Origin of the sequence: Sinomonas sp. ASV322 (assembly GCF_030908245.1) — a bacterium.
In the GTDB taxonomy this organism is placed as follows: Bacteria; Actinomycetota; Actinomycetes; order Actinomycetales; family Micrococcaceae; genus Sinomonas.
In genome coordinates, this window is the sequence record NZ_JAVFJJ010000022.1 from 1 (window position 1) to 53,035 (window position 53,035).

General features: G+C 69.6%; 46 protein-coding genes. 39 read left to right on the forward strand and 7 right to left on the reverse strand.

What is annotated here, in order from left to right; all coding sequences use genetic code 11:
- Window positions 1–25 precede the first annotated feature (25 nt).
- Together RBS12_RS18770 and RBS12_RS18775 are read left to right on the forward strand one after the other, a co-directional pair.
- Window positions 26–1,273: a PTS transporter subunit EIIC gene (locus RBS12_RS18770; RefSeq protein WP_307967529.1), complete on the forward strand. Its 1,248-nt coding sequence runs from the start codon at window positions 26–28 to the stop codon at window positions 1,271–1,273.
- Between the two features lie 94 nt (window positions 1,274–1,367).
- Window positions 1,368–2,129: a copper homeostasis protein CutC gene (locus tag RBS12_RS18775; protein ID WP_307967683.1), complete on the forward strand. Its 762-nt coding sequence runs from the start codon at window positions 1,368–1,370 to the stop codon at window positions 2,127–2,129.
- 47 nt (window positions 2,130–2,176) lie between these two features.
- Here RBS12_RS18775 and RBS12_RS18780 read toward each other — a convergent pair whose 3' ends face one another.
- Both RBS12_RS18780 and RBS12_RS18785 read right to left on the reverse strand, forming a co-directional pair.
- A complete protein-coding gene (locus RBS12_RS18780) occupies window positions 2,177–2,899 on the reverse strand; it encodes an alpha/beta fold hydrolase (RefSeq protein WP_307967684.1) in 723 nt (240 codons plus the stop codon).
- Between the two features lie 112 nt (window positions 2,900–3,011).
- On the reverse strand, window positions 3,012–4,070 hold the full coding sequence (locus RBS12_RS18785) for an AraC family transcriptional regulator (protein ID WP_307967685.1): 1,059 nt from the start codon (window positions 4,068–4,070) through the stop codon (window positions 3,012–3,014).
- Window positions 4,071–4,217: 147 nt separating this feature from the next.
- Here RBS12_RS18785 and RBS12_RS18790 point away from each other — a divergent pair, with 147 nt between their 5' ends.
- From RBS12_RS18790 to RBS12_RS18900, 23 genes are all read left to right on the forward strand, one after another.
- Window positions 4,218–5,576: an MFS transporter gene (locus RBS12_RS18790; RefSeq protein WP_307967686.1), complete on the forward strand. Its 1,359-nt coding sequence runs from the start codon at window positions 4,218–4,220 to the stop codon at window positions 5,574–5,576.
- A 73-nt stretch (window positions 5,577–5,649) separates the two neighbouring features.
- Window positions 5,650–6,324, forward strand: a complete 675-nt coding sequence (locus RBS12_RS18795; RefSeq protein WP_307967687.1) for a GntR family transcriptional regulator — start codon at window positions 5,650–5,652, stop codon at window positions 6,322–6,324.
- Between the two features lie 34 nt (window positions 6,325–6,358).
- Window positions 6,359–7,156, forward strand: a complete 798-nt coding sequence (locus RBS12_RS18800) for a carbon-nitrogen family hydrolase (protein ID WP_307967688.1) — start codon at window positions 6,359–6,361, stop codon at window positions 7,154–7,156.
- A gap of 41 nt (window positions 7,157–7,197) precedes the next feature.
- Window positions 7,198–7,881, forward strand: a complete 684-nt coding sequence (locus RBS12_RS18805; protein ID WP_307967689.1) for a DUF2848 family protein — start codon at window positions 7,198–7,200, stop codon at window positions 7,879–7,881.
- Window positions 7,878–9,383 (forward strand): 4-hydroxyphenylacetate 3-hydroxylase N-terminal domain-containing protein, encoded by a 1,506-nt coding sequence (locus RBS12_RS18810; RefSeq protein ID WP_307967690.1) that lies wholly within the window; start codon window positions 7,878–7,880, stop codon window positions 9,381–9,383. Before RBS12_RS18805 ends, RBS12_RS18810 begins: the two co-directional genes overlap by 4 nt.
- Window position 9,384: 1 nt before the next feature.
- Window positions 9,385–9,741, forward strand: a complete 357-nt coding sequence (locus RBS12_RS18815; RefSeq protein ID WP_307967691.1) for a cupin domain-containing protein — start codon at window positions 9,385–9,387, stop codon at window positions 9,739–9,741.
- Between the two features lies 1 nt (window position 9,742).
- The gene (locus RBS12_RS18820; RefSeq protein WP_307967692.1) at window positions 9,743–10,267 is read left to right on the forward strand and encodes a flavin reductase family protein; all 525 of its coding nucleotides are present in this window, start codon (window positions 9,743–9,745) and stop codon (window positions 10,265–10,267) included.
- Window positions 10,268–10,497: 230 nt separating this feature from the next.
- Window positions 10,498–11,571 (forward strand): biotin synthase BioB, encoded by a 1,074-nt coding sequence (bioB, locus tag RBS12_RS18825; RefSeq protein WP_307967693.1) that lies wholly within the window; start codon window positions 10,498–10,500, stop codon window positions 11,569–11,571.
- Window positions 11,572–11,587: 16 nt separating this feature from the next.
- Window positions 11,588–11,806: a hypothetical protein gene (locus tag RBS12_RS18830; RefSeq protein ID WP_307967694.1), complete on the forward strand. Its 219-nt coding sequence runs from the start codon at window positions 11,588–11,590 to the stop codon at window positions 11,804–11,806.
- Window positions 11,803–13,125 carry an adenosylmethionine--8-amino-7-oxononanoate transaminase gene (locus RBS12_RS18835; RefSeq protein ID WP_307967695.1) on the forward strand — a complete coding sequence of 441 codons (1,323 nt, stop codon included), beginning with the start codon at window positions 11,803–11,805 and terminating at the stop codon, window positions 13,123–13,125. The genes RBS12_RS18830 and RBS12_RS18835 overlap by 4 nt, the downstream gene beginning before the upstream one ends.
- Window positions 13,126–13,133: 8 nt before the next feature.
- Window positions 13,134–14,279: an 8-amino-7-oxononanoate synthase gene (locus RBS12_RS18840; protein WP_373886560.1), complete on the forward strand. Its 1,146-nt coding sequence runs from the start codon at window positions 13,134–13,136 to the stop codon at window positions 14,277–14,279.
- Complete coding sequence (bioD, locus tag RBS12_RS18845) at window positions 14,276–14,983, forward strand: dethiobiotin synthase (RefSeq protein WP_307967697.1); 708 nt, start codon at window positions 14,276–14,278, stop codon at window positions 14,981–14,983. Before RBS12_RS18840 ends, bioD begins: the two co-directional genes overlap by 4 nt.
- Window positions 14,980–16,155 (forward strand): cytochrome P450, encoded by a 1,176-nt coding sequence (locus RBS12_RS18850; RefSeq protein WP_307967698.1) that lies wholly within the window; start codon window positions 14,980–14,982, stop codon window positions 16,153–16,155. The genes bioD and RBS12_RS18850 overlap by 4 nt, the downstream gene beginning before the upstream one ends.
- A gap of 111 nt (window positions 16,156–16,266) precedes the next feature.
- A complete protein-coding gene (locus tag RBS12_RS18855; protein WP_307967727.1) occupies window positions 16,267–17,454 on the forward strand; it encodes a CE1758 family FMN-dependent luciferase-like monooxygenase in 1,188 nt (395 codons plus the stop codon).
- A complete protein-coding gene (locus RBS12_RS18860) occupies window positions 17,454–17,933 on the forward strand; it encodes a MarR family winged helix-turn-helix transcriptional regulator (protein WP_307967699.1) in 480 nt (159 codons plus the stop codon). The genes RBS12_RS18855 and RBS12_RS18860 overlap by 1 nt, the downstream gene beginning before the upstream one ends.
- Window positions 17,930–18,697 (forward strand): CE1759 family FMN reductase, encoded by a 768-nt coding sequence (locus RBS12_RS18865; protein WP_307967701.1) that lies wholly within the window; start codon window positions 17,930–17,932, stop codon window positions 18,695–18,697. The genes RBS12_RS18860 and RBS12_RS18865 overlap by 4 nt, the downstream gene beginning before the upstream one ends.
- Window positions 18,698–18,729: 32 nt before the next feature.
- Window positions 18,730–20,256, forward strand: coding sequence for an APC family permease (locus RBS12_RS18870; RefSeq protein WP_307967702.1), 1,527 nt, complete (start codon window positions 18,730–18,732; stop codon window positions 20,254–20,256).
- Window positions 20,253–20,936, forward strand: a complete 684-nt coding sequence (locus tag RBS12_RS18875; RefSeq protein WP_307967703.1) for a hypothetical protein — start codon at window positions 20,253–20,255, stop codon at window positions 20,934–20,936. The genes RBS12_RS18870 and RBS12_RS18875 overlap by 4 nt, the downstream gene beginning before the upstream one ends.
- Complete coding sequence (locus RBS12_RS18880) at window positions 20,929–22,569, forward strand: amidohydrolase (RefSeq protein ID WP_307967704.1); 1,641 nt, start codon at window positions 20,929–20,931, stop codon at window positions 22,567–22,569. The genes RBS12_RS18875 and RBS12_RS18880 overlap by 8 nt, the downstream gene beginning before the upstream one ends.
- Before the next feature lie 152 nt (window positions 22,570–22,721).
- Entirely contained in the window at window positions 22,722–23,594 is an 873-nt protein-coding gene (locus tag RBS12_RS18885) for a MurR/RpiR family transcriptional regulator (RefSeq protein WP_307967705.1), read from the forward strand.
- A gap of 83 nt (window positions 23,595–23,677) precedes the next feature.
- Window positions 23,678–24,889 carry an amidohydrolase gene (locus RBS12_RS18890; protein ID WP_373886557.1) on the forward strand — a complete coding sequence of 404 codons (1,212 nt, stop codon included), beginning with the start codon at window positions 23,678–23,680 and terminating at the stop codon, window positions 24,887–24,889.
- Window positions 24,890–25,031: 142 nt separating this feature from the next.
- A complete protein-coding gene (locus tag RBS12_RS18895; protein ID WP_307967706.1) occupies window positions 25,032–26,384 on the forward strand; it encodes a DUF3100 domain-containing protein in 1,353 nt (450 codons plus the stop codon).
- Between the two features lie 172 nt (window positions 26,385–26,556).
- The gene (locus tag RBS12_RS18900) at window positions 26,557–27,414 is read left to right on the forward strand and encodes a ribokinase (RefSeq protein ID WP_307967707.1); all 858 of its coding nucleotides are present in this window, start codon (window positions 26,557–26,559) and stop codon (window positions 27,412–27,414) included.
- A 1-nt stretch (window position 27,415) separates the two neighbouring features.
- Here the strand turns inward: RBS12_RS18900 and RBS12_RS18905 are convergent, their stop codons facing one another.
- The 4 genes from RBS12_RS18905 to RBS12_RS18920 all read right to left on the reverse strand — a co-directional run bounded on the left by RBS12_RS18905 (window position 27,416) and on the right by RBS12_RS18920 (window position 34,988).
- On the reverse strand, window positions 27,416–27,751 hold the full coding sequence (locus tag RBS12_RS18905) for an STAS domain-containing protein (RefSeq protein WP_373886559.1): 336 nt from the start codon (window positions 27,749–27,751) through the stop codon (window positions 27,416–27,418).
- Between the two features lie 196 nt (window positions 27,752–27,947).
- On the reverse strand, window positions 27,948–32,348 hold the full coding sequence (locus tag RBS12_RS18910) for an IPT/TIG domain-containing protein (protein ID WP_307967708.1): 4,401 nt from the start codon (window positions 32,346–32,348) through the stop codon (window positions 27,948–27,950).
- A 254-nt stretch (window positions 32,349–32,602) separates the two neighbouring features.
- Window positions 32,603–34,327, reverse strand: a complete 1,725-nt coding sequence (locus RBS12_RS18915; RefSeq protein ID WP_307967709.1) for a LamG-like jellyroll fold domain-containing protein — start codon at window positions 34,325–34,327, stop codon at window positions 32,603–32,605.
- Window positions 34,328–34,373: 46 nt separating this feature from the next.
- Complete coding sequence (locus RBS12_RS18920; RefSeq protein WP_307967710.1) at window positions 34,374–34,988, reverse strand: hypothetical protein; 615 nt, start codon at window positions 34,986–34,988, stop codon at window positions 34,374–34,376.
- Between the two features lie 289 nt (window positions 34,989–35,277).
- On the opposite strand from RBS12_RS18920, the gene RBS12_RS18925 reads away from it, so the two are divergent.
- Window positions 35,278–36,678 carry an NAD-dependent succinate-semialdehyde dehydrogenase gene (locus RBS12_RS18925; protein WP_307967711.1) on the forward strand — a complete coding sequence of 467 codons (1,401 nt, stop codon included), beginning with the start codon at window positions 35,278–35,280 and terminating at the stop codon, window positions 36,676–36,678.
- Between the two features lie 94 nt (window positions 36,679–36,772).
- Here the strand turns inward: RBS12_RS18925 and RBS12_RS18930 are convergent, their stop codons facing one another.
- Window positions 36,773–37,774, reverse strand: coding sequence for a LacI family DNA-binding transcriptional regulator (locus RBS12_RS18930; protein ID WP_307967712.1), 1,002 nt, complete (start codon window positions 37,772–37,774; stop codon window positions 36,773–36,775).
- Between the two features lie 153 nt (window positions 37,775–37,927).
- Here RBS12_RS18930 and RBS12_RS18935 point away from each other — a divergent pair, with 153 nt between their 5' ends.
- The 13 genes from RBS12_RS18935 to RBS12_RS18995 form a co-directional block, all read left to right on the forward strand.
- A complete protein-coding gene (locus tag RBS12_RS18935) occupies window positions 37,928–38,854 on the forward strand; it encodes a ribokinase (RefSeq protein WP_307967713.1) in 927 nt (308 codons plus the stop codon).
- 76 nt (window positions 38,855–38,930) lie between these two features.
- Window positions 38,931–39,974: a BMP family ABC transporter substrate-binding protein gene (locus tag RBS12_RS18940; protein ID WP_307967714.1), complete on the forward strand. Its 1,044-nt coding sequence runs from the start codon at window positions 38,931–38,933 to the stop codon at window positions 39,972–39,974.
- Window positions 39,975–40,119: 145 nt separating this feature from the next.
- Window positions 40,120–42,990 carry an ATP-binding cassette domain-containing protein gene (locus RBS12_RS18945; RefSeq protein WP_307967715.1) on the forward strand — a complete coding sequence of 957 codons (2,871 nt, stop codon included), beginning with the start codon at window positions 40,120–40,122 and terminating at the stop codon, window positions 42,988–42,990.
- A 1-nt stretch (window position 42,991) separates the two neighbouring features.
- Window positions 42,992–43,948: an ABC transporter permease gene (locus RBS12_RS18950; protein ID WP_307967717.1), complete on the forward strand. Its 957-nt coding sequence runs from the start codon at window positions 42,992–42,994 to the stop codon at window positions 43,946–43,948.
- Window positions 43,945–44,928, forward strand: coding sequence for a nucleoside hydrolase (locus RBS12_RS18955; RefSeq protein WP_307967718.1), 984 nt, complete (start codon window positions 43,945–43,947; stop codon window positions 44,926–44,928). The genes RBS12_RS18950 and RBS12_RS18955 overlap by 4 nt, the downstream gene beginning before the upstream one ends.
- Window positions 44,925–45,914: a nucleoside hydrolase gene (locus RBS12_RS18960; protein ID WP_307967719.1), complete on the forward strand. Its 990-nt coding sequence runs from the start codon at window positions 44,925–44,927 to the stop codon at window positions 45,912–45,914. Before RBS12_RS18955 ends, RBS12_RS18960 begins: the two co-directional genes overlap by 4 nt.
- 51 nt (window positions 45,915–45,965) lie before the next feature.
- Entirely contained in the window at window positions 45,966–46,940 is a 975-nt protein-coding gene (locus tag RBS12_RS18965; RefSeq protein ID WP_307967720.1) for a nucleoside hydrolase, read from the forward strand.
- Window positions 46,940–48,151, forward strand: a complete 1,212-nt coding sequence (locus RBS12_RS18970; RefSeq protein WP_307967721.1) for an amidohydrolase family protein — start codon at window positions 46,940–46,942, stop codon at window positions 48,149–48,151. The genes RBS12_RS18965 and RBS12_RS18970 overlap by 1 nt, the downstream gene beginning before the upstream one ends.
- 731 nt (window positions 48,152–48,882) lie before the next feature.
- Window positions 48,883–49,266: an Imm1 family immunity protein gene (locus tag RBS12_RS18975; protein WP_307967722.1), complete on the forward strand. Its 384-nt coding sequence runs from the start codon at window positions 48,883–48,885 to the stop codon at window positions 49,264–49,266.
- Window positions 49,267–50,474: 1,208 nt separating this feature from the next.
- Window positions 50,475–51,668: an HNH endonuclease gene (locus RBS12_RS18980; RefSeq protein ID WP_307967723.1), complete on the forward strand. Its 1,194-nt coding sequence runs from the start codon at window positions 50,475–50,477 to the stop codon at window positions 51,666–51,668.
- Complete coding sequence (locus tag RBS12_RS18985) at window positions 51,656–51,958, forward strand: hypothetical protein (protein WP_307967724.1); 303 nt, start codon at window positions 51,656–51,658, stop codon at window positions 51,956–51,958. Before RBS12_RS18980 ends, RBS12_RS18985 begins: the two co-directional genes overlap by 13 nt.
- A 24-nt stretch (window positions 51,959–51,982) precedes the next feature.
- Entirely contained in the window at window positions 51,983–52,267 is a 285-nt protein-coding gene (locus RBS12_RS18990) for a hypothetical protein (RefSeq protein ID WP_307967725.1), read from the forward strand.
- 556 nt (window positions 52,268–52,823) lie between these two features.
- Window positions 52,824–53,035 (forward strand): hypothetical protein (locus tag RBS12_RS18995; protein ID WP_307967726.1); only part of this gene is annotated, 212 nt, incomplete at its 3' end.

Genomic DNA, 53,035 nt, shown 5'->3' on the forward strand with positions numbered 1-53,035 from the left:
TTCGACTCACGCAAAGGTGCCTGCGATGTCTACCTCCGAAGCGGCCGTGGTGGCCGAGAAGAAGCCGAACGCGGTCTTCGCCACGCTCCAGCGGCTGGGCCGCACCCTGATGCTGCCGATCGCGGTGCTGCCCGCGGCCGGGATCCTGCTCCGGCTCGGGCAGGCGGACCTGCTCGGGGCGATCCCGGGGTTCTCGGCCGGGGCCGCGGTGATCTCCGCCGCCGGCAGCGCGGTCTTCTCCTGGCTGCCGCTGATCTTCGCCGTGGGCATCGCGATCGGCTGGGCGAAGAAGGCCGACGGCTCCACCGCCCTGGCCGCCGTGGTCGGCTACATGGTCATCGACGGGGTCTTCAAGGCCATGTCCCCCGTGGTCCTGGCCGGCCAGGTCGACCCGGCCGGCAAGCCCGCCGCGATCAACTACGGGGTCCTGGCCGGGATCATCGTGGGCCTGCTCTCGGCCGGGCTGTGGCAGCGGTTCTACCGCACCAAGCTCCCGGACTTCCTCGGCTTCTTCTCCGGCCGCCGCCTCGTGCCCATCCTGACCTCCGTCACCTCCCTCGTGGTCGGGGTCGTCCTGTCCTTCCTGTACCCGCTGTTCAACGCCGCCCTGTCCTGGGTCGGGACCGCCGTGGCGTCCAACACCGTCGTCGGCGGCGGGGTCTACGGCTTCGCCAACCGCATGCTCATCCCCGCGGGCCTGCACCACATCCTGAACTCCATGGTCTGGTTCCTCGTCGGGGACTACACCAACGCCGCCGGCACCCTCGTGCGCGGGGACCTGAACCGCTTCTTCGCCGGCGACCCGACCGCGGGGACCTTCATGACCGGCTTCTTCCCCATCATGATGTTCGGCCTGCCCGCCGCGGCCCTGGCCATCTGGCGCCACGCCAAGCCCTCCCAGCGCAAGATCGTCGGCGGCATCATGCTCTCCACCGCCCTGACCGCGTTCCTGACCGGCATCACCGAGCCGATCGAGTACTCCTTCATGTTCGTCGCGTTCCCCCTCTACATCATCCACGCCGCCCTCACCGGGACCTCCCTGGCCCTGGTGAACCTCCTGGGCATCCACGACGGCTTCACCTTCTCCGCCGGCCTGATCGACTTCATCCTGAACTTCGGCAAGGCCCACAACGCCTGGCTCCTGATCCCCATCGGCCTCGCCTACGCCGCCATCTACTACTTCCTCTTCTCCTTCGTCATCAAACGCTGGAACCTGCGCACCCCCGGCCGCGAAGACGACGAAGTCACCATCGAAACCCAAGCAGCCAAATAACCCCAACCCACCACAGAGACCACACCCACAGCGCAACCCCCCGGCGGGCCCCGACGGGCCCGCCGCCCGCCCGCACAGGAAGCCGCCACACCCCATGACGATCGATCTCGAACTCGCCGTCCAAGACCTCGACGGCGTCCTGACGGCGCGCGCCGTCGGCGCAACGCGGGTGGAGCTGTGCGCCGCGCTCGGCGCGACCGGCGGCATCACGCCGAGCCTCGGCACGATCCGTGTGGCGGTCGAGACCGGGCTCCCGGTCCACGTCCTCGTCCGTCCGCGCCCCGGATCCTTCGTCTACACGGAGGATGAGGCCGCCGTGGCCGAGGCCGACATCGAGGCGGCCCTGCGCGCGGGCGCGGCCGGCGTCGTCGTCGGGGCGCTGACCCCACACGGAACGATCGACGCGCGGGCGCTTGCGCGGTTCGTTGCCGCGGCCCGCGACGCAGCCCCGCACGCCGAGGTGACGTTCCACCGCGCGATTGATACCGCGATCGCGGGCGGCAACGATCCCGAGGGGCTGCTCGAGACACTGGGCCATGCAGGTGTCGACCGGATCCTCACGAGCGGCGGCGCGACGGACTGGCGTCATGGGCTGCCGGTCCTCCGCCGGCTGGTAGCCGCGGCGCATAGCCACGTTGACCGGGTCGAGGTCATGGCCGGCGGAGGCGTGCGCCTCGGCGACCTGCCGACGCTCCTTGACGCAGGCGTCGACGCAGTCCACGTTTCGGCCAAGCAGTCGGTCAACCCCAGCGGAGTGCGAGCGGCACCGGGCCAGGGCCTGCCCGACTACGAGTCGACTGACCGCGTCCTCGCGGGAAGGATCGCCGCCGCGCTCCCGCTCCGAACGCGCGCGTAGCCTCGCGTGCCGAGTGCCCTCGACGGGGCTCGTGCGCGACGAGCGGTTCAGTCGCGTCCGGCTTCGATGAGCTTCTCCGCAGTGTATGCGGGCCTCGTGAGCAGCACTTCGTGGCTGCCCTCCATGCCGACTAGCCGGAAGACGCCGAGCCGATTCGACAGCCGCGGGTGACGGCCCCATTCGCCTTGGGTGATGTCGTTGTCGTCGTACGGGTTCAGGTAGGTGAATGCCTGTGGAACATTCTCCCAGCCGGTCATGTCAGCCGGGTCGGTAAATGCTCCATACGGCTGAGGACGCAGAACGCGGTGGACGTCGCGGGCATGCTCCGCGCTGCCGTCGTTGAAGAAGCCGTCGCGCCAGACAGGGAAGGGAAGCACGACAGATCCGTCGCCCCGCTCGTCCGCACTGGCCTGGAGCGCAGCGCGCAGATGCGGAGGCACTTCGTCGACAAGCGCCTTGCCATGTTCGGGGACGAACGCCGCGAAATAGACGAGTCGACGGATACGATGGGGCAGTTCGATCGCCACACGGGAAATCAGGTAGCCGCCCCAACTGTGCCCGACCAGGACGATGTCATCGAGGTCGTGCGCCCGGATGTACTCGATGATGGGATTCGCCGCGCCGCGAAGGTCAACGTGCTTGTCATCGTCGGGGCCGAGGCCACCTGCCGTCGGCGTATGAACCTCGTGGCCGGCAGCCTCCAGATGAGCCCGTACGGGGTCCCAGAGCTCGCCGTAGTGCCACGCACCGTGCACAAGAACAAATTTCATGGGGTGCTCCCTCTATCTCAGACCACTTGGTCCAGACAGCGTGCCCCGGCGCATGACCTGTCAGCTATCGGAGAAGCGCACCGTCGATATCGGATTCGCGAACAAGGCCGCGCTAGCGCTTTCCCGCGAGCACCGCGGACGGCGCGACGCCGAAACGCGATTTGAACGCCGCCGAGAACTCCCCCAGATGAAAGAACCCGTACCGTAGCGCGACCTCGGTCACGGTGGTGTCCGGTTGAGCCGCCGACAGCAGATCGCCATAGGCACGCTCAAGACGCTGGACTCGAAGCCACGTACCGGGCGTCGCATCGAGTTCGCGGCGAAAGGCCATCTGAAGCGCACGCAGGCTCACACCGCAATGCCTCGCCACCGAGGCGAGACTGATCGGCTCGCCGAGATGCGCGAGCATATAACCTTGCGCGCTTCGGACATGGCGAGACGGGCACGACCGCGCGCGACCGCCGTCGTCCGATGCGATGCGAGCCGAATGCGGCAGCAGGAGGGTCTCGATAATCAGCTCTTCGAGGCGAGTCCCGAGCCGCGAATCACCCACTGACCCAACGAGCTGAGGCACGTTCGTTGCAGTCTCCAGAAGCCCCACGAGAAATGCGGTGGGCTCGCCAAGGGAGAGCGGAAGGTCAACGCGGACGGACGAGCCGGTTCCCCAGAGGTCGCGGGCAACCTCCTCGACCCTCTGGCGCCCGAGCCGGAGCACGAGCTGATCGAAGTCGCTGTCGATCTCAAAGCGGAACCGTTCGTAGGGCCCTACCACCACGCCCTGTCCCGGCCGGGCCTCTGCCGCAAGCGCTCCGTACGCAAAAATCGCGCGACCTGCGAGCGGGAGCGAGATGAGAAACGTGTCCTCTTCGGGTGCGGCCGGCTCAACCGCGACCTCCGCACCGTAGCGCAGCCGGTTGAGGGACATCGGACCTGCCTCGAGGTGCGCAAGACGCGTGGCAAGCCGCGCCCCGCGATCCCGGATGCGCAGGGCATGCGGCCTCAGGGTTCGAGTGCACGCTTCGACAACCTCATCGAGATCGCTGCACGAGGCGAGGATCTGCCGATCCGAGCCGTCGAGGCAATCGGCTATGCGTGTCAGGGTCATTCGCACCTCCCCATCACACCAACTGCGGCCACCTGTTTCCACCGCGAAAATTCTCCCCACGATCATAGACAATCTGTATACAGCTCGTCTACAGTGTGAATGCAGTCGCGATCCGCCCTCACGGGACCGCCAGCACAGGGATCGCCACCGCCGTCGATCACTGCCCTTCCTTCCTTTCCTTCCCCCAGCCTTCCGTCCGAGTCGGAGGAACCCATGACCAACCTGACCCAAGAGCACGTCGGCACCCGAAAGCACACGAGCATGCCCGCGGTCGCGGCGTCCAGCCTCGCCGGCACCGCCGTCGAGTGGTACGACTTCTTCCTCTACGGCACCGCCGCAGCGCTCGTCTTCAACAAGCTCTACTTCCCCGTCTCCGACTCGTTCGTGAGCACGATGCTTGCCCTCGGCACGTTCGCGGCCGGCTTCCTCGTCCGCCCGCTGGGCGCGCTCGTGCTGGGCCACTTCGGGGATCGGCGCGGCCGCAAGTCGACGCTCGTCGCAAGCCTCCTCCTCATGGGCATCGCGACCGCGCTCATCGCCGTCATCCCGCCCTACGCGGCGATCGGCATGGCGGCGCCGCTCATCCTCCTGTTCCTCCGCCTCGTCCAGGGCTTCGCCCTCGGCGGCGAATGGGGCGGGGCCGTCCTGCTCGTGTCCGAATACAGCGACACGAGCACGAAGCGGGCATTCTGGGCCTCGTGGCCCAACGTCGGGCCGCCACTCGGCAACCTCCTGGCCGCCGGCGTCCTTGCAGTGCTCTCCGCGACGATGCCGCAGGCCGCGTTCCTCGGGTGGGGATGGAGGATCGCCTTCGGCCTCTCCGCCGTCCTCGTCATCATCGGGCTCGTGCTGCGGCTCTACGTCCAGGAGACGCCGCTCTTCGCGGCGTCACAGGCAAAAGCACACAGCCAGCGGGCCCAGCATGCGCAGCAGGGCAAACTCCCGCTCGCCATCCTCTTCCGACGGAATTGGCGGGAAATCCTCATCGCGGCAGGCTGCCGAATGGGCGAGAACGCGGGTTTCTACATTTATTCGCTGTTCATCATCACCTACCTCGGCGAGGCCCTGAAGGTCGACAAGCAGCTGGGGCTCAACGCCGTCATGATCGGCCAAGGCGTGGCCGTCGTCGCAATCCCCGCGCTCGCGGTCCTCGCCGACAGGATCGGCCGGAAGCCGATCTATCTCGGCGCCTCGATCGCAACCGTCGTCTGGGCCTTCGCCTTCTTTGCGCTCCTCGACACGCGCCAGCCGGGCCTCATCGTGCTCGCGGCCGTCGGCGGGCTCCTCATCTTCGCCGCGTACAGCTCGGTGATCGGCGCCTTCTTCTCGGAGCTGTTCCCGACCGATGTCCGCTACAGCGGGACGTCGGTGGCCTACAACCTCGCCTCGCTCGTGGCCGGCTCGTTCGCCCCGCTCATCGCCCTTGCGCTCTATCACGCGTTCGGCACCGGAATGGCCATCGGCGTCTACCTCGCCGCCATGGGCGCCATCTCGATCGTCTCCGTGCTCTTCGCGAAGGAGACACGGGACGTGAAGCTGAGCGACCTCGACACGGCTCGCGTACCGTCGTGAGCCACAGGGTGCCCCGCCGCGGCGAGGCTGCGCCGGGCACCGCCAAGACCATCCAGGAGAACCGAGGACAACGATGAGCATCTTCCAGAAGCCCGCCCAGACGGCGCCGGAGACCGCCTACCTCTGGCTGAGGCAGGAGATCTCATCCCTTCCGTGGGATCAAGAGGCGTTCCTGAGCGAGAACTCGATCGCCGAAGCATCGGGCATCTCGCGCACCCCGGTCCGCGAGGCGCTCCTCCGCCTCGAGGCCGCGGGCCTCGTCCGCCGGGTTCCGCACAAGGGGGCCTTCGTTCCCGCGCTCACGGGCCAGGACATCGACGCCATGATGGAGGTCCGCCGCGTCATCGAGGACTGGGCGGCGCGCAAGGTCACCGCCGCAGGGCTGCCGGGACCGGAGCTTGAGGAGTTCCTCGAGCAGCAGGCCGCGGCGCTCGGCGATCCGGTCGCGTTCATCGAGCGCGACATCCGCTTCCACCAGTGCATCGTCGCGGCGGCGGGCAACCCGGTCTTCGAAGAGGTCTACGAGTCCCAGCGGTTCAAGCAGCTCCGTATGGGCGTGAAGGCCATCCTCGACAGCGACGGCCGGAGCGATCACGTGGTCGCAGAGCATCGCGCGATCGTCGAGGCGATCCGCAGCGGCGACCCCGAGCGCGCCTCGGCCGCGATCCGTGGCCACCTCGACACCACTCTCACGGTGCTCAAGGCCCCGCGCACCCCCAGTCCGACCCCACCGATCGCGGCGCCCTGACGGGCCGCGGAGACCAATCACCAAGGAGCAACGCATGGACATCTCCCTCGTCCAGCTGTCCAGCCCGGACAGCGAGACGCAGGCGGAGCGCATCGACCGCGCCGAAGCCATCCTGCGCGCCCAGGCCGGGGCGGACCTCATGGTCCTCCCCGAGTTGTGGAGCGCGGGCTACTTCCACTTCGACCAATACCCCGACCTCTCGGAGACCCTCGAGGGAGGCGCCACGGTGGCGATGTGCGCCGCCGTCGCCCGTGATCTTCGGGCCCACGTCCACGTGGGAAGCATCGTCGAGCGCGCGGCGCACGGCGCCCTCCGCAACACGTCCGTGCTCCTCGGTCCGGACGGCAGCGTTGTCCACGAGTACTCGAAGATCCACGTCTTCGGCTACCAGTCCCTCGAGGCCGGGCTCCTCACGCCCGGCGCGTCGCTCCCGGTCGCGGCTGCGCCGTTCGGCCGCGTTGCGGGAATCACGTGCTACGACCTCCGGTTCCCCGGGCTGTGGTCTGAGCTGAGCGTGCGCGGCGCAGAGATCGTCATCGTCCCCGCGGCGTGGCCGGCCGCGCGCCGCGAACACTGGCGGCTCCTGACGTCAGCTCGCGCCGTCGAACATCAGGTCTTTGTGCTCGCGTGCAATGCCGCGGGAGTCCAGGAGGGCGTTGAGCTTGGCGGCGCGAGCCGCGTCGTCGATCCCACCGGCCGCGTCCTCGCCGAAGCGGGCGACGGCGACGAGGTGCTCCGCGCGTCCATCGACCCGAGCCTTGTCCAGACCACGCGAGACGAGTTCCCGGTCATCGCGGACCGGCTCCCCGACTACGCGAGCCTCTCGCACTGATTCTCCTCACGACCACTTCAATGACGAACGGAGCCGCACGAGTGCAGACCGACATCCAGACCCTCGCGTTCACGATCGCGGGAACGGGCGAGACCATCGTTCTCGACGACTTCACCGCGATCGTCGCCGGGTACACAGGCAGGGACGCGGCCGCCGTCCAGCACCATATCGACGAACTCGCCGCGATCGGCGTCGCGCCGCCGCCCGAGGTCCCCATGTTCTACCCGGTCGAAAGCTCCTCGGTGAGCACGGCGCCGTCGTTCGCCGTTGCCGGAGCGGAGACCTCGGGCGAGATCGAGCCTCTCTACATCCGCCATGGCGGCCGTTACTACCTCGGCATCGCCTCGGACCATACGGATCGCCGGCTCGAGACCGTCGACATCGGCGACTCGAAGCGGGCCTGCCCCAAGCCGGCCTCGCGCGCCGTCGTCCCCGTGCCCGATCTCGACGCGCTCTCGCTCGACGGCGCGCGGGCACGCTCGTGGGTCGACGGGCGCCTCTACCAGGACGGCACGCTCGACGGCCTGCGGACGCCGGCCGACGTCGTCGAACGCTTCCTCGCGCGCACCGGCCTCGGTGACCGCGACTTCGTGTGCCTCGGCGGGACGCTCCCGCTCATCGGGGGCGAGTTCGCCTACGGGGCCGAATGGCGCCTCGAGCTCGCCCTCGCCGACGGCACGACCCTCGACCACACGTACACCATCACGAAGGGAAACCAGCCATGAGGACTGGCGATCAATACATCAAGACCCTCAACGACGGGCGCACCGTCCTGATCGACGGCGAGGCCGTTGAGAACGTCGCCGAGCACCCGGCCTTCCGCAACGTCGCGAACACCGTCGCCGAGCTCTTCGACATCGCTGCTGATCCCGCGAACGGAATGCAGTACGACAGCGAGGAGATCGGCGCGCCTGCCAACCTCGTCTTCAGCATCCCGCGCACCCCGGAGGAGCTGCGCCGGCGCCGCGCCGCCGTCGAGCGCTGGGCCAAGCACACGCACGGCTGGGTGGGGCGCAGCCCCGACCACGTCGGCACATTCTTCGCCGCGTTCGCCGCGCACCCGGAGGTGTTTGCGAACCCGAATGACCCCGAGGGCCTGACGCGTGATTTCGCGGGCAACCTCCGGCGCTACTACGAGCGCATCCTCCGCGAGGACCTCTACGTCTCCTATGCGATCATCCCGCCGCAGTATTCGCGGGCGACGACGGCGTCCGGCTGGGAGGGCGACTTCATCCAGGTCGGCGTCGTGGGCGAGACCGAGGAGGGCCTCATCGTGCGCGGCTCGCAGATGCTCGCTACGGGCGCGGCGATCGCCGACGAAGTCTTCGTGACGTGCATCAAGCCCCTCGGCCCGGACGACGTGGACTTCGCGATCAGCTTCGCGCTGCCGGCGGCGACGAAGGGCCTCAAGTTCCTGTGCCGCCGCCCGTACGGCCCCGAGACGTCGAGCGAGTTCGACTACCCGCTCACCACGCGCTACGACGAGCCGGACGCGCTCGTGATCTTCGACGACGTCCTCGTCCCGTGGGACCGCGTCTTCATCGACCGCGACACCGATGCGCTGCGCCGCCAGTTCTTCGACACGGGCGCGCACGCGCTCGGCAACTGGCAGGCCCAGACCCGCTTCACCGTGAAGCTCCAGTTCATCGCCGCCGTCGCCCGCAAGGTCACGCAGGTCAACGGCACGGACCGAATCCCCGGCGTGCAGGAGAAGCTCGGCGAGCTCGCGGCGATCGTCTCCTCCGTCGAGTCCGCGCTGCTCGCGGCCGAATACACCGCCGTCCCCGACTCGTCAGGGATGCTCGTGCCGGGCAAGCGTTCGCTCTACGGCGCGATGGGCCTCCAGTCCGAGACCTACCCGCGCGTCATCAATATCCTGCGCGACCTCGTGGGCGGCGGGGTGCTCCAGCTCCCCTCGGGTGTTGCGGACATGAAGAGCCCGACGACGGCGCCCGACGTCGAGCGCTACATCGCCTCGCCGGGCGTCCCGAGCGAGGAGCGCATCAAGCTCTTCCGGCTCGCGTGGGACATCATCGGCTCGGAATTCGCGGGCCGGCACCAGCAGTACGAGCTCTTCTACGCGGGCGCCCCGTTCGTGGTGAAGGGGGTCTACACGTACCGCCACTACGGCTACGAGGCCCAGGTCGCGGAGCTCGATGAATGGCTCGCAGGCTATTCGATCGACGGCCGCGCGTCGTCGTCCGACCGAGTCGGAGAGGCGAACTGACATGGCGAAGCCGGAATTCGAGTTCGGCCCGTCGACGGCGGTCGAGTTCACGCCGTGCAACCCGCCCATCGAGGGGCTTTCCGAGGCGATCCTCGCTCGGGACGATTCGAGCGATGCCGTGACGCGCATCCTCAGGTTCGAGCCCGGCACGGACACGTCCCCGAATGGGGCCTTACGCCACGACTTCTGGGAAGAGGTGTTCATCTTCGAAGGCTCGTTCGTGGACCTGCGGCTGAACAAGACGTTCCGTGCCGGGGACTGGGCCACGCGCCCGCCTGGCATGGAGCACGGCCCGTGGGTCTCCCGCGAGGGGGCCAAGATGTTCGAGGTCCGCTATTACCAGAACGGAGGCGAGTGAGGTGGCCGTCCCAGCGGTCTTCGTCGAGCCGGACGGAGCGGCGATGCGCCGTACGATGGGGCGCTTCCTCACGGGAGTCGCCGTCGTGACGGCCGAGCATGAGGGCGAGCAGGTGGGGATGACGATCAACTCCCTCACGTCGATCAGCCTCGAGCCGCCGATCCTCATGATCTCCCTGAACTTCGCCACGCGTACCGGGGATGCCGTCCTCGGAAGCGGGAAGTTCGCGATCTCGATTCTCGGGGTCAAGCAGGAGGCTGTCGCTCGGCAGTTCGCCGTGCGCGGCGGCGCGCGCTTCGAGGCCGGCGACTTCGACACCACCGACGGCGGGCTGCCCGTCATTGCGGGCGCGCTCTCCCAGGCGGAGTGCAAGGTCGTCAACCACTACACGATCGGCGACCACGAGGTCGTGTTCGGCCAGGTAGTCGCGAGCCGCTTTCGCGACGGGGATCCGCTCGCCTTCTACTCTGGGAAGTTCGGGGCCTTCCGCGACTTCAACCACGACGCCGTACCCTGGATGTTCTAGAACCGAGTGCCGCGTGCCCCCCAAATTGGCCCCGGGGCCCCCCCCCCAGGGGGGGGCACGCCGCACCGGTGGGGGAAGCGGCACCATTGCGAGTCGCGAGTCATCACACTTCCTCCGCGACCCTTTGTCGGACCTCCACAAAATAGGCCCCGCCCAGCGCGGATACCGTCAGGCATGACCCCCGGGCCAGCACGGCTGGCCTCCGGAGCGACAGACCTGGAGGTACCGAGATGACCACTGCTTCCGACGCTATCCTCAGCACGACGGCGGCAACGCAGGCAGCGCCGACTGCCGCCGCCGCATCCACCGGCCACGCCATTCTGGACACTGCCCGCGAACAGGTGCTGCGCCGCGGCAAAGGGCTGAGCGAGGCCCAGATCCTCGAGGTTCTTCGCCTCCCGGACGAGGCGATTTCCGCCGCGCTCCAGCTCGCGCACGAGGTCCGGATCGAGCACTGCGGCGAGGACGTCGAGGTCGAGGGCATCGTCTCGATCAAGACCGGCGGTTGCCCCGAGGACTGCCACTTCTGCAGCCAGTCCGGCCTGTTTGATTCGCCCGTGCGCGGCGTATGGCTCGACATCCCGGAGCTCGTGAAGGCCGCGAAGGAAACGGCTGCGACGGGCGCGACCGAGTTCTGCATCGTCGCCGCCGTCCGCGGACCGGACGTGAAGCTCATGAACCAGATCAAGTTCGCGATCGATCGCATCAACGCCGAGGTCGAGATCAACATCGCGTGTTCGCTCGGCATGCTCACGCAGCGGCAGGTCGACCAGCTCACGGAATGGGGCGTCCATCGCTACAACCACAACCTCGAGACCGCTCGCAGCTACTTCCCCGAGGTCGTCACGACGCACACGTACGAGGAGCGCCTCGATACGTGCGCCATGGTCAAAGAAGCGGGCATGGAGCTGTGCTGCGGTGCGCTCATCGGTATGGGCGAGAGCGTTGAGCAGCGCGCCGAGCTCGCCGCCCAGCTCGCGGCGCTCGAGCCGGATGAGGTCCCGCTCAACTTCCTCAACCCGCGCCCGGGAACCCCGCTCGAGAACCAGCCGATCATGGACGGCAAGGACGCCCTGCGCGCCATCGCGGCGTTCCGGCTCGCGATGCCCCGCACCGTGCTCCGCTACGCGGGCGGCCGCGAGCTGACGCTCGGCGATCTCGGCACTCGGGACGGGCTGCTCGGCGGGATCAACGCCGTGATCGTGGGCAACTACCTCACGACGCTCGGCCGGCCCGCGACCGCAGACCTCAACCTCCTTGTGGAGCTCAACATGCCCATCAGGGAACTCCAGAAGACCCTGTGATGTTGAGGTCACTCTGATGAACGCATTCTTCTGCGCCCACTGCGGCCAGCCCGCCGCGCACGAGCCCGCCCAAGCGGGCGGAAGCACGCCGTGGTCCGTTCACGCGCGCTGTGGGGAGCGCCTCGCGATGGAGCCGCCGCGCTACTGCGCCGAGTGCGGGCGCCGCATGAAGGTGCAGGTGACGCCGCTGGGCTGGAGCGCCGAATGCTCGCGGCACGGGAGCCTGACGCCATGAATCTGATCAACCGGGACCGCGCGTCCCTGTGGCACCCGTACGCGCCAGCCTCGCCGACGCTTCCGCTGTGGGAGGTCGAGGAGGCGAGCGGCGTGACGCTCCGCCTCAAGGACGACGACGGCGCGCGCCACGAGGTGGTCGACGCGATGTCCTCCTGGTGGTCGGCGATCCATGGCTACCGCCACCCCACGCTCGACGACGCCGCCCGGCGCCAGCTCTCCCGATTCAGCCACGTCATGTTCGGCGGGCTCACCCACGAGCCCGCGGTGGAGCTCGCCGAGCGCCTCCTTGCGATGGCCCCGGCGGATCCGTCGCACGCGCCGCTCGGCCGGGTCTTCCTGGCCGACTCCGGCTCGGTGTCTGTCGAGGTCGCGCTCAAGCTCGCCGTGCAGTACCAGTCGGCCGTCGGCAGACCGCGGCGACAGCGGATCCTGAGTATCCGGGGCGGCTACCACGGCGACACGACCGGCGCGATGTCCGTGTGCGACCCCTTGGACGGCATGCACGCGACGTTCGCCGGCCTGCTCTCGCACAACGTGTTCGCCCCGCGTCCGCCCGGCGCGGCCACCGCCACCCCGGAGGGCATCGGCGCGTGGCGCGATGCGGTCGACGGGCTCGCCCGGATCCACTCGGACGAGCTCGCGGCGATCATCGTAGAGCCCGTGCTGCAGGGCGCGGGCGGCATGTTCGTCTACCCGTCGGAGTGCGTCAGGGCCCTGCGGGAGATCGCGGACCGCCACGGGCTCCTGCTGATCCTCGACGAGATCGCGACAGGCTTCGGCCGCACGGGCGAGCTGTTCGCGGCGAACCACGCCGGGATCGTTCCGGACATCCTGTGCGTCGGCAAGGCCCTCACGGGCGGGTACCTCACGCTCGCCGCCATGCTGTGCAACGACGAGATCGCGCGCACTGTCTCCGCGGGCGGGGCCGGTGCGCTCCTGCACGGCCCGACCTTCATGGCCAACCCCCTCGCGTGCGCCATCGCTAACGCGAGCCTCGGGCTCATCGGTGACGGCGGGTGGCGGCACGACGTGCGGCGCATCGGTGCGGGGCTCGCAAACGGCCTCGCACGCGCCGCGGCGTACGACGGCGTGGCGGACGTGCGCACGATCGGTGCCGTCGGCGTCGTCGAACTTGAGCGCGCCGTCGACGTGCCCGCGCTCACGCGCGCCGCCATCCGCCGGGGCGTCTGGATCCGGCCGTTCCGCAACCTCGTCTACACAATGCCGCCGTACATCTGCACGGATGCGGACGTCGCGACGATCGCTGAAGGAATGCTCGGGGCCATTGCCGAAATGCACGCCGAGGTGCGCGCATGAGCCGCTCGATGACCCGCTGGCTCGAGCAGCAGGCGAGCGTCAGGGTACGCCGCGGACTGGTCCGCCGGCCGGTCGCGCGGAGGGCTGGGGAGCCGGGGATCGACCTCGCGAGCAATGACTACCTCGGCCTCGCGCGCGACCCGCGCCTCGCGGTGGCCGCCGCCGAGGCCGCGTGGGAGTGGGGAACCGGCGCCACCGCATCCCGCCTCGTGGCCGGGACCACGGAGCTCCACCTCGCACTCGAGGCCGAGCTCGCTTCCTTCGTCGGCATGAAGGCGGGCCTCGTGTTCTCCTCGGGCTACCTCGCCAACGTCGGCGTGATCACGGCGCTCGGCGGGCCCGGCACGCTCATCGTCGCGGACGACCAGTGCCACGCCTCGATCGTGGACGGCTGCCGCCTGAGCCGGTCCCGCGTCGAGACCTTCGTGCACCACGATATTGACGACGCCGCGCGCCTCCTCGCGGGGCGCAGCGAACCCCGGGCGATCATCGCCGTCGAGTCCATCTACAGCGTGGGCGGGGACGCGGCGCCTTTGGCAAGCCTGCTGGACCTCGCCGAGGAGCACGACGCCGTGCTGCTCGTCGACGAGGCGCACGGCCTCGGCGTCGCGGGCGTAGACGAGTTTGAGGGCCGCGGGGCAGTTGCCGGAACCGCGCTCGCGGGGAACCCGCACGTCGTCGTCACCGCGACGCTGTCCAAGGCACTCGGCAGCCAGGGCGGGGCGGTCCTCGGTTCGGCCGCCCTGCGTGAGCACCTCGTCAACCGCTCGCGCGGGTTCATCTTCGACACCGCGCTCGCCCCGACGTCCGCGGCCGCTGCTCTTGCGGCCCTCGGCATCGTGCGGGAGGAGCCGTGGCGGGCCGCACGCGTGCGCGCGAACGCCGCGGCCCTCCTCGCCGGCCTCGGGGCGGGGGCGGGAGCTGAGCCATCCGCCGCGGGCGCCGTGCAGTCCATCGCGATGCCCTCCGCGGACGCCGCCGTGGCCGCGGCCCGCGCTGCGGCACATGACGGGGTGAGGGTGGGCTGCTTCCGACCTCCTTCGGTCCCCGACGGCATCTCCCGGCTGCGGCTCACCGCCCACGCCGGCCTCGCGCCGTCGGACATCGGCCGCGCCATCGCCGTTCTGCGTGGCGTCCTCGAGGAGGCATCGTGAAACTGCCCGGAATCGTTGTGGTCACCGGGACGGACACCGGCGTCGGGAAGACCGTGACGACGGCGGCGCTCGCCGCGGCGCTGCGGCGGCGCGGCAGGACCGTCGCCGTGTACAAGCCCGTGCAGACCGGGAGCGTCCACGGCGATTCCGACATCTCCGAGGTCCGCCGACTGGCAGGCGCCGTGACGGCCGCCGCGGGGGCCGTGTTCAGCGAGCCGCTCGCGCCCCGCCCCGCCGCGGAGTTCGACGGCGCTGCCCTGCCGCACCTTTCCGAGCATGTGCGCCGGATTCGCGAACTCGCCGACGCGCACAATCACGTCGTGGTCGAGGGCGCGGGCGGCCTCCTCGTCGAGCTCGATGACGACGGCGCCACCGTTGCCGACCTCGCCCAAGCCGTGGACGACGCAGCGCACGACGGCGGTACCCGGCCCGGCGTCGTCGTCGTCACCCGGGCGGCGCTCGGCACGCTCAATCACACCGCACTCACCCTTGAGGCGCTCGAGCGGCGCGGACTGCGCGTTCTCGGGCTCGTCCTCGGCGTGCGCCCGCGGAAGCCGGGCCTTGCAGAACGGGACAACATGCTTCGGCTCGCGAGTGGCGACGTCCCGCTCGTTGGCGCCATCCCGGAAGGGGCGTCGGATTTGACGTCCGAGGAATTCAGCGAGCGGGCGGCCGTGTGGCTTGCGGGGCTGGTGCCGGCATGAGCGCCGTATCTCCCAGTGCCTCGTCCCCCCGCGCCGCATCCACCAGCGCTGCACGCCTCAGCCCTTTCCGCGTGGTGCGGGACCCCGGGCTCGTCCGGGACGTCCTGCACCGGCCGGGGGACTTCAGCCCGGCGAATGCGCTCGTCGCGGTCACGCCGCTCACGGGGTCATCGCTCCGTGTGCTGCAGCGCGCGCGCTTCGCGCTCCCGCCGATTCTGGCGAGCAACGACACCGACTCCCATGCGGGGGTCCGCAAGGTAGTCGCGGGCTTCTTCACCCCGGCGACCGTCGCGGCGATCGAGCCCCGGATCCGCGAGCTCGCCCGGGAGTCGGCGCGGACGGCGGCCGCGCGGCTGAGCCAGCCCGCCGGTGCCCTCGAAGGCCGCGTCGACCTCGTGGACACCGTCGCCGCGCTTCCGCCTGCCGTCCTCATGCTCGAACTGCTCGGGCTCGACGTCCCCGCCGACGAACTCGGGGCGCTCAAGGCGTGGAGTCGCGAATCCCTCGAGCTGTTCTGGGGTTGGCCGGACCCCGAGCGGCAGCTCGAGCTCGCCCGCAGCGCGGCAGCGTTCTATGACTGGCTCCGGGACCTCGTGCGTCGGTCGGTCGCGGCGCGCTCGCGGAACCTGTTCGCGGCCCTCGATGAGCACGGCCTCACGACACCGGAAATCTGCTCGCTCGGCTACTTCCTGCTCATCGCGGGGCAGGAAACCACCACGCAGCTCATCAGCTCCGTGCTGTTCCGGGCGCTGGAGGGATCGTGCCCGGTCACATGGGCGGAGGCATGTGATCCTGCGCGGGCGCGCGAGGCGGTGCGGCACGTCCTCGCGACCGAGTCTTCGGTGCCGACGTGGCGCCGAGTGACGCCTCGCGAGACGACGCTCGGCGGGGAGACGATCCCCGCCGGTGCAGAGATCCTGCTGGAGCTGACCGGCAACCACGGGGTGGGCGGCCCCGGCCGCCCGACGGACTACGGCCTCGCGTTCGGCTCGGGGATCCACCGCTGCCTCGGCGCGAAACTCGCGGAACTCGAGGCCGCCGTCGTCGTCCAGGAGACCGCCGCCGCACTCCCTCGCATCCGGCTCGCCGATGCCTCCCCCGAGTGGCTGCGGCTGCTCTCGTTCCAGGCGCCGCGGGCAGTCACGGTCAAAGGCCCTACGGGGGACTCATGATTCCCGACGACCCGGCATGACGCTCCGCACGGGAATACATGCGCGCGCATGTTGTTGTCTTCCATGCACGGTCATGCACACGCGAAATGCAGAGGAAGAGGAGTGGTCACGATGCAGTTCGGGGTTTTCTCGGTGGGCGACATCGCCCCCGATCCGATCACGGGATACACGTACAGCGAGGCCGAGAGAATCCAGAACATCATCAAGGTCGCGAAGCGCGCGGATGAGGTGGGGCTCGATGTCTTCGCCCTGGGCGAGCATCACAACCCGCCCTTCGTCCCGTCGTCGCCCACGACTCTCCTGGCCTTCATCGCGGCCGAGACACGGCGAATCGTGCTCAGCACATCAGTCACGCTCATGACCACCAACGATCCCGTGCGCATCGCGGAGGACTACGCGATGCTGCAGCATGTGGCCAAGGGCCGGCTCGATCTCATGGTCGGCCGCGGGAACACCGTGCCGGTCTACCCGTGGTTTGGCAAGGACATCCGCCAAGGGGTCGCGCTCGCGCTCGAGAACTACAACCTGCTCCACCGCCTGTGGCGCGAGGACGTGGTCGACTGGGAGGGCCGATTCCGCACTCCGCTCCAAGGCTTCACGTCCACTCCGCGGCCGCTCGACGATGTGCCGCCGTTCGTGTGGCACGGGTCCATCCGCACCCCCGAGATCGCCGAGCAGGCGGCCTATTACGGCAACGGCTTCTTCGCGAACCACATCCTCGCGCCGAACTTCGCGTTCAAGCCGCTCGTCGACCTCTACCGTCGCCGGTTCGAGCACTATGGGCACGGCACGGCAGATCAGGCGATCGTGGGCCTCGGCGGGATGTCGTTCATCGCGAGGCGCTCTCAGGACGCCGTCAACGCGTTCAGGCCCTATTACGAGAACTATCCGATCTTCCGGGGCTCGCGGCTCGAGGACCACATGGCGGCCACGCCGATCACGATCGGCAGTCCCCAGGAAGTCGTCGACAAGGTGCTGACGTTCCGGGAGGGCTTCGGCGACTACCAGCGCCAGCTCTTCGCCTTGGATGGGCTGGCCCTTCCCGTCGAGGTCGCGCTAGAGCAGGTCGAGCTGCTCGGTACAGAGGTTGTTCCGGTGCTCCGCAAAGAGATGGAGTCCCGCCGGGCGCCCGGGGTGCCCGACGCGCCCACCCATGCCTCCCTCGTGGCGGCCAAGTACGGCGACGCCGAACCGCGGCAGCCTCGCCCGAATCCGAACCGCGGCGACAACCTGTCGGGCACGTCTCCCTACCAGGACAGCGATCCGGCGATCGCCGCACACTTCCCGGAGGCCTTCTGATGGACAGGATCGATCGGCTCGCGAACGTCGCGTGGGAGTCCCTCTTCCGCGCGCAGGCGACCCTCGCGCGTGAGTTCGAGCACGCAGGCGACTGGGGCCAGCTCATTCCGCGCGAGTATGGCGTGCTGTATGCCTTGTCGAAGGCGCGCGCGGGGCTGCGCATCACTGAACTGGGCGACGACGCGCTGCTCTCCCAACCCGGTATCTCGCGGCTGGTCGCGCGGCTCGTGGGCCGGGGCCTGCTCGAGCGAATTGACGACGCCGACGACGCCCGCGCGTGCCGCGTCCGGCTCACCGCCGAGGGGCGCCGGGTTCAACGCGAGCTCGGCGCACGCCATGCACGGCAGGTGGCCGAGGCGATGACCCGGTCGCTCGGAGCTGCCGAGCTCGAAGCACTCACGAGGCTCACGGATGCCCTGCGCGAAGGACGCCCGCCCGTGACCTCGCCGCCACTGCGTTCCTCAGGAGGAGAGCGATGAACCAGCCTGATCCGATCGCCGGACACAGGGTCCCGGACATCGGACGCGCGCTCACGATTGTCGCCGTCAGCGCCGGCGTGAGCGACCCTTCCTCGACTCGTCTTCTTGCCGACCGGATCGCGCAGAAGTCGATCGATGCCCTCAACGCGGCAGGGCTCCGAGCGGTCGTGACGACCATCGAGCTCGGCCCGCTCGCCGTGGACATCGCGCGCTCGATCGTCACGGGGTATCCCAACGAAGCCGCCCAAGCGGCGATCGATCGACTTGCCGACGCCGACGCCATCATCGCGAGCACGCCCGTCTACAAGGCCGGCGTCAGCGGCCTGTTCAAGTCGTTCGCCGATCTCATCGACAACGACCTTCTGATCGCCAAACCCGTGGTCCTCGCGGCGACAGGAGGCACGTCGCGCCATGCCATGGTCGTCGACGATCAGCTGCGGCCCCTCTTCGCCTTCCTGCGCGCGCTGCCAGTTCCGACGTCGCTCTATGCGGCCCCCGAGGACTGGGGATCGCCCGAGCTCGGACGGCGCATCGAGCGGACGGCAGCCGAGCTCGCGCTCATCCTGCGCAGCGGCGTCGCGACGCAGATCGCCGAAGACAACTGGGCCGGGTATCAGCACCAGTTTGGCGGCAGCGCCACACGCGCCGAGCGTGGCATCGACGACGTCGACTTCGACAGCGACCTCATGCGGCTTGCGGCCGGCGGCAAGCCGGGTTCGCGGGCCGCGCTGCGCGATGCCGTCCGACTCGACGACCCGGCTTGACGCTCCGAGGTGATCCACCGCACACTAAGTGTATGGCTTTCACTAAAGAGGCCCCGGCAACGTCGCCGGCGGCCGCGACCGCTCCCGGCGGCTCCCCCAGTTCGTCCGAGGCGGCCCGCCGGAATCAGCAGGGCGGCCACCAGCCCGGCCTGAAGCGGGACGCGATCGGCACGCGGGACATCGTCTTCATGCTCGTCTCCGCGGCCGCGCCGCTCACGATCGTCGTGGGCATCGCCCCGCTCGCGCTCGCCGTCGGCGGCGTCGGCGCCCCCGCGATCTACGTGGTCGCCGCTCTCGGACTCGGCCTCTTCGCGCTCGGCTTCATGGCGCTCACGCGCCATGTGCTCTCCTACAGCGGCTTCTACGGCTACATCGTCAAGACGCTCGGCCGCGTGGTGGGCCTTGGCTCAGGCCTTACCGCATGGCTGAGCTACAACGGCCTCCAGATCGGCCTCTACGGGCTGCTGGGCATCCAGGCAAACCTGTGCGTGAAGTCGTTCACGGGCGTCGAGCTCCCGTGGTGGCTCTACGCGGTCGCCGCCGTCGGCGCGGTCTGGTTCCTCGGCTGGCGAGGGATCGACGTCGGGGCTCGCGTCGTCGCCATCCTGCTGACCCTCGAGACGGCCATCGTCGTCATCGTGGCCGTCGCCGTGCTCGCGCAGGGCGGAGCCCATGGGATCGGCTTCGAGTCGTTCAGCCCCCACGTCGTCTTCTCCCCCGCGTTCGCGGCCGTCCTCGGGCTCGGCTTCTCCGCCTTCATGGGCTTCGAGTCGGGCGCGCTCTACCGCGAAGAGGCGCGAAACCCCGATCGCACGGTGCCTCGCGCGACCTATATCTCGATCGCGTTCATCGGCGCGTTCTACGCGTTCGCCGTGTGGATCATCGTCCAGGCGTTCGGCCCCGCCGCGATCCAAGACTTCGCCGCCGGCCACCTCGACGCGGGCGACACCGCCTACGTCATGGCCGGCCAGTTTGCCGGGCCGTGGTGCGTCCAGGCCATGAGTGTCCTCATCGTGACGAGCATCTTCGCCGCGCAGCTCTCGTTCCACAACACGATCAACCGGTACACGCTCTCCCTCGGCCGCGAGGGGATCTTCCCCGCGTGGACCGCGAAAGTGAGCCCGCGCTTCTTCACGCCGTCGAACGCCGGGACGCTCCAGACGGTCCTCTCGCTCGCATTCGTCGGCGCCGCGGCCGCCCTCCAGCTCGATCCGTTCACGCAGTTCCTCATCTGGATGAACACGCCGGGCGTCTTCGGCGTACTCGCCCTGCAGGGGCTCACGAGCGTTGGCGTGGTCGTCTTCTTCGTCCGCCGGCGCGACCTTCGGCCCGCGTGGCACGTCGTGCCGTCGGCCATCGCGGCGGCACTCGTCATGGCCGCCGTCTCGGGCCTCACGATCGCCAACATCAACCTCCTCACGGGCGCCCCGGTCGGCGATCCGCTCAACACGGTGCTCATCGTCGTCGCACCAGCGGTCTTCGTGGGAGGCGCCGTCGTCGCGCTCCGGTTGCGGCGCCGTCGCCCGCTCGCCTACGCGCGCATCGGGAACCCCGCATGACTGGCTCGGCTGCGGAGGGCGCAGTGGACGCCGACGTCCACCGCCTCGGCCGCCCGCGCGTTCCGCGGCTCTCGCTCGAGCGGATCGGCCATGAGGCCCTCGCGCTGCTCGAGGAGGAGGGGACGCTTTCGCTCCCGCGGCTCGCCGAGCGGCTCGGTGTCCGGCAGTCCGCGTTCTACAAGCACGTCTCGGGACGCGCCGAGATCGTCGAGCTCGCACGGGGGGCCCTCGCCGAACGCGCGCCGGCATTTGAGCCCGCCGCCGACTTCGCGCAGCTCGTGCGGGGGACGTTCAACGCGCTGCGGAGCGCGTACGAGACCGTCCCCGCGCTCCTGCCGCTCATCCTCGTCCAGCCGGTGAGCAACCCGACGGCGCTCGCCATCTACGACCGGCTCGCCGCCGCCTTCGGCGAGGCAGGGGTTCCGCGGCATCTCGTCCTGCCGGCCATCGAGGCCATCGACAGTGCCGCGATCGGCGCCGCGCTCGACAGCCTCACGATCGAAACCGCATGGCAGGTGCCCGAACGCGACGCTGCCTCGTTCCCCCATCTCGTCGCGGCCCAGGAGGCCCTCGCTGCGCGGAGGGTCGATCGCTTCGCCTTCCTCGCAGACACGCTAGCGGCGGGCCTCGCGAGCGCGGCCTCCGCACCCGATTCGACCAGGGAGCACCCCCGTGGCTGACGCCGTCGACCTCGCGATCGTCTCGACGAGCATCCTCGCTGGCGCGTCGCTCGAGGCCGTGGCGGGCGTCGTAGCGGTCGACGGCGGGCGGATCGTCGCGGTGGGCGGCCCGGACGAGGTCGATGGATGGATCGCGCGCGCCCGGCGGGTGATCGACGTCGGCGACGCGACCATGTCCCCGGGCCTCGTGGACGCGCATATCCATCCGATCCTCGGTGGGGACATCGCCCGAGGCGTGGACCTCAGTGGGCTTGCGACACGCGCCGCCGTGCGCGGGGCGCTCGCGGCGCATGCGGCCACAACGCGCGACGACTGGATCTTCGGCTGGGGCCTGGACCCCTCGGCCTTCGAGGGCGAAGAGCCTAGCAACGCGCTCTTCGACGGCGTCCTCGACGGCGAGCGGGTCTTCGTCACGCTCTTCGATGGGCACGCGGCGCTTGTCTCCGCCGCAGGCCTCTCCGCCGCGGCCGTCACGGGGGCAGAACAGGTCCCCGGCTCGGGCTACGTCGGCGTGGATGCCACGGGCCGGCCCACGGGAATGCTCTTCGAGATGGCGGCGCAGGAGCTCGTCCGCCGAGTCCTTCCCGAGCGGAGCTTCGACGACCGCGTCGACGACCTCGATCGCCTTCTCCGAGACATGTCCGCGGCGGGCCTCGTCGCGGGCCAGATGCTTGACCTGGCCGTCCCCGAGTCGCTCGACGTGCTCGAAGCCCTCGAGGCGCGCGGCGACCTCGCGATCCGGCTCCGCATCTCGCCGTGGATCCTGCCGGGCGCGACGGCCACGGACCTGGACCGCGTCGTCGCCCTCCAAGGGCGGCGCGGCAGGCGGTGGGAGGTCTGCGGGGTCAAGCTCATGATGGACGGCACGATCGACAACGGCACGGCCTGGCTCGTCGAGCCCGACACGCACGGCGAATCCGTCGACCCCCTATGGAACGATCCCGGGGAGCTTGTCGCAGCGCTGCGCCACTTCCACGAGCGCGGGATTCCGACGGCGACGCACGCGATCGGGGACCGGGCCGTAGAGTACGTCGCTCGCGCGATCTCCGAGCTCGAGCCCAACGTGACCGTGCACCGGATCGAGCATATCGAGACGATCCCAGACGAAGTCCTCGCGCAGGTGGTCGCGTCTGGCGCGACGACGAGTCTCCAGCCGACCCATTGCGCCCATTACGTCAGGGCAGACCACGGCGACAACTGGTCGCAGCGCCTCGGCACGGAACGCGCGCAGCTCGCGTGGCGGACGGGCGATCTGCGGCGGGCCGGCGCCGTCGTCGCCCTCGGATCCGACTGGCCGATCGCGCCCTTCGATCCTCGCGGCATCATCGCCGCGGCCCAGACGCGGCGCCCCGCGTGGCGCCCCGACGTCGAGCCCGTCCAGCCGCGACAGGCGCTCTCCGCGCGCGCGGCACTCGAAGGCTACACGAGCGAATACTGGCGGTCGGTCGGCGAGGCCGGCGGCGTCATCGAGGCGGGTGCGCGCGCCGACCTCACGGTCTTCCGGGACAATCCACTGACGACGGCGCCGGACGACTTCGCGAAGTCGCCCGTCCTGCTCACGGTGGTCGACGGCGACGTCGTCGTGGACGCGACGCGCGACCCGGACGCCGCGGGCGCACTCGCACACCCCTAGCCGCGGGCGCACTCGCGGCACACCCCTAGCCCCGTCCTGTACGCGTACACGACGGAACCGAGGGGGTCCCGCTCGCAGGAATTTCTGCAATAGCAAGTGCAGCAGATCACATTTGCAGCTACACTTGCAGAAACCTTTGTGAACGGAGACACATGACCCAGGCCCAGCCCGCGCCGGCCCCCGCGCCGGAAGGCTCGTGGCTCGGCGATGCCCTCCCGCCAGTCAGGCTCACGAAGGCGCAGTCGCGCGTCGTCGACGCCCTCGTGCTCAACCCCAAGCTCGCGTCCTACGCGGACCTCTCCGAGATCGCGGCGAAGGCAGAGGTCAACGGATCCAGCGTCGTGCGGACGGCACAGGCGCTCGGCTACCGCGGGTGGCCTGACCTGCAGCGCGAGCTGCGCGCGCGGTATCTTGTGCACATCTCGGCCACCGCTCCGCTGACCCACCTGGTCGAGGTCCGCAGCCCCGTCCACGACTCGCTCCTGCACGACGTCGAGAACCTCCGCGAGGCTGTCGAGAGCATCGACCCCGAGGCGGCGCAGGCCGCGGTCGATGCGCTGTGCTCGGCGAAGCGGATCCTCGTCGTCGCCCAAGGCTCCTACGCGGCCCCCGCCGTCGTCCTCGCCCACCTCGCGGCGACGATGGGCTACCCGGCGACGTTCGAGGGCCGCTCGGGCGTTCACCTCGCCTCGGCCGTCTCGTCCCTCGGGCCTGGCGACGTGCTCGTCGTCGTCCATCTGTGGCGGTCGCTGCGCCAGCTCGTCACGGCCGCCCGGCGCGCGAAGGAGGCCGGCGCGACCGTCATCGCGATCACCGACCTCCGCTTCGGGCCCGTCGCCCGCGCGTCGGATCACGCGCTCATCGTGCCGTCCGAGGGCGTCTACGCATTCCAGTCCGCGACGGCGGCGACGTCTGTTGCGTATGGGCTGCTCGCCGGCATGGAGGCGAAGGAGCCGGAACGGGTACGCGAGGGCCTCGAGCGCACATCCTCCCTCTGGCGCGACTTCGACCTGTACGAGGCCTGAGCCTCCCCGCAGACCCGCAGACCCGCCGATCCGCCCCAAGCCCCCAGGAAACCCCGCCCGCCCAACCCCATGAAGGGAACCCCGTGACCACCTCCACACCCGCCGGAAGCCCAGAGCTCGCCCAGAAGATCGAAGAGCATCTCGGCAACTGGCGCCCGCGCGTGACCGACCTCGCCCGCACCATTCACGCCAACCCCGAACTCTCATTCGAGGAGCACGCCGCGGCGGCATCGATCACCGCGCTCCTCGAGGAGGCGGGCTTCAGCGTCGAGCGTGGCACCGGCGGGCTCCCGACCGCGTTCACGGGGACCATCGGGAGCGGCGAGCTCACCGTGGCCGTGTGCATCGAGTACGACTCCCTCCCCGAGGTCGGCCATGCGTGCGGCCACAACCTCATCGCCGGATCGACCGTGGGCGCCGCGCTCGCGCTCGCCCCGCTCGCCGACGAGCTGGGCATCACCCTCAAGGCCATTGGCACCCCGGCCGAGGAGCACGGCGGCGGCAAGGTTCTCCTACTCGACGCGGGAGCGTTCGACGGCGTCGGGCTGGCTCTCATGGCCCACCCCGGCACCGAGGGCTACACGTCGAACCCCCTCGGGACGAGCTCGCAGGCCGTGGGCCGCTTCCGCGCGACGTTCGCGGGACAGGCCGCCCACGCCGCAGCGATGCCGCACCTCGGCGTCAACGCCGCGGATGCCGCCGTCCTGAGCCAGGTCGCCGTCGGCCTCCTCCGCCAGCAGACCCCCGACAACCAGCGCATCGCGCTCTTCGTCGCCGAGGCGGGCGTGGCGACGAACATCATCCCGGACCGCGCCGTCGTCGAATTCGAGTGCCGCGCGTTCACCCTCGGCGAGTACGAGGCGCTCCTCGGCCGCGTGAAGCGCTGCTTCGAAGGCGCCGCCCTCGCAACGGGCGCGGCCCTCACGATCGAGCCGACCGAGCCGCTCTACGAACCTCTCATCCAGGACGAAGAGCTCGCGGCCTATTGGAACACGGCCATGGGCTCCCGCGGGCGCGATGTCTCCGCGCCGCCGGCCGCCTACCGGGGCGGCGGCTCGACCGACATGGGCAACATCAGCCAGGTCATCCCGAGCATCCACCCCATGTTCGGTGTTCCGGGGGCAGACGCCCCCATCCACTCCGCCGGCTTCACCGCCGCCGCGGGAACCCTCGAAGCCTACGAGGTCATGTTCGACGCCGCCTTCTCGCTCGCCGCCACCGTGGCAGCGGCGGTGTCCGAGCCTGCCCGCAAGGCCAGGTTCACGGCCGCCGCCTACGAACCGGCGCGCGTCTGAGCCTCGGGGCCATTTCGCCCGACCCCACGCACCGCCCCCTTCCGCCCGACCCTTCCTTCCCACCCAGTCCCTCCGTCCCGCCCGACCCATCCTTCCCACCCAGTCCCTCCGTCCCGCCCGCCCACCCTCAGAAAGCACCCCCATGACCGCCACACCATCCCCCACCGCGGTCGGTCCCCGCACCGCCATCCCCCTGGGCGTCCTCGCCCTAGCGATCGCGATCGTCGCCCAGCTCATCGGCCAGTTCAAGATCAACGTCGGAATCGGCACCCTCGTCATCTTCCCGATGGTGTGGGGCCTCCTGATCGCGCTCGTGGCGACTGTCCAGAAGTTCAAGCCCGTCCCGGTCGCGGTCCAGCGCGCCGCGGCCGCCCTCTCGGGCATCGCCGTCCTCCTCCTCGTCGCACGGCTTTCGGTCGACATCGGACCGAGCATCCCCCAGCTGTTCAAGGCCGGGCCCGCGCTGCTCCTCCAGGAGGCGGGGCACATGCTCGGCACGATCGTGCTCGCACTCCCCGTTGCCGTGCTGCTCAGGATGGGCCGCGCGACCGTCGGCGCAACGTTCTCGCTCGACCGCGAGCCGGCGTTCGCCATGGTCTCCGCCCGCTTCGGCTCGAACTCGGACGAGTACCGCGGCGTCCTCGCGATGTACGTGTTCGGAACGATCTTCGGCGCCGTATACATCAGCCTCCTGACCTCGCTCATCGCGAACTGGAAGATCTTCGACCCGCTGGCCCTGGCGATGGGCGCCGGCGTCGGCTCGGGGTCGATGATGGCCGCGTCAGTCGCGAGCATCATCGGCGCGTACCCCGCGAGCGCTTCGTCGATCACGGGCATGGCCGCGGTGTCGAACCTCATCACGGGCCTCATCGGCACGTATGTGGGGATGTACGTCGCGCTCCCGCTTGCGGACCGCGTCTACCGGCTCCTGACCCGCACCCCGAAGCCGGCACTGTCGCCGGTCGGCGTGGGCGCCGGCTCGAGCGCGTCCCCCGAGGGGACGGCGCACGACGCCGAGAACGCCGCCTTCCGCGCCGAGGCCGCCGAGGCTCACCAGACCGCGAACGTCTCGCTCTGGATCTCGCTGCCGATCCTCACGGTTGTCGGGCTCGCGACGGCGTTCATCGCGAAGGGCTTCAGCTGGACTCCCGTGGGCGGCTACGCGATCATGCTCGCCATGATGCTCGTGGGCTTCGCCCTCGCACGGCTCACGCGCAACAAGGTGCCCGCCGTCATCTGGATCATGACAATCGGCGCGCTGCTCTCGAGCCCGTGGTCGCCGCTCGCGAAGACGATGGCCACGGTCGTCGGCGGCGTCGACTTCCTGTCGATCGCGACGATCGTCCTCACCGTGGCGGGTCTCTCGCTCGGCAAGGACGTGCACCTCCTGCGGCGCATCGGTTGGCGGATCATTCCCGTCGGGCTCGTCGCGGTCACCGCGACGTTCCTCCTCTCGTCCCTCGTCGCGGAGTTCGCCCTCGGCCTGTGGCACTGATCAAGGCCTCGCCTCTCACCTGTTGGTCAGCTCGGCCCCCGGCGGTTCGCCCCGGGGGCCGAGCCGTTCCCGGGTGCGCCGCACCGCATCGCCGCGCCGCACGCTCCACCGGCCCCCGCGCTCTGCGTAGACTGGCGCCAACCGCCAGCCGCACCACGACGTGAGGACCACGATGACCACGACCAGGCCACTCGCCGTGCTCGGAAGCATCAATCTCGATCTCATCGCGACGGCCCACCGGCTCCCCACGCCGGGCGAGACCATCGGCGGCGGCGTCCTCAGCCGTCAGCCGGGCGGCAAGGGCGCGAACCAGGCCGCGGCGGCGGCGAGGCTCGACGGCTCGGCGCGCATGATCGGCGCGGTGGGCGACGACGAGGCGGGCCGGGAGATGCTCGCCGCGCTTCGCGCGGCCGGGGTCGACACGCGCGACGTCACGGTCCGGGACACGCCTACCGGGACCGCCCTCATCGTCGTCGACGCCCACGGCGAGAACCAGATCGTCGTGTGCCCGGGCGCCAACGCGGAAGCCTCGGTCGACGGCGTCGACCTCCGCTCCGACGAAACCCTCCTGTGCCAGCTCGAGGTGGGGGTCGGCGTCGTCCTCGAGGCCGCTCGCCGGCACACGGGATTCTTCGCCCTCAATGCGGCGCCTGCCCAGAGCCTGCCGGGCAAGCTCGTCGAACGCTGTGATCTCGTGATCGTCAACGAGTTCGAATATGAGCAGCTTCCCGAGCTCGCCGACGCGCGGCTCGTCGCGGTCACGTACGGAAAGGACGGATCGGCGTTGCTCCGCGAGGGCAAGCTCGCCGCACGCGCGCCGGGGCGCCCGGCCGCCGTCGTCAACACCATCGGCGCGGGCGACGCGTTCTGCGCGGCCCTCGTCCTCGCGCTCCGCGACGGACTGCCGGACGCGCTGTCCCTCGCCGTCGCCAACGCTGTCGGTGCCGATGCGGTGGCCCAGGCGTCCTCTCAGCCGGAACTCGCACGCTTGAGCGACTACGTCGCGCGGGCCGAGGACTTCGTCAGCTGACTCATTCGCCCTTCGCCGCGTCCGCGGCATCCTCATGCGGAACGAAGACCCGATCGAGGCTCGTCAGCTTGAGCACGGCCCCGACGCGCTCGCCGACCTGGGCGAGCCGCAGATCGCCCCCGGCCTCCCTCGCCGCCTTGAGGCAGCCGACGAGCGCCCCGAGCCCGGACGAGTCCATGAATTCGGTCTTGCGCAGATTCATGACGAGGAGCCGATGACCCCCGGCAATCGCCTCTGCCACCTTGGCCCGCAGCTCGCCCGCGCCCGTGACGTTGAGTCGGCCCTCGACGACCACCTCCGCGAAGCCGTCGCGCTCCTCGATCCACACCTCAATCACGGCACTCCTTCCGACAGGGCCCCGATCGCCGCAGGCACAGCCGCTGTGTAGCCCGGTTGGGCTACGAGCCACTCACAGCCCCCAGTCAATCACAGCGGCGGGGCATGCCGCGGCCATTGGATCGCGCCGCGGGATGCACGAGGGGCACCGGCCGCGCGGCCGATGCCCCTCGCTATTCAATTGTTCTCCTGCACGATCAGCGGCTCATGCGCCGCCGAGCGAACAGGAGGAGCCCGGCGCCCACGAGGAGCAGCCCAATGCCCGCGATCGTGACGACGATCGGCAGGCCACCGCCCGTCATGGCGAGGGAGGCGGCAGACGCCGTCCCGGTGTACGTGTAGGCAGCCGGAGCCGAAGAGCCTCCGGGTCCCGTCACCACGACGTCTACGCTGCCCGCGGCGTGCGCGGGCATCGTGATTGAGATCGTGCCGTCATTGTTGACTGTGAACGGCACTTGCGTCCCATCCACGGTCACGCCGTTCGCGCCAGCAAGGTCCGAGCCGGAGATCACCGCGGTGTTTCCGCCGTCCGCCGGACCGGTATCAGGGTTGAGGCCCGTGATCGCCGGGGCCGCGACGTAGGCGTAGGCCGTCGCGGGCGACGTGCCGCCGGGCGTCGTGACCGTCACGTCAACCGATCCGACCGCGTGGGCCGGGCTGAACAACGTGATCGTCCCGTCCGGGTTCACCGTGAACTGCGTGGTGCCCGCCGCCGCGGCGCCCGGCGTGAACGTCGTGCCGCCGAAGTCGACCGACGTCGCGCCTCCGAAGTTGGAGCCGGCGACGACGACGGAGGTTCCGCCCGCCGTCGGCCCCTGGTTCGGGGTGAGCGACGCGACCACAGGTGCTGCGACGAACGTGTACGTCGCGGGACCGGTTGTGCCGCCGGGCGTGGTCACGGTCACGTTCGCTGCGCCGGCCGCGTGGGCCGGGGTGAAGAGCGTGATCGTCCCGTCCGAGTTCACCGTGAACTGCGTGGTGCCCGCCCCGGCGGTGCCCGGCGTGAACGTCACGCCGCCAAAGACGACCGACATCGCGGCCGCGAGGTTGGAGCCCGAGAGCGTCACCTGTTGGCCGCCGGCCGCCGGGCCCGCGTTCGGCGAGACGGCGAGGTTCGCCGGCGCCGCGACGTACGTGTACGGTGCGGGCGACGTGGTGCCGCCCGATGTCGTGACCGTTACGCTGATGCCGCCAGCCGCGTGGGCCGGGGTGAACAGCGTGATCGTCCCGTTCGGGTTGACCATGAACGAGGTGTTCCCCGCCGCGGCCGTGCCCGGCGTGAACGCCGTGCCGCCGAAGCTGACCGACGTCGCGCCCGCGAGGTTGTCACCCGAGAGCGTCACCTGCTGGCCGCCCGCGAGGGGGCCTGCATTCGGGTTGAGCGCGAGGTTCGCTGGGAGCGCCTCGTACGTGTAGGTCGCGGGTGCGCTCGTGCCACCAGGAGTCGTCACCGTCACCGGCGCGCCCCCGGCCGCGTGGGCCGGCGTGAACAAGGTGAGCGTCCCATCCGGGTTCGCCGTGAACGAGGTGTTGCCGGCCGCCGCGGCGCCCGGCGTGAACGTCACGCCGCCGAAGTCGACCGACGTCGCGCCCGCGAGGGCGGTGCCGGAGACGGTGACCTGTTGGCCGCCCGCGACCGGGCCGGCGTTCGGGGTGAGCCCGACGTTGGCCGGAGCGGCGACGTACGTGTACGGCGCAGGCGCGGTCGTTCCGCCCGGAGTGGTCACGGTCACGGGCACACCGGCGGCCGCGTGGGCCGGGGTGAAGAGCGTGATCGTCCCGTTCGGGTTCGCCGTGAACGAGGTGTTGCCGGCCGCCGCGGTGCCCGGCGTGAACGCCGTGCCGCCGAAGTCAACGGCCGTCGCGCCCGTGAGGCCCGTGCCCGAAAGCGTGACCTGCTGGCCGCCCGCCGTCGGACCCTCATTCGGGCTCAGCGTGAGGTTCGCCGGAGCTGCGACGTAGGTGAACACTCCCGGCCCGCTCGTGCCGCCCGGGGTCGTCACGGTCACGTTGACCGGTCCCGCGGCGTGCGTCGGGGTGGACACGGTGAGCGTTCCGTTGCCGTTGTCGACGAAGTGGGTCGCGTCCGCCGTCGCGCCCGGAGCCAAGGTCGCCCCGCCCCAGGCGATCGACGTCGCCCCTGCCAGGGCCGTGCCGGAGAGCGTCACCGATGTGCCGCCTGCCGTTGGGCCTGCATTCGGGCTCAGGGCAAGGTTCGCCGGAGCGGCGACATACGTGTACGGAAGGGGTGCGCTCGCACCACCCGGGTTCGTGACCGTGACGTTCACGCCACCGGCCGCGTTAGCCGGGGTGAAGAGCGTGAGCGTCCCGTTCGGGTTGACCGTGAACGAGGTATTCCCCGCCGCCGCCGCGCCCGGCGTGAACGTCGTGCCACCGAAGGCGAGCGACGTTGCCGACGCGAGATCCGAACCGGACACGGTCACCTGCTGGCCGCCGGCCACCGGGCCCGCATTCGGGCTCAGGGCGAGGCTCGCCGGAGCGGCGACATACGTGTACGTCGCGGGCGCCGAGCTGCCGTTCGCGTTGGTCACGACGACGCCGACGGGTCCCGCCGCGTGCGGGTCAGTGACGAGCGTGAGCGTGTTGTTGCCGTTGTCGACGAAATGCGTCGGGTCCGGGATCAGCCCCCGCGTGTAGGTCGCGCCGCCGAACGTCACCTGCGTTGCCCCGGTGACGTCTGTACCCGAGATGGTGACGGTCTGGCCGCCGCCGACCGGACCCGAGTTCGGCGCCAGCGAGAGATTCGCCGGGATCGGGAGGAAGGTGAAGGTCGCGGGAGCCGAGACGCCCTGCGGCGTCGTCACCGTGACGTTCACGGGCCCGCTCGCGTGGGCGGCCGTGACGAAGGTGATGGTCCCGTCGGGGTTGACGACGAACTGGCCCGCCGCGGGCGTTGGCCCGGCAGCCGGGGTGTACGAGGTTCCGGCCACGGTCACGGCAGTCGCGCCCGTGAGGTTGAAGCCCGTCATCGTCACGCTGGTTCCGCCGGCCTCAGGCCCCTGGATCGGGGACAGTCCCGAAATCTGGGGGACGAGACTCCGGACGTTCGGGCCGACTTGGGCCATGCCGAGATCGACCGTGCCGAGGCTTCCGCCGGATCCGAGGGTAGCCCGGACGGCGACTTCCTTGTACGTGTAGCCGCCCGTTCCGGGCTCCTGGACGTTGAGCACGACGTTCGCGAGGCTTCCGATGAGCTGCACGGCCGGCTGGAGCGTCGTGCCGAGACCCGTGATGAGCGGGTCGAGCGCACCGTTCACCGTCGTGACTGCGCTCGCGATGGCCGCTGGGAGCGAGGCCATGAGCAGGGGCTCGAGAAGAATGCCGATCGCCGGCCCGAGGGTAGAGAGCACCCCGCCGATCAACAACTGGCCATTTGCGTTGAGACCCGCGGTGTTGACGACGACGGGCGGCGTCACGCCAGCGGCGAGCGACGCGAGTGTGGTGCCGGCGCCTCCGATCGTGACCACTGAGGTGCCCAGCGGACCGTCAATGGGATCTGAGAGCGTGAGCGTGTCCGTGATCGTCACCGTTGCGCTGTTGATAGCCGCCTGGACCGCGTTGTTCACGTTGGTCTGGAGCTGGTTGAGGATGCTCGTGAGGGTGTTGCCGATGATCGTGATCGTCGCGGCGTCGAGGACGGGCGAGTTCGGCGCGCGGCCGTTGAGCGGGCCCGTGACCTGAGCGAGGTCCACCGTGACGGTACCGCTCGAGAGGTCGAGCGTCACGCCGTTCTGCGTGATAGGCACCGCTAGAACCGGCGCAAGCGCGGTCTGCAGGTTGAGCCCCAGATTCACGCTTATGCTCTGCGACACATTGACGCCCAAGTTGTTCACGATCGTCTGGTTGACCGCCGAGTTGACCGCGGCCGTGATCGTTCCCGTGAGATTGGTCGTGATCGTGCCCTGCGCCGTGTTGGCGGCCGAGTTGAGCGAGCCGACCAGTCCGCTGATGGCCGGAGAGTGCAGGTTGAGCATTGCACTCGCGACGTTGTAGCCGCGGCAGTTCACGGGCGCCGACAAGTTGGCACACGACGCGGCTGGCGGAGCGTTCGGTGCTGTCAGCGCAGCGACGCCGGTGATAGCGCCGAGATGGACGTTCGCGGTGTCGAAGACAGAGCTTCCGCCGAGCTGCGAGAGGAGCGGCGCGAGGTTGATCGAGGCGTCGGCCGGGAATCCTCCCGAGCCGTTGACGGACACGGCACCGGCGTTGGAGACCGCACCCGATGCGGACCTCGACACCCCGAGGTCGTCGCTCTCCGAATACTGGTTGACGGCGCCAATAGTCAGCAGACCGGTGTTGCCGAGCAGCGGAGCGTTGACACCTGCGGCAAGATTCACGGCGCTCAACGCCGTGAGGTCAAGCGGAACGCTCTGGATGACGGGTGTCGCCGAGCCAGTGTTGACGGTGGCCGCCCCGTTGAGGCTGGCGACGGAGTTGAGCGTGCCGGCGCTCGTGAGGAGCGTGCCGCTGAGGAATCTTCCGTTCGACGACGACGAGTCCAGCGGGCTGGCAATGGCCGCGACGCTCGATCCCGTCAGGAAGACGGCGGCCGCGGCGATCACGGCTGGCCAGCGCATCCCTCTCTGGGCCCATGGTTGGCCGTGTTGTCCTCGGGTCAGCCTCTCCCCTCGGGCCGAACCCTTCGTGCTTGACTCGGAGCCGACGTCGAGCCGATGTCGACGCGCTCGCGGCGCAGGCGCAAACCGCATACTTCCCCCTCTCAGGGCGGGGCTCCCCTTAAGCCCCGCACTGGCTTGGATAGTAGAGATATCTTCTGACATACACAACTCGGGCTCGGCCGCGTTTGTCGCATTGCGCCCTCAGGCGTCGGCTACGGCGCGCCCGCGAGGTAATGCTCGGAAACCTGCGCCGCGCTCAACGCCGAGCTGTACACAGCGGCGTACTGAAGCGAGCCAGTGAAGAAGTTCGGCAGCAGGAAGGACGTGAGCCCGTCCGCGGTGAGGAGATTCGACGTCGGCCCGCAGCCGATCTCCCAATAGCCCGTCGTGTTCTGCGCGGACGTGACGGCAGCGTTGGCACCGACGAGGGCGCCGTCCGCGTAGAGGTTCATCCCGACCACCGAGAGCGTTGCGACCACGTGGTGCCACTTGCCGTCGGCGTACGAGGTTCCCGCGGGACTCGAGGCGATCTGCTGGGTCCCGGGGTTGACGCCGAACACGAGGCGGCCCGAGGGGTCGATGTAGATGTGGCGGTCGGCTTGGGCTCCGCCGATGCCATGCGCGCTCGAGAAGCCGATGATCTTGCCGTTCGAGGCCGTCGTCGTCGTGAACCACGCCTCGATGCTGAAGACGGCGGGGTTGGTCTGCACCGAGCCGGCTGGGGTGTCGAGGCACAGGGGCAGGAGGCCCCCGAACGGGACTGACGCAGCTGGTGTGTCGCGCTGGCAGCCGTGGCTCGCCGTCGGCGTCACGCTCGTGGACACCGTGAGGAGCCCGGTGACCCATGTCGAGTAGGAGCCCGTGTAGGAGTGACCGGAAACATCACCCTCGATCGTCCCCGCGGTCCCCATCGCGTAGGCAGCGAACGGACTCGCGGTTCCCTGCGCCGCCGCACGGCATGTGAAGAACGTCCGCGATCCCGCCGAATTGACGCTGTCGGCGAGCGTCGCGCTGAACGTCGCCCGGCTTCCCTGCGTCGCGGATGCGAGGCACACCACGGCGGGCGCGAGCGCGAGGACGACGGCGGCGCTCATCGCGGCGGAGACCGGCACCGGCGCGACCGGGCCCCGAGCCGCCGTCGAACGGATAGCATCGCGGCCAGCCCACACGAGCATGAGGACCAGCGGAACGAGGACGACCGCCGCCTCAACCACCCAGCCGATCCAGTCCGGGCGAGGCGACGCCGAAAACGCGAAGCTTCCATCGGCGTGCCGCGCCGCCGAATGCACGGTTCCGACCTGGCCCGCGGCGAGGTCCACAAAGGTCCCGGACTCCGAGGAGACTCGGACCGGCAGGATTCCTGTCGAGACGAAGGTCATGGCGAGCCCGTTGTCTTCGGGCAGGCGCAGCAGTTCCTGGATTCCGGCAAGGGGCCGCAGCACGAGCAGCGTGGCGGCCACCGCGAACGACTCCCCCACGACCCAGCACGCGCGACGCGCGAGCCGGCCCCTCACGCGCCACGCGAAGAGGGCGACGACGGCGCTGGCCGCGGCAAGGAGTGGGAGGCCTCGGGCCACCCAGCCGCCGCCATACACCACGGCAACCTCGCGCCCCAGGATCTGTCCGAGTCTGATGGGCTGCGGGTCAGCGGCACCGTTGATGTCACCCCGAGTTCGGACCGATTCGGGTCCGAACTCAACCATGCGATGCGTGATCGCCCGGCCTGTGCCGGCCTCACGGTAGGCAATGACGTCGCCAACCCTCAGCTCGTCCAGTGCCGCGACCGGGCGGGTGAGCACGAGCGATCCGACGGGCGCGTGCTCACCCATCGAGGGAGTCGTGATGTCGAACCAGCGCCCGCCCCCGGCCCAGAAGCTGAGTGGCACGGCTGCGAGCACTGCGCACAGCACTCCGAGGCCAAGCAGAGGGGCGATCACTCGCCGCGGCAGGCACCGACGTCGTCGGCCCGGGATCCCCATCGGATCAGTTCGACGCCGACCACGTCATGGGCTGCGAGGCTTTGAGGCCTTGATAGGTGTTCCCCGCGGCGGAATCGAGGGTCACGGTGAACGTGTAGCTCTGAGTTCCTCCCGCCGCGAGCGGCGCGGCCAGAGAGATCGCGGGCGAGGCCGCGAACGAGGTCGCTGTGCCGGAGAACACCGTCGTGGCCCCGGACGCGATCGTGAGCTGCAGTTTCGAGCAGAGGTCGATGGCCGTGCCGTTCACGGTTCCGTTGGTGGATTGAGTGCAGGAACCAGGCGTGAGGGTGAAATTCTGAATCGGCGAGGTACCGGCATTGGTAAACGTCACGGTCGTCGTGACAGCCTGGCCCGGGACCATTGCAAGATTTCCGCCGTATTTGTTGATCGTCGTGCACGTCGCACTGTTGGTTGAAATGCTCCCGCCGTCCGTTGAATTGCACACTGTCGCCCCGGAGGTCTCCTGAAGGGAGACCGTGCCGGACCCGGCAGAATTTGAATTGGCGATCGACGCCGTGAAGGCTGCGACGGACGGATTGAACGATATGGCCAGTGCGAGCGATCCAAGAATGCCGGACAGAGCGGCGAAAATATGGCGACGGCCAAAAGAAATGACCACGGCATTCCCCCAATTAATCCCAGCGCAGTCCCCGAGCGACTGCCGTTGACGCGAAAGTCTGCTCAACTCCGTTGGACATGTCAAGAGGTGAGCGGACATCGACTTCAGGCCGGCTATCGTGACGTTGAACCTGCCGAGTTCGACGCCGATGATGGTGCTGGAAGGGCCCCACGGCAACAGTGCCCGCGTGTAGAAAATGAACTGAATTCATATAGACTGGCCGAAGAGCGATGAACGTGTCATAAGTCACATCGCCCTCGACCGAAACCCCGATCCCAAGGAGTCAGCCGTGACCACCGCCAGCACCGCCGCTGAACCCGGCTACCGCGTCCTCAACCCCGCAACTGGAGAGATCCTCGAGACCTTCCCGACTGCGACCGACGGGGAGATCGAATCCGCCATCGCGGCCGCCACGGAAGCCTACCCATCTTGGAAGGACACCCCGATCACGGAGCGGGCGAAGGTCGTCGCCCGGGTCGCGGAGCTGTTCACCGAACGCGCCGACGAGCTCGCCAAGATCATCACGACCGAGATGGGCAAGCCGCTCTCCCAGTCCAAGGGAGAGGCCGAGTTCTGCACCGACATCTTCAACTACTTCGCGACCGAGGGCCCCGCCCTCGCCGCGGACCAGGAGATCAAGACCTTCTCGGGCGGGCGCGCCGTCGTCCAGAGGCTCCCGATCGGCCCGCTGCTCGGGATCATGCCCTGGAACTACCCGTACTACCAGGTGGCCCGCTTCGCCGCGCCGAACCTCATGCTCGGCAACACGATCATCCTGAAGCATGCGGAGAACTGCCCGCGTTCCGCGCTCGCGATCCAGCAGATCATGGACGACGCCGGCGTGCCGACGGGCGCGTACGTGAACGTGTTCGCGAGCCACGCCCAGATCGCCACCCTCATCGCCGACCCCCGCATCCAGGGAGTCTCGCTCACGGGCTCCGAGCGTGCCGGCGCGATCATCGGCGAACTCGCGGGCAAGAACCTCAAGAAGGCCGTCCTCGAGCTCGGCGGCTCCGACCCGTACGTCGTCCTCGACTCGGAGGACGTCCCCGGCGCCGCCCAGACGGCATGGGCCACGCGCATGGAGAACACGGGCCAGGCGTGCAACTCGAACAAGCGCATGATCGTCCTCGAGGACGTCTTCGACGACTTCGTCGCCGAGCTCACCGCCCGCGCCGACGGCCTCACCCCCGGCGACCCGTCCGTCGAGGCCGAGGGCACGTTCGCACCGCTCTCCTCTCGCGCAGCGGCCGAGGCCCTCGCAGCCCAGGTCAAGGACGCCGTCGACAAGGGCGCGACGCTGCATGCCGGCGGCCAGCTGGCCGACGGCCCGGCCGCGTACTTCTCCCCCGCCGTGCTCACAGGCGTGACGCCGGAGATGCGCGCCTACCGCGAAGAGCTCTTCGGGCCTGTCGCCGTCGTCTACAAGGCATCGGACGACGACGACGCCCTCCGCCTCGCGAACGACACCCCCTACGGTCTCGGCGGAGCGGTCTTCTCGACAGACCCAGAGCGCGCAGCGCGGGTGGCCGCACGCCTCGAGGTCGGCATGTCCAACGTCAACATCCCGGCCGCCGAGGGCGCCGAGATGCCGTTCGGCGGGGTCAAGCGTTCGGGCTTCGGGCGCGAGCTCGGCCCGCTCGGCATGGAGGAGTTCGTCAACAAGCGGCTGTTCTTCATCGCCGAATAGCTCGCTCGAAGCGTGAGATCTCGTCGCCAAGCCGGCGCCTTTCCGACGAGATCTCGCGCTTCACTGCGAGTGGTGTCCCGTCCTGAACCAAGGGTCAGGTCCCGCCCGTCGACTCGCGCACGATGAGCCGCGGCGTGAAGACGCATTTGCGGGGGGCATCCTGGCTCGGCCCGCCGTGGTCGAGGAGGCGAATGGCCTCGCGGGCCATGGCTTCGACGGGCTGCCGCACCGACGTGAGCGTAGGCGAGGTGATGCGGCCCATCATCGAGTCGTCATAGCTCACGACCTTGACGTCGTCGGGCACTCGCACGCCGGCGTCCTTGAGCACCGTGAGGACGCCGACGGCGATGAGGTCGGCGCTGCACACAATCGCGTCCGGGAGCGGGCCGCCGTCGAGGAGCCGCCGTCCGGCCTCGAGCCCCCAGTCCACGTTGTACTCGCCGAGGAGTTCCCAGTGCTCGGGCCGCGCCGACGTCCCCACGAGGGAGCGGAAGGCGTCGAGGCGTTCGACGGCGGTGCTCGTCGTCGCGCGGGACCCCACGTACGCGAGGGTCTCGCCGCCGCGCGAGCGCACATGCTCGACCATCTGGCGCAGGCCGTCGCGGTTGTCCGTCCCGATGAAGTCCGTGCCCGCCTGCTCGACGTAACGGTCGAACTGCAGGACGGGACGCTGGGCGGATGCAGAGCGCAGGGCCGTCGCTGATTCCGTCGCGGAGACGGGGATGACGATGAGCCCGTCGACCATGCGGCCGAGGAGGAGGGCGATGCGGTCGGCCTCGACGGCGGCGCTGTCCCGCGCGTCGCACAGGATGAGCGACCGCTGCGTCTCCGCGAGGACGCCTTCGAGGGCCTCGACGACGCTGATGAAGTACGGGTTGCTGATCGAGGGCACGACGACGCCGATCGTCCCCGTGTGCTGGGTCCGAAGGGCGCGGGCCATCACGTTGGCCGTGTACCCGAGCTTGCGCGTGGCCTCGTGAACCTTCCGGGCGAGGGCCGGATCGACCGATTCGTTGCCCGCGAGCACGCGCGAGGCCGTGGCCTGCGAGACGCCCGCCTCGGCCGCCACATCCCGGACGGTGACTCGACGGTTCACCGCGGATCCTGCTCCTTCATCACGCTTGCCTTCCTCTCATGACCCGGTCACATGTCGCCCGCGCCACGCCGGGACTTGACGTAGATCACATTTTGGCCCCATCATCGCTGGAGTTCAAGAATACGTTTTCTGAGTATCAACGGAGATTCACGTATGTCCCCAGAGACTGGGCCAGAGATCGTCGTCATCGGCAGCGTCAATTTGGATCTCGTCGTCACGGTCCCGGCGTTGCCCCAGCCGGGCGAGACCGTCCTCGCGACGAGCTACGACGAGTTCGTCGGCGGGAAGGGTAGCAACCAGGCGATCGCCGCTGCGCGCCTCGGCCGGGACGTCGCGTTCGTCGGCCGGATCGGCGACGACGCGGCCGGGACCGCGGTCCGGGCCGCGCTCGCCGACGAGGGCGTGGACGTTGCGCGTCTGTCCCCCACGCCGGGCGAGAAGACCGGGCGCGCGTTCGTCCAGGTCGACGAGCGCGCCGAGAATTCGATCATCGTCGCGAGCGGCGCGAACTCGCGGCTGTCCGCGGACGACGTCGACGGCGCGGCCCCGTGCGTGCGGGACGCCGCCGTCGTCGTCGCCCAGCTCGAAGTACCCCTCGACGCGGTGCGCGCCGCGGCACGCCTCGCCCACGGCACGTTCGTGTTCAACCCGGCCCCAGCACGACGCCTCGACCCTGAGCTCTTGGGGCTCGTGGACGTGCTCGTCGTGAATCAGGGCGAGTTCGAGGTCGTCACGGGCGAGCCCGCGGCCGAGGACGCGGCCTCGATGCGCGTGGCCGTGGCCCGGACCGACCTGCCCGGCTCCGTCGTCGTCACCCTCGGAGCGCGCGGTGCCCTCGTCTGGCACGACGGCGAACTCCACTCCGTGCCGGCGCCGGTCGTCGAGGCCGTGGACACGACGGGAGCCGGCGACACGTTCGTCGGAGCCCTCGCCGACGCCCTCGCGCGCGGCGAGGCGCTGCTCGACGCCGCACGCTGGGCCGTGTGCGCGGCGTCGCTCTCGACCCTGTCCCTCGGCGCGACGACGGCGATGCCCCGCAGCGCCCAGGTGGCGGAGCTCCGCGCGCTTTCGGCGAGCTGAGCGCAGCGCCGCACCCGCCCCGGTCTTTCCCACACACAGTTTTCGTTCCATCCCCCATCACACAAGGAGCACATCCATGAAGCTCAAGGCACAGGCAGGCTTCGCGGCTCTCGCAGCGGCGTCCCTTCTGCTCACCGCGTGCGGCGGCTCGTCCGGCGCCGCCCAGTCGGCCGCGTCCGACGGCTCGAAGCGGCTGTCCGTCGCGAACGTCATCCCCGGCGCGCTCGGCGACCAGGGATTCTTCGACGACGCCGCCGGCGGCATCAAGAAGATCGAGTCGGCGGGCAGCAAGACCCAGAACATCCAGTCGGACGCGAGCAACCCAGCCCAGTGGAAGACCAACCTCGAATCGGTCTCGACGGGCAAGTGGGACGTCGTCGTGACCGGCACGTCCCAGATGCACGACATCCTCGACCAGACGGCCCAGAAGTACTCGAAGCAGCACTTCGTCACGTACGACGACGTTGTGAAGGAGCCGAACGTCGCGTCCATCGTCTACAAGCAGAACGAGGGCTCGTACCTCGCAGGCGTGCTCGCGGCGCTCGCCACGACGAACAAGGACAAGTTCCCGAAGGCGACCGGTTCCAAGGTCGTCGGGATCGTCGGCGGCATGGACATCCCCGTCATCAACGACTTCGTCGTCGGCTTCAAGAAGGGCGTCGAGACGGTCGACCCGTCGATCCAGGTCAAGGTCTCCTACGTGGGCGACTTCAAGGACTCGAACAAGGGCTTCGACCAGGCCAAGCTCATGTACAGCCAGGGCGCGGACGTCGTGTTCCAGGTCGCGGGCGGGGCGGGCATCGGTGTGCTCAAGGCCGCTGCCGCGGCAGGACGCTACGCGATCGGCGTCGACTCGAACCAGAACGCCATCCAGCCCGGCTTCGTCCTCGCCTCGATGCTCAAGCACGTCGGCGATTCGCTCAACTCCGCAGTGAGCGAGGCCGCCGCCGGCAAGCTCAAGTACGGCGAGACCACGAGCTACGGCCTCGCCAACAAGGGCGTGGGCCTCGAGTTCGCGAACAACGGCAGCTCGGTTCCGCAGGACATCCAGGCGAAGATCGACTCCTTCGCGCAGCAGGTCATCGACGGCAAGGTCCAGGTCCCCTCGGCCACGTCCTGACCCTGAGGCCGCGGTCCGGGGCGGCCTCGTCCCGGACCGCTGGCTCAACGAGCCCGCCCGCACCCTGACGAGCCCGCCCCGCCCACCCCACCGGGCCCGCCCCCACCACCCCACGAGCCCATCCCTCCAAGAGACAGACTGGCACATGTCAACACCACTGCTTGAGCTGCGGGAGCTGACGAAGGCGTTCGGCGCGAAGGTCGCCAACGACCGGATCTCCCTCACGGTCCAACCCGGCCGCGTCCACGCGCTGGTCGGCGAGAACGGGGCCGGCAAGACGACCCTCATGACGATGATCGCGGGCACCGCCCGGCCCGACGAGGGCACAATCCTCGTCGACGGCGTTCCCACCGAGATCGTCTCGCCCCAGAAGGCTTCCTCCCTCGGCATCGGGATGGTGCACCAGCATTTCAAGCTCGTGCCGTCTCTCACCGTCGCGGCCAACGTCTTCCTCGGCCACGAGCACCACACGCGATCCGGCCAGCTCGACACCGCGCGCATGGAAGCCGAAGTCGCCGCCCTCAGCGAGCGCTATGGGCTCGAGATCGACCCGAAGGCCCGGATCTCGACCCTCTCGGTCGGGCTGCGCCAGCGCGTCGAAGTCCTCAAGGCCCTGAGCCACGACACGCGGCTGCTCATCCTCGACGAGCCCACCGCTGTCCTCACGCCGAGCGAGAGCGACGACCTGTTCGAAGTCGTGCGCTCCCTCGCGGACAAGGGATGCGCCGTCCTGTTCATCTCCCACAAGCTCGGCGAGGTGCTCTCCATCGCGGACGAGGTCACCGTCATCCGCGACGGCCGCACGATCGTCACGGTGCCCGCCGCGGGCCTCTCCGAGGCAGACATCGCGCGCATGATGGTGGGCCGCGAAGTCCTCCTCCGCGTCAAGCACTCCCCCGCCGATCCCCAACACGAAGTCCTCGCGGTCCGCGGCCTCTCGGTCATGGACAGCCGTGGCGTGACGGCGGTGAACGACATCGACCTCTCCGTCCGGGCGGGCGAGATCGTGGGCATCGCGGGTGTCGAGGGCAATGGGCAGTCCGAGCTCGCCGCCGCGATCGCCGGCATGAAGGAGGCCGACGGCGGGCGCGTCCTCCTCAATGGGGACAACGTGACGACGGCGAGCGTCGCACGCCGCCGCGCGCTCGGCCTCGGCTACGTGCCCGAGGACCGCCACGACGAGGGCACCGCGCCGCAGCTGAGCGTCGCCGAGAACATCGCCGCGACGCACCTCGCCCCGCCCGTGGCGCGCGCGGGCTGGATCAGCGGCGCGGCCATGCGGGACCTCGCGGACCGGCTCATCGCGAAGTTCGACGTGCGCGGCGCCACCCCGGCGACCCCGGTCGGCTCGCTCTCGGGCGGCAACATGCAGAAGGTCGTCATCGCGCGCGAGCTCGAGTCCGAGCCGAAGCTGCTCATGGTGAGCCAGCCGACGCGCGGCGTCGACGTCGGCGCGATGGAGTTCGTGCACAACTCGCTCGTCGCGGCACGGGACAAGGGCGCCGCCGTGCTCGTGTTCTCGGCCGACCTCAACGAGGTCATGTCCCTCTCGGACCGGCTCCTCGTCATGTACCGCGGACGCGTCGTCGCCGAGTTCACCCAGGAGACCATGAGCGAGACCGCCGTCGGCCTCGCCATGGCGGGCATCACCCCAAACTCCGACGCCGTCGAGCTCGCGGAGGCCGCGCACCAGGAAGTCGCTGCGCACGTCGGAGCGCACATCTCCGCAGGAGGCATGACAGCCGACGACGTCGATGCCGCCGCGGTCGCGGAAGCGGCGGCGAGCGCCGTGGTCGCCACGCAGACGGCGGCCGCCCCTGCGAAGCAAAACGTGGCAGAGCCCGCCGCGCCGGGCCGCGCGTCCCAGCGGCCCGCCCGCGGACCCGCCGAGTGGCTCGGCGACGTCGCGAAGAACGTCTTCACGAGCTCCCTCCAGCCCATCGTCGCGATCGCGCTCTCGCTGCTCGTCGGCGTCGTCATCATCCTCGCCCTCGGCGACGACCCGCTCGACGCCTACAACCAGCTCTTCTTCTCCAACTACACCTCGCCCGAGGGGATCGGCGGCGTCGTCGCCCAGTTCATCCCGCTCCTCGTGCTCTCCTCGGCCGTCATCGTGAGCTTCCGCGCGGGGCTCTTCAACATCGGGGGCGAGGGCCAGCTCTACATCGGCGCGTTCGCCGGCGCCTGGGCGGGCTTCAGCTTCCCCGGGCTTCCGGGCCCGCTGCACGCGCTCCTCGTGCTCGCATGCTCGTTCGCGGGAGGCCTCGTGTGGGGCCTCATCCCGGGGGTGCTCCTCGCGCTGTGGCGGGTCGACATCATCGTCACGACCCTCATGATGAGCTCGATCGCCGTGCTCCTCACGGGCTACTTCGTGACGGGGCCGTTCAAGGACCCCGCCGCAGGCCTCGCGGGCTCCCCCAAGATAGCCGCCGACTCGCTCCTGCCGATGTTCAGCCAGGACTACGGCCTAGGCCTCGACCTCGTGCTCGCGCTCATCGCGGCGGTCGTCCTCGGCCTCGTCCTCACGCGCTCCGTCTGGGGCCTCAAGGTCCGCGAGCTGGGCCAGCTCAACCACTTCGCGGCCTACTCGGGCGTCAACACGAAGCGGCTCAGCATGGAGGTCATGGCGCTCTCCGGCGCGGTCTCCGGGCTCGCGGGCGGCATCCTCGTCCTCGGGCCGAACCTCGGCCGCTTCCTGCAGTCGTTCTCGCCGGGCTACGGCTTCCTCGGCATCACCGTCGCGCTGCTCGCACGGCTCAACCCGTGGGCGGCAATCATCTCGTCCCTGTTCTACGCGACGATGATGGCCGGCTCGAACTCGATGCAGATCAACACGAACGTGCCGTTCCCCCTCGTGAGCGTCCTCCAGGGCCTCATCATCCTGGCCATCACCGCGACGTTCGTGGTCAACCGCCGCAGGAAGCGCCGGCGCCCTGCCGACGCGACACCAGCGGGCGCCCCGGCCGCGGCCACGACCGAGGCTGCGTACGCCGCGGCCTCCGAAGGAGCGAAGTGATATGAACGACGTCCTGGGCCATCTCCTCACAGCGGGAACCCTCGCGGTGATCCTCATGAAGGTTGCCCCGATCCTCCTCGCGGCGATCGGGGGTGCCTTCACCCAGCAAGGGAACATCCTCAATATCGGGCTCGAAGGCATGATGCTCATCGGGGCCTTCGCGGCCATCTCGGTCGGCTCCCTCGCGGGCAACGCATTCGTCGGCGTCCTCGCCGCCGTCGTCGCGGCGGTGCTGCTTGCAGCCCTGTACGCGCTCGCGACGCTCTACTTCAAAGCCGACTTCATCGTCGTCGGCATCGGCATCAATCTGTTCGCGGCGGGCCTCACCGTGTTCCTCCTCCAGGTTGTCTACGGCAACGCAGGCGTCACGCCGCCCTCGGCGACGATCAACCTCCCCGGCATCCCGCTCGGGCCGATCGCGGACATCCCCGTCATCGGGCCGGCGATCACGAACCAGACCGCCCTCGTGTGGCTCGCGTTCCTGTGCGTCCCGCTCTACTCGTTCGTGCTCTACCGGACGAAGTTCGGCGTGCACCTTCGCGCAGTGGGCGAAGACGAGGGCGCCGCGGCCGCAGCCGGGATCGGCATCCGGAAGATGAAGTTCTCGAGCGTGCTCATCTCGGGCGCGCTGTGCGGCCTCGCGGGCGCTCAGCTCGCGATGGCGACGCTCGGCTCCTTCACGGCAGGCATGACGTCGGGGCGCGGCTTCATCGCCGTGGCCGCCCTCACGTTCGGCCTCGCGAAGCCGGTGCGGACGATGATCGCGTCGCTCATCTTCGGCGCGGCGGACGCGATCGCAGATCAGCTCGGCCTCGCGGGCGTCAACTCGAACCTCGCGCTCATGACGCCCTACATCATCACGATCCTCGCGCTCGTCCTCGCCGGATTCCGGCTGCGGGGAGCCTGGGCGAAGCGAACCACCACAAGGCGGACGGCGGAGGAGGCCCAGCCAGCATGAGCCGGCACAAGATCATCCTCGACTGCGATCCCGGCCACGACGACGCGATCGCGATCCTCCTCGCAGCGGGCGATCCGAGCATCGAGCTCCTCGCGATCACGACGTGCGCGGGGAACCAGACGCTCGAGAAGGTCACGCGCAACGCCCTCGCGGTATGCGCCGTCGCCGGCCTCGACGTCCCCGTCGCGGCCGGCGCAGCGGGCCCGCTCGTGCGCCAGCAGCTCGTCGCGCCGGACATCCACGGCGAATCGGGCCTCGACGGGCCCGTGCTCCCCGCGCCGACCCACGCCGCCGACCCGCGGCACGCCGTCGACCTCATCATCGACACGATCATGGCCCACGAGCCCGGAACCGTGAGCCTCGTCCCCACGGGCCCGCTCACGAACATCGCTCTCGCGATGCGCAAGGAACCGAGCATCATCGGGCGTGTCAAGGAGGTCGTGCTCATGGGCGGCTCCTACACGAGGGGCAACCGGACGCCCGCGGCCGAATTCAACATCGCCGCGGACCCGGAGGCGGCCGCGGCCGTGTTCGACGCCGAGTGGCCCGTCACCATGGTCGGCCTCGACCTGACCCATCAGGCGACGGCGGACGACGACGTCGTCGCACGCATCGCCGCCATCGGCTCGCCGCTCGCGGACTTCGTCGTCGAGGTGCTCACGTTCTTCGCCTCGACGTACCGCGAACGCCAGGGCTTCGACGCGCCGCCCGTGCACGACCCGTGCTGCGTCGCCGCGATCATCGACCCGTCCGTCATGGAGATCCGGAGCGCGTTTGTCGCCGTCGAACTCGCGGGAACATGGACGAGCGGCATGACCGTGACGGACTTCGGCGACGCCTACGGCCAACCCCACAACGCCCGGGTCGCCACGAAGCTCGACCGCGCGCGGTTCTGGGACCTCACGATCGAGGCCATCCGCCGCCTTTCAGAAGCATCCGCCACAGAAGCATCCGCCACAACGGAAGGGACGCCGCAGTGAAGCACCCGATCATCATGGACGTGGACACCGGCATCGACGATGCGATGGCGATCATGGTCGCCGCGCTGCACCCCGACGTCGAGCTCAAGGCCATCAGCTGCGTCTCGGGCAACGTGTCCGTGGACAAGGTCCTCGCGAACACGCTCAAAGTGCTCGACCTCGTGGGCGCGCCCGAGATCCCGGTGGCTGCGGGCGCCACGCGGCCACTCGTGGAGGAGCGGCGCGACGCGTCCCAGGTGCACGGCGCGTCCGGCCTCGGGGACCTCGAGCTCCCCGAGAGCGCGCGCCGGCCTGCCGAGGTCCACGCGGTCGAGCTCCTGCGCCGCGAGATCCTCGCTTCCGCCGAGCCGGTCACGCTCGTCGCCCTCGCGCCGATGACCAACCTCGCGCTCCTCCTCCGCACCCATCCCGAGGTGACGGAGAACCTCGGGCGCATCGTCTTCATGGGCGGCTCGGCGACCGTGGGCAACGCGACGGCCGTGGCCGAGTTCAACGTGTGGCACGACCCCGAGGCGGCCCACATCGTCCTCTCGAGCGGCGTTCCGCTCACGATGTACGGGCTAGACGTCTTCAACGAGGTCGCGGCCTCCGACCGGGCCGTCCGCGCCCTGCGCGCGTCCGAGAACAGCCTCGCGCGCGCCCTCGCGGACCTGCTCGGCTTCGAGATCCCGGGGCCGGACGGCAGCAGCCACGCCTACAACCTCATCGGCGATGCGGGCGCGGTCTGCGCGATTGTGGCCCCCGAGCTCTTCACGATCGAGCCGTGGCCCGTCCGCGTCGAGCTCGCGCCGAGCCTGAGCCGGGGCCAGACGCTCGTCGACCGCCGAGCGCGCCCGGGCGAGGACGCGATCCACGATCCGTCCCGCACCCCGTGGCCCGTCGCCGACGTCGTCCTCGCCGAACGCCGCCCCGGCTCGGTGATCGAGCTCTTCCTCCGTACGCTGGACGTCGAGGACGTGCTCACAAACGTGCCCTCCGCCTCTTAGCCTTTGTCCCCAACCGCCACCTCGGCGAACGCCAGAAAGCAGGACCCCGCCATGACCGACCGCCGCCCGCTCTATCTCGACTGCGATACGGGCATCGACGACTCCCTCGCCCTCGCGTACCTCCTCGCGGCTCCTGGAGCGGATCTCGTGGGCATCGGGACCGTGAGCGGGAACGTCGCGGCGGCGCTCGGGGCGGCCAACACGCTCGATCTCCTCGCCCTCGCGGGCCGCGAGGACATCCCGGTCGCCGTGGGAGAACACGACTTCCAAACGCGCGAGTTCGACGGCGGCGCTCCCCACGTGCACGGCGCGAACGGCGTGGGCGGGATCGACCTTCCGAGGACGACGACGGCGCCCGTCCCCGAGAGCGCGCCCGAGCTGCTCGTGCGCCTCGCGCGCGAGCACGCCGGGGAGCTTCGCGTCGTGGCGATCGGCCCACTCACGAACCTCGCGGCGGCCCTCCGCCTCGAGCCGCGTCTGCCCGAGCTCGTCGCCGAGGTCACCATCATGGGCGGCGCCGCGCTCGTCCCGGGCAACATCAGCCCCGTCGCGGAGGCGAACATCGGCAACGACCCCGAGGCGGCCCGCGAGGTGCTCGCGGCGCCGTGGGCCATCACGCTCGTTCCGCTCGACGTCACGATGGAGAATCTGCTCGAGGAGAGCCACCGGCAGGAACTCCTCGCGTCGGGGAATCCGCTCTCGCGCGCTCTAGGCGAGATGCTCGGCTACTACTACCGCTTCTATGAGGGCATCTTCGGCCGCCCGTGCTCGGCCATGCACGATCCGCTCGCCGCCGCGATTGCCGTCGGCGCCGTCGAGCTCCGCACGGCGCCCGTCGTGCACGTCGAAGTCGATGCGACACAGGGCCCTGGCCGAGGGCAGACGATCTGTGACCTGCGCGGCCGCTACCTCGGCTACCCCGAGCAGCCGGGCGCGCATTGCCGCGTGGTCCTCGAGCTGGCAGAGGACTTCGCGCCGCACCTCATGGACGCCCTCGAGGGCCGGCTCGCGGCGGAGCGCGTCTGATGGCGGCCTCGACGACGGCGGGCACGCTCCGTGGAATCCCGCTCTGGGACGGCCACACTGACCAGGGCGCGCGCGATCTCGCGTGGGACGGCGACCGGATCCTCGCGGTCGAGCCGTCCGCGCAGAAGCTCGACGGCTACTGCGTCATCCCGGGCCTCATCGACACGCACGTCCACCTCGGAGCGTATTCGGGCGCCGGGCGCGTCGATTGGACGTCGTGGCCCCTCATCACGCCGTGGGAGGAGCAGGTCTTCCACATCGCGGCCAACGCCCAGAAGGCGGCTCGCGCCGGGGTCACGACGCTGCGCGACCTCTCGGGCGACGAGCGCCAGCTCGCCGTCAAGCGCGTCTTCGACGCGGGCGTCCAGCCGGGCCCGCGCGTCCTCGTGCACGGCGCGGTGGGCATGACCGCGGGCCACGGCGACCTCTTCATCCCGCCCCACTACCCCTACCGGGGCCGCGTCGCCGACAGCCCCGACGAGTGCCGCAAGCTCGTCCGCGAATTCGCGCGCATGGGAGCCGACGGCATCAAGATCTTCACGAGCGGCGGCGTGCTCTCGATGGGCGACCGCGTCGGCTGGCGAAACCAGACGATGGACGAGCTTCGCGCGACACTCGACGAGGCGCACGCCCTCGGCATGAAGGTCGCGTCCCACACCCACACGACGGAGGGCATCGAAATCGCGCTCGAGGTCGGCGTCGACTCGCTCGAGCACGGTACGGGGCTCGCCCCCGAGCAGTGGGAGCGCGTCGTCGCCGGTCGGATCCCGGTCGCGCCGACCCTCATGATCAACGACGTGATCGCGGAGGGCCGTGCGGCGGTGAGCGAGGAGGCGCGCGAGAAGGCGGGCGACGTCGTCGCCCGCCGCAACGCGCTTTTCGGCGACGCGGGCCGCGCGGGCGTGCGCTTCGTCCTCGGCACCGACGCGAACGGCGTGTTCGTCCAGTTCGGCGATCAGATGGAGGAGGTCCGCCTCATGGCCTCGATGTTCGGCTGGTCCGCCGAGCGCGCGCTGGTCTCGGCGACGTCGGACGCTGCCGACGCGATCGGCCTCGCCGAGCGCGTCGGAACGCTCGCTCCCGGCTTCGGTGCGGACTTCGTCGTGCTCCGCGGCGCGCCGTGGGAGCGCATCGAGGACCTGCGGGTCGAGAACATCGCGGCTGTCGTCTCGCGCGGCCGGCTCGTCGAGGGTGAGCTGCCGACGGAATAGGAACTGTCAAATTGACGGTGCAACTGGTTTGTAGTCGTTAGGGCAGCGGAGAGCCAGCCATCGACCGCAACCTCGAAGGCGGTGAGGCGCCCTTTCATTGCTGAGTCCATCTGGCCCGGCTGTTGCCTGTCAGGCCAAAGACCATAATCGCGATAGACGTACTTGAGGGCCGCTTGCCGTTCATGCCTCTGACGTGGGCCTACGCGTTGTGAATGCGTCTTCGACGCAGCTGGCTGACGTGACCTGAGCTCGTCCGCCTGTGTCTCTGCCGCGAGGAAGCAAAGCTGCCCAGTCGCGCCCCCTGGGGTGCCACCCCCAAATTGAAGCCCACGGCACTCGTGCCCTTGAGAGCACCCCTTGGCTGGATAGATTACGGCTGCGCCCCCGAAGCCGGCAGTTCTCACGCTGGCGAAGAGGCAGCGGTAATTTGCGGACAGCATACATAATTTCGACTGCGTATTGCCGGGGGATCGTCGGCTCCCGGCGGATCCGGAATTGGCGCCCTGTGTGGCCCGGGTCGAAAGTGTTCTCTATTCGACTCTTGCGCCAACGGCGACAGCGGGTTTAGGGTGCACCCACCATTCGCTTTCGCGGTGCGCTGGGGTTCCGCCTGTAGGGGGAAGGCCGTTGTCATGGTCGCTCTGCAGCGGCGCGGTCCTGTCCATGGCCCGACAGGTCGGACTTAGTGAGCTAACAGTCGTCTGGCCTGGTGGAAGTACGGTGCTCGTCCCATGACAACGAACATCCTTACTTGGGACGAGGGCTACGACGAGCGCGAGCTGCATTCCCCGACCCCCGATGACGTCACAGGTCGGATCGCCGCGCTCGACGGTGTCGACCACACTCTCGTCACCGTCTACCGCAACGACGCTCACCTCGCGGTCGGCGGCTCAGCCAACGAGGGTCTTGTCGTGTACTGCACCTTCGATAGTGAGGTGTTCTGGCAGGTCGTTGTTGACGGCGATCCGGGAGCGTCGGTGACCTTGGTCGCTGGCGGCCAGGCTGGGGCCTACCCGGCCACGCACGTCACGACGCTCGGCGATGCCATTACAGCCGCAGTTGACTTCCTGGAGCGTGGTGAGCGCGCGCCCGGTCTCCATTGGGATGCCCAGTGACTCGACGCTTCGCGCGAGCGCCCGCCTCCGTCCTTGCGGTCCTGATGGTCTGGCTGGGCGTGACCCTTCCTGCCCATGCGACTACCGCGCCAGCGGCGACTCCTACACACACGTACACCGCCACCGACTTCGGCGACGATTCAACGCGGCCCGGTGCCGAGCGCGGGCCGCCCGGCTACGACTACGACGATGACAGACCGAGCGCCGTCGACCGAGATCTTCCCATTCGCAATCGAGGGCTGCTCGTCCTTTGTCGACCGCCACCGCCGCCTATGGGTCCATCGGCCTTCCCACCCAGACCGGCTACCCCGCCGCCGGGCCGCTGCCAGCCGAGGCCGTCACCTACTCCTGGGACGGACTCGACCACCCCGCCGGACTCCTGTCCCAGTACGACCAGACCCAATACGCGACCAACGTCACCTACAACAACATCAACGTCCTCGTCGGCTACCAGCAGGAGGACAACCACCTCTTCGCCTCCGGCGTGGACACCATGGGCATCAACGAGATCGCCTACACACTCGACCCGAGCACCTACCGGGTCACAGAGGTCAACGCGATCAACGACGACACCCCCGGGAACACCACCGGGCTCGGGATCACCGACTACACCTACGACCCCGCCGGAAAGCTCACCTCCCGCACGCTGACCGCCAACGGCCAGCCCAGCCCCGCCCCCGACCGGCAGTGCTACACCTACGACTGGGCCTACCGCCTCTCCCAGGCCTGGGCCACCAGCGCCGCAGACTGCACCGGCGGGTTCAACCCCGCCGCCCTCGGCGGGCCCGCCCCCTACGCCCAGACCACCACCTACACCCCCGGCGGAGACCGCGCCAGCCTCACCCGCTACAACCCCGATGGAACGGTGGCGGCCACCGAGACCAGCGCCTACGGCAACGGCGGCCCCCACCGCCTGACCAGCATCACCCGCACCGCCGGGACCACCACCACGGACACCCTCACCTACGACGCCGCCGGGAGGATGACCAGCCGCGGCGGGCAGACCCTGGCCTACACCCCCGACGGGAAGCTCGCCACCAGCACCGGAACCTCCACCATCCCACTGAACCCGAACCCCAACGCCGCCACAGGCGCCCCCAACGCCCCCGGCACCGCGCAGCCCGCCAACCGGTACTACACCGCCGACGGGACCCTCGTCGCCCATCGCAGACGGCACCGGCACCACCCTGCTCATCGGCGGCACCACAGTGTTCACGCCAGCCACCGGCCCCACCACCGGCGGCACCACAACCCCCATCAGCATCACCCGCCGCCACACCGACCCCAGCGGGCTCGCCCGCGGCCCGACCCTCACCACCACCGGCAACAACGCCTACACCACCGCACCCGCCACCGCCACCGGAATCGGGACCAACGGCGCGAACCCCACCGGGTTCTCCGCCGCCACCGGCTACATCGGCGGGACCGCCGACACCGCCAGCATCCTCACCCACCTCGGCGCCCGCGACTACGACCCCGCCCTCGGCGCCTTCACCACCCCCCGACCCCGTCCTCGACCCCGCCAGCCCCAACGACTACAGCCCCTACGCCTACGCCCAGAACGACCCCATCAACACCAGCGACCCATCAGGGCTCTGGCGCGTCGCCATCACCGACAGCGACGGCTCAAGCTGGCACTCATCACCCACCGCCGACATCACCCCGGCCGATGGGGCATCGCCCCCGAATACCTCAACCCCCTCAGGTCAGTCGACTCCCAGCTCGTCGCCCCCGGCACCTACGTCAACGGCGCCTACGCCGGCACCTACTACGAACCCGCCCCGGCGACGCCCGCACCAGCCCCGGGGGCCGCGTTTGCCCAACGGCCCCTTATCAGCGACACGATCCGGGACCACATCGGAGTGGGCGGAACGACCTGGGCCGACGACCTCCGGCAAGTCGGCATAAACGCATCCAGAATCGCCGGCGCCATCGCAGCCTTCGTCCCCGGGGTCGGCGGAATCGGCTACGTCGGCTTCAACCGGCTCGCCGGCGACATCGAAGGCCAAGACCCCATGCGCCCCCTCACCGCCGACGACGGCGCCATGATGGCCATCGGCTTCCTCCCAGGCGGCGACGACATCGAAGGCCTCGTCAAAGCCGCCGGTATAGGTGATGAAGTGGCTGGCGCCGCTAGCGTCGTCTCCAAGGGCGGTCGGCGGCCTACGACCGCGGTTCGACAGGCAGCGGATAAAACTGCGACGGACGCGAACGGTGTCCTAAGATGCCAGGCATGTGGCACCGAGTTGATCACTCGCTCGGGCGCAGCCAACTCGCGGGAGTTCGACCACATCTTCCCGTACTCAGGCGGCGGAGGTCGAGGCATCGACAATATCTGGGACCTCTGCCGAACGTGCAATCGTCAGAAAGGTGCCCAAACCCTCTACGAATGGGAAAGATAGCCGTGACCTCTAAGCCTTTGCCCCCCGAGATCCCATACGAGACGAAGTCGTATGTCTGCATCCACGTCTTCGACCGGAGCAGGCCAGTGCTCTACGTGACTCGCCCGGATGGTGATTGGTGTGCCCTGTGCGGGGATGAGCACCCGGACGACGCCAGCGCATACCGAGTCGTCGGCATCGGTCACGTGCTCGACTACGACCCCTCGGTCGCCGAGGTGCTTGACCTCCGACCAAATCAAGAGGCCGAACGTGAGGCCGTTGGAGAGCCTTGGATTCGAACCGACTTCTAGCGAAGCTGTCTCAGGGGAGGGTGATTGAGTTCTAACATGCGGCAGGGCGGCGGGCCGACCAACTTGAGCAATCCAGACGGTGGGCTTGCGGAAACCGCCAGCTCCAACGCAGCAGTTCACCGCATCGCGATCACCCAGACCAGGCTCGACGGACTCGGGAAGGCCTACTACGAGAAACGCCTCAACGCAGGCGACAGCAAGCCCGAAGCCCTCCGCTGCCTCAAACGCCGGCTCTCCCGCATCGTCTACCGGTGCCTCCAGACCGACCACACGGCCCGCGCCGGAACTTGCATCCAGGCCGCGGCTTGACATCCGCGGTATCACGGGAAAGCAGGCATGACCGAGGGGAAGTCCGGGCAATCTCGGCCCCTAGGCAATTCCGCTATCCTGCGGCGGCCTTCAGGTCCTTCAGGGTGAAGGGTGCGGTGGTGATAGAGCGAGGGACCGCCGAACCCACCTCGGCGCCCGCGACTACGACCCCGTACTCGCCGCCTTCACCACCCCCCGACCCCCTCCTCGACCCGAGCAGCCCCAACAGCTACAGCCCCTACGCCTACTCCCAGAACGACCCCATCAACACCAGCGACCCATCAGGGCTCTGGCGCGTCGCCATCACCGACAGCGACGGCTCAAGCTGGCACTCATCACCCACGGCCGACATCACCCCGGCCGATGGGGCATCGCCCCCGAATACCTCAACCCCCTCAGGTCAGTCGACTCCCAGCTCGTCGCCCCCGGCACCTACGTCAACGGCGCCTACGCCGGCACCTACTACGAACCCGCCCCGGCGACGCCCGCACCAGCCCCGGGGGCCGCGTTTGCCCAACGGCCCCTTATCAGCGACACGATCCGGGACCACATCGGAGTGGGCGGAACGACCTGGGCCGACGACCTCCGGCAAGTCGGCATAAACGCATCCAGAATCGCCGGCGCCATCGCAGCCTTCGTCCCCGGGGTCGGCGGAATCGGCTACGTCGGCTTCAACCGGCTCGCCGGCGACATCGAAGGCCAAGACCCCATGCGCCCCCTCACCGCCGACGACGGCGCCATGATGGCCATCGGCTTCCTCCCAGGCGG

Coding starts and splice junctions, on each gene's coding strand:
- RBS12_RS18770 (WP_307967529.1), top strand. CDS start 26: ATGTCTACCTCCGAAGCGGCCGTGGTGGCCGAGAAGAAGCCGAACGCG.
- RBS12_RS18775 (WP_307967683.1), top strand. CDS start 1,368: ATGACGATCGATCTCGAACTCGCCGTCCAAGACCTCGACGGCGTCCTG.
- RBS12_RS18780 (WP_307967684.1), bottom strand. CDS start 2,899: ATGAAATTTGTTCTTGTGCACGGTGCGTGGCACTACGGCGAGCTCTGG.
- RBS12_RS18785 (WP_307967685.1), bottom strand. CDS start 4,070: ATGATCGTGGGGAGAATTTTCGCGGTGGAAACAGGTGGCCGCAGTTGG.
- RBS12_RS18790 (WP_307967686.1), top strand. CDS start 4,218: ATGACCAACCTGACCCAAGAGCACGTCGGCACCCGAAAGCACACGAGC.
- RBS12_RS18795 (WP_307967687.1), top strand. CDS start 5,650: ATGAGCATCTTCCAGAAGCCCGCCCAGACGGCGCCGGAGACCGCCTAC.
- RBS12_RS18800 (WP_307967688.1), top strand. CDS start 6,359: ATGGACATCTCCCTCGTCCAGCTGTCCAGCCCGGACAGCGAGACGCAG.
- RBS12_RS18810 (WP_307967690.1), top strand. CDS start 7,878: ATGAGGACTGGCGATCAATACATCAAGACCCTCAACGACGGGCGCACC.
- RBS12_RS18815 (WP_307967691.1), top strand. CDS start 9,385: ATGGCGAAGCCGGAATTCGAGTTCGGCCCGTCGACGGCGGTCGAGTTC.
- bioB (WP_307967693.1), top strand. CDS start 10,498: ATGACCACTGCTTCCGACGCTATCCTCAGCACGACGGCGGCAACGCAG.
- RBS12_RS18830 (WP_307967694.1), top strand. CDS start 11,588: ATGAACGCATTCTTCTGCGCCCACTGCGGCCAGCCCGCCGCGCACGAG.
- RBS12_RS18835 (WP_307967695.1), top strand. CDS start 11,803: ATGAATCTGATCAACCGGGACCGCGCGTCCCTGTGGCACCCGTACGCG.
- RBS12_RS18840 (WP_373886560.1), top strand. CDS start 13,134: ATGACCCGCTGGCTCGAGCAGCAGGCGAGCGTCAGGGTACGCCGCGGA.
- RBS12_RS18850 (WP_307967698.1), top strand. CDS start 14,980: ATGAGCGCCGTATCTCCCAGTGCCTCGTCCCCCCGCGCCGCATCCACC.
- RBS12_RS18855 (WP_307967727.1), top strand. CDS start 16,267: ATGCAGTTCGGGGTTTTCTCGGTGGGCGACATCGCCCCCGATCCGATC.
- RBS12_RS18860 (WP_307967699.1), top strand. CDS start 17,454: ATGGACAGGATCGATCGGCTCGCGAACGTCGCGTGGGAGTCCCTCTTC.
- RBS12_RS18865 (WP_307967701.1), top strand. CDS start 17,930: ATGAACCAGCCTGATCCGATCGCCGGACACAGGGTCCCGGACATCGGA.
- RBS12_RS18870 (WP_307967702.1), top strand. CDS start 18,730: ATGGCTTTCACTAAAGAGGCCCCGGCAACGTCGCCGGCGGCCGCGACC.
- RBS12_RS18875 (WP_307967703.1), top strand. CDS start 20,253: ATGACTGGCTCGGCTGCGGAGGGCGCAGTGGACGCCGACGTCCACCGC.
- RBS12_RS18885 (WP_307967705.1), top strand. CDS start 22,722: ATGACCCAGGCCCAGCCCGCGCCGGCCCCCGCGCCGGAAGGCTCGTGG.
- RBS12_RS18895 (WP_307967706.1), top strand. CDS start 25,032: ATGACCGCCACACCATCCCCCACCGCGGTCGGTCCCCGCACCGCCATC.
- RBS12_RS18900 (WP_307967707.1), top strand. CDS start 26,557: ATGACCACGACCAGGCCACTCGCCGTGCTCGGAAGCATCAATCTCGAT.
- RBS12_RS18910 (WP_307967708.1), bottom strand. CDS start 32,348: ATGCGCTGGCCAGCCGTGATCGCCGCGGCCGCCGTCTTCCTGACGGGA.
- RBS12_RS18935 (WP_307967713.1), top strand. CDS start 37,928: ATGTCCCCAGAGACTGGGCCAGAGATCGTCGTCATCGGCAGCGTCAAT.
- RBS12_RS18940 (WP_307967714.1), top strand. CDS start 38,931: ATGAAGCTCAAGGCACAGGCAGGCTTCGCGGCTCTCGCAGCGGCGTCC.
- RBS12_RS18945 (WP_307967715.1), top strand. CDS start 40,120: ATGTCAACACCACTGCTTGAGCTGCGGGAGCTGACGAAGGCGTTCGGC.
- RBS12_RS18950 (WP_307967717.1), top strand. CDS start 42,992: ATGAACGACGTCCTGGGCCATCTCCTCACAGCGGGAACCCTCGCGGTG.
- RBS12_RS18955 (WP_307967718.1), top strand. CDS start 43,945: ATGAGCCGGCACAAGATCATCCTCGACTGCGATCCCGGCCACGACGAC.
- RBS12_RS18965 (WP_307967720.1), top strand. CDS start 45,966: ATGACCGACCGCCGCCCGCTCTATCTCGACTGCGATACGGGCATCGAC.
- RBS12_RS18970 (WP_307967721.1), top strand. CDS start 46,940: ATGGCGGCCTCGACGACGGCGGGCACGCTCCGTGGAATCCCGCTCTGG.
- RBS12_RS18975 (WP_307967722.1), top strand. CDS start 48,883: ATGACAACGAACATCCTTACTTGGGACGAGGGCTACGACGAGCGCGAG.
- RBS12_RS18985 (WP_307967724.1), top strand. CDS start 51,656: ATGGGAAAGATAGCCGTGACCTCTAAGCCTTTGCCCCCCGAGATCCCA.